The sequence below is a fragment of the Aeromonas sp. s10 genome, from assembly GCF_040907975.1.
GTDB classification, from domain to species: Bacteria; Pseudomonadota; Gammaproteobacteria; order Enterobacterales; family Aeromonadaceae; genus Aeromonas; species Aeromonas caviae.
Window position 1 is genome coordinate 1 of the sequence record NZ_JBFOCV010000013.1, and the last position, 42,063, is coordinate 42,063.

The 42,063-nt window shown below is 60.6% G+C and carries 41 protein-coding genes and 1 tRNA gene; 20 read left to right on the forward strand and 22 right to left on the reverse strand.

The features are described 5' to 3' along the window. The coding region (locus AB5Y59_RS03740) for a hypothetical protein (protein ID WP_368211501.1) at nt 1-230 on the forward strand (230 nt) is incomplete at its 5' end. A gap of 89 nt (nt 231-319) precedes the next feature. After that, nucleotides 320-859 (forward strand): gamma carbonic anhydrase family protein, encoded by a 540-nt coding sequence (locus AB5Y59_RS03745; protein WP_049636982.1) that lies wholly within the window; start codon nt 320-322, stop codon nt 857-859. 79 nt (nt 860-938) lie between these two features. Here the strand turns inward: AB5Y59_RS03745 and polA are convergent, their stop codons facing one another. Continuing rightward, complete coding sequence (gene polA / locus AB5Y59_RS03750) at nt 939-3,692, reverse strand: DNA polymerase I (RefSeq protein ID WP_113978896.1); 2,754 nt, start codon at nt 3,690-3,692, stop codon at nt 939-941. A 400-nt stretch (nt 3,693-4,092) separates the two neighbouring features. Here polA and elbB point away from each other — a divergent pair, with 400 nt between their 5' ends. Next, the gene (gene elbB, locus AB5Y59_RS03755) at nt 4,093-4,743 is read left to right on the forward strand and encodes an isoprenoid biosynthesis glyoxalase ElbB (RefSeq protein ID WP_042878992.1); all 651 of its coding nucleotides are present in this window, start codon (nt 4,093-4,095) and stop codon (nt 4,741-4,743) included. A gap of 72 nt (nt 4,744-4,815) precedes the next feature. Here the strand turns inward: elbB and AB5Y59_RS03760 are convergent, their stop codons facing one another. The 4 genes from AB5Y59_RS03760 to AB5Y59_RS03775 form a co-directional block, all read right to left on the reverse strand. Continuing rightward, nucleotides 4,816-5,025: a cell division protein ZapB gene (locus AB5Y59_RS03760; protein WP_010672454.1), complete on the reverse strand. Its 210-nt coding sequence runs from the start codon at nt 5,023-5,025 to the stop codon at nt 4,816-4,818. A gap of 221 nt (nt 5,026-5,246) precedes the next feature. Further along, nucleotides 5,247-6,527: a hypothetical protein gene (locus tag AB5Y59_RS03765; RefSeq protein ID WP_010672453.1), complete on the reverse strand. Its 1,281-nt coding sequence runs from the start codon at nt 6,525-6,527 to the stop codon at nt 5,247-5,249. Between the two features lie 21 nt (nt 6,528-6,548). Next, on the reverse strand, nt 6,549-7,328 hold the full coding sequence (gene cysE / locus AB5Y59_RS03770) for a serine O-acetyltransferase (protein ID WP_010672452.1): 780 nt from the start codon (nt 7,326-7,328) through the stop codon (nt 6,549-6,551). A gap of 8 nt (nt 7,329-7,336) precedes the next feature. Then, complete coding sequence (locus AB5Y59_RS03775) at nt 7,337-8,248, reverse strand: cation diffusion facilitator family transporter (RefSeq protein WP_010672451.1); 912 nt, start codon at nt 8,246-8,248, stop codon at nt 7,337-7,339. A gap of 87 nt (nt 8,249-8,335) precedes the next feature. Here AB5Y59_RS03775 and AB5Y59_RS03780 point away from each other — a divergent pair, with 87 nt between their 5' ends. From AB5Y59_RS03780 to trmL, 3 genes are all read left to right on the forward strand, one after another. Next, the gene (locus AB5Y59_RS03780; RefSeq protein WP_069651467.1) at nt 8,336-9,028 is read left to right on the forward strand and encodes a response regulator; all 693 of its coding nucleotides are present in this window, start codon (nt 8,336-8,338) and stop codon (nt 9,026-9,028) included. Further along, the gene (locus AB5Y59_RS03785) at nt 9,025-10,380 is read left to right on the forward strand and encodes an ATP-binding protein (RefSeq protein WP_039041147.1); all 1,356 of its coding nucleotides are present in this window, start codon (nt 9,025-9,027) and stop codon (nt 10,378-10,380) included. The genes AB5Y59_RS03780 and AB5Y59_RS03785 overlap by 4 nt, the downstream gene beginning before the upstream one ends. A gap of 70 nt (nt 10,381-10,450) precedes the next feature. Beyond that, the gene (trmL, locus tag AB5Y59_RS03790; protein ID WP_039041146.1) at nt 10,451-10,915 is read left to right on the forward strand and encodes a tRNA (uridine(34)/cytosine(34)/5-carboxymethylaminomethyluridine(34)-2'-O)-methyltransferase TrmL; all 465 of its coding nucleotides are present in this window, start codon (nt 10,451-10,453) and stop codon (nt 10,913-10,915) included. 31 nt (nt 10,916-10,946) lie between these two features. Here the strand turns inward: trmL and AB5Y59_RS03795 are convergent, their stop codons facing one another. The 4 genes from AB5Y59_RS03795 to lexA form a co-directional block, all read right to left on the reverse strand. Continuing rightward, complete coding sequence (locus tag AB5Y59_RS03795) at nt 10,947-12,317, reverse strand: MATE family efflux transporter (RefSeq protein ID WP_368211502.1); 1,371 nt, start codon at nt 12,315-12,317, stop codon at nt 10,947-10,949. 14 nt (nt 12,318-12,331) lie between these two features. After that, nucleotides 12,332-12,958: an SCO family protein gene (locus AB5Y59_RS03800; protein WP_045522510.1), complete on the reverse strand. Its 627-nt coding sequence runs from the start codon at nt 12,956-12,958 to the stop codon at nt 12,332-12,334. Between the two features lie 190 nt (nt 12,959-13,148). Then, nucleotides 13,149-13,358: a hypothetical protein gene (locus tag AB5Y59_RS03805; RefSeq protein WP_080560358.1), complete on the reverse strand. Its 210-nt coding sequence runs from the start codon at nt 13,356-13,358 to the stop codon at nt 13,149-13,151. Between the two features lie 431 nt (nt 13,359-13,789). Beyond that, nucleotides 13,790-14,416, reverse strand: coding sequence for a transcriptional repressor LexA (gene lexA / locus AB5Y59_RS03810; protein WP_010672444.1), 627 nt, complete (start codon nt 14,414-14,416; stop codon nt 13,790-13,792). 204 nt (nt 14,417-14,620) lie between these two features. Between lexA and plsB the strand changes: the two genes are divergently transcribed. After that, a complete protein-coding gene (gene plsB / locus AB5Y59_RS03815; protein ID WP_368211503.1) occupies nt 14,621-17,044 on the forward strand; it encodes a glycerol-3-phosphate 1-O-acyltransferase PlsB in 2,424 nt (807 codons plus the stop codon). 65 nt (nt 17,045-17,109) lie between these two features. Here the strand turns inward: plsB and ubiA are convergent, their stop codons facing one another. Continuing rightward, nucleotides 17,110-17,973 carry a 4-hydroxybenzoate octaprenyltransferase gene (gene ubiA / locus AB5Y59_RS03820; RefSeq protein WP_161653254.1) on the reverse strand — a complete coding sequence of 288 codons (864 nt, stop codon included), beginning with the start codon at nt 17,971-17,973 and terminating at the stop codon, nt 17,110-17,112. Next, the gene (locus tag AB5Y59_RS03825; protein ID WP_053288861.1) at nt 17,970-18,521 is read right to left on the reverse strand and encodes a chorismate lyase; all 552 of its coding nucleotides are present in this window, start codon (nt 18,519-18,521) and stop codon (nt 17,970-17,972) included. The genes ubiA and AB5Y59_RS03825 overlap by 4 nt, the downstream gene beginning before the upstream one ends. A 145-nt stretch (nt 18,522-18,666) precedes the next feature. Here AB5Y59_RS03825 and AB5Y59_RS03830 point away from each other — a divergent pair, with 145 nt between their 5' ends. After that, on the forward strand, nt 18,667-19,098 hold the full coding sequence (locus AB5Y59_RS03830; protein ID WP_010672440.1) for a flagellar basal body-associated FliL family protein: 432 nt from the start codon (nt 18,667-18,669) through the stop codon (nt 19,096-19,098). A 56-nt stretch (nt 19,099-19,154) separates the two neighbouring features. Continuing rightward, nucleotides 19,155-19,325, forward strand: a complete 171-nt coding sequence (locus AB5Y59_RS03835; RefSeq protein ID WP_010672439.1) for a hypothetical protein — start codon at nt 19,155-19,157, stop codon at nt 19,323-19,325. 57 nt (nt 19,326-19,382) lie between these two features. On the opposite strand, the gene AB5Y59_RS03840 is transcribed toward AB5Y59_RS03835, so the two are convergent. From AB5Y59_RS03840 to AB5Y59_RS03850, 3 genes are all read right to left on the reverse strand, one after another. Beyond that, nucleotides 19,383-19,721, reverse strand: coding sequence for a DUF2799 domain-containing protein (locus tag AB5Y59_RS03840; RefSeq protein WP_180344849.1), 339 nt, complete (start codon nt 19,719-19,721; stop codon nt 19,383-19,385). Nucleotides 19,722-19,889: 168 nt separating this feature from the next. Beyond that, complete coding sequence (locus tag AB5Y59_RS03845; RefSeq protein WP_139737560.1) at nt 19,890-20,012, reverse strand: hypothetical protein; 123 nt, start codon at nt 20,010-20,012, stop codon at nt 19,890-19,892. A 265-nt stretch (nt 20,013-20,277) separates the two neighbouring features. Beyond that, nucleotides 20,278-21,300, reverse strand: coding sequence for a LacI family DNA-binding transcriptional regulator (locus tag AB5Y59_RS03850; RefSeq protein ID WP_139737561.1), 1,023 nt, complete (start codon nt 21,298-21,300; stop codon nt 20,278-20,280). Between the two features lie 252 nt (nt 21,301-21,552). On the opposite strand from AB5Y59_RS03850, the gene AB5Y59_RS03855 reads away from it, so the two are divergent. From AB5Y59_RS03855 to AB5Y59_RS03870, 4 genes are all read left to right on the forward strand, one after another. Continuing rightward, nucleotides 21,553-21,996 carry a PTS sugar transporter subunit IIA gene (locus AB5Y59_RS03855; RefSeq protein ID WP_005307534.1) on the forward strand — a complete coding sequence of 148 codons (444 nt, stop codon included), beginning with the start codon at nt 21,553-21,555 and terminating at the stop codon, nt 21,994-21,996. Nucleotides 21,997-22,028: 32 nt separating this feature from the next. Continuing rightward, nucleotides 22,029-22,316, forward strand: a complete 288-nt coding sequence (locus tag AB5Y59_RS03860) for a PTS sugar transporter subunit IIB (protein WP_016349013.1) — start codon at nt 22,029-22,031, stop codon at nt 22,314-22,316. A 60-nt stretch (nt 22,317-22,376) separates the two neighbouring features. Then, the gene (locus AB5Y59_RS03865; protein WP_011704190.1) at nt 22,377-23,633 is read left to right on the forward strand and encodes a PTS ascorbate transporter subunit IIC; all 1,257 of its coding nucleotides are present in this window, start codon (nt 22,377-22,379) and stop codon (nt 23,631-23,633) included. Between the two features lie 215 nt (nt 23,634-23,848). Next, nucleotides 23,849-24,913 carry a glycosyltransferase family 9 protein gene (locus AB5Y59_RS03870; RefSeq protein ID WP_368211505.1) on the forward strand — a complete coding sequence of 355 codons (1,065 nt, stop codon included), beginning with the start codon at nt 23,849-23,851 and terminating at the stop codon, nt 24,911-24,913. Here AB5Y59_RS03870 and AB5Y59_RS03875 read toward each other — a convergent pair. The 5 genes from AB5Y59_RS03875 to rfaD are packed head-to-tail and all read right to left on the reverse strand — an operon-like array spanning nt 24,879 to nt 30,794. Continuing rightward, nucleotides 24,879-25,964 carry a glycosyltransferase family 9 protein gene (locus tag AB5Y59_RS03875; RefSeq protein WP_103261201.1) on the reverse strand — a complete coding sequence of 362 codons (1,086 nt, stop codon included), beginning with the start codon at nt 25,962-25,964 and terminating at the stop codon, nt 24,879-24,881. The genes AB5Y59_RS03870 and AB5Y59_RS03875 overlap by 35 nt on opposite strands. Before the next feature lie 21 nt (nt 25,965-25,985). Further along, on the reverse strand, nt 25,986-26,735 hold the full coding sequence (locus AB5Y59_RS03880) for a glycosyltransferase family 25 protein (protein ID WP_182951417.1): 750 nt from the start codon (nt 26,733-26,735) through the stop codon (nt 25,986-25,988). Then, nucleotides 26,716-28,005 (reverse strand): O-antigen ligase, encoded by a 1,290-nt coding sequence (locus AB5Y59_RS03885; RefSeq protein WP_103260984.1) that lies wholly within the window; start codon nt 28,003-28,005, stop codon nt 26,716-26,718. The genes AB5Y59_RS03880 and AB5Y59_RS03885 overlap by 20 nt, the downstream gene beginning before the upstream one ends. A 19-nt stretch (nt 28,006-28,024) precedes the next feature. After that, nucleotides 28,025-29,785 (reverse strand): polysaccharide deacetylase family protein, encoded by a 1,761-nt coding sequence (locus tag AB5Y59_RS03890; RefSeq protein ID WP_223920210.1) that lies wholly within the window; start codon nt 29,783-29,785, stop codon nt 28,025-28,027. A gap of 49 nt (nt 29,786-29,834) precedes the next feature. Beyond that, nucleotides 29,835-30,794 carry an ADP-glyceromanno-heptose 6-epimerase gene (gene rfaD / locus AB5Y59_RS03895; RefSeq protein WP_039041134.1) on the reverse strand — a complete coding sequence of 320 codons (960 nt, stop codon included), beginning with the start codon at nt 30,792-30,794 and terminating at the stop codon, nt 29,835-29,837. 154 nt (nt 30,795-30,948) lie between these two features. On the opposite strand from rfaD, the gene AB5Y59_RS03900 reads away from it, so the two are divergent. From AB5Y59_RS03900 to AB5Y59_RS03920, 5 genes are all read left to right on the forward strand, one after another. After that, entirely contained in the window at nt 30,949-31,593 is a 645-nt protein-coding gene (locus AB5Y59_RS03900) for a TetR/AcrR family transcriptional regulator (protein WP_010672429.1), read from the forward strand. Between the two features lie 183 nt (nt 31,594-31,776). Then, nucleotides 31,777-32,967 carry a glycine C-acetyltransferase gene (locus tag AB5Y59_RS03905; protein ID WP_049636419.1) on the forward strand — a complete coding sequence of 397 codons (1,191 nt, stop codon included), beginning with the start codon at nt 31,777-31,779 and terminating at the stop codon, nt 32,965-32,967. Between the two features lie 89 nt (nt 32,968-33,056). Further along, entirely contained in the window at nt 33,057-34,082 is a 1,026-nt protein-coding gene (gene tdh, locus AB5Y59_RS03910; protein ID WP_368211504.1) for an L-threonine 3-dehydrogenase, read from the forward strand. Between the two features lie 219 nt (nt 34,083-34,301). Next, a complete protein-coding gene (locus AB5Y59_RS03915) occupies nt 34,302-34,754 on the forward strand; it encodes a cytochrome c5 family protein (protein ID WP_039041132.1) in 453 nt (150 codons plus the stop codon). A gap of 84 nt (nt 34,755-34,838) precedes the next feature. Next, nucleotides 34,839-37,142, forward strand: coding sequence for a bifunctional diguanylate cyclase/phosphodiesterase (locus AB5Y59_RS03920; protein ID WP_049636418.1), 2,304 nt, complete (start codon nt 34,839-34,841; stop codon nt 37,140-37,142). On the opposite strand, the gene rep is transcribed toward AB5Y59_RS03920, so the two are convergent. Then, on the reverse strand, nt 37,129-39,141 hold the full coding sequence (rep, locus tag AB5Y59_RS03925; protein ID WP_010672424.1) for a DNA helicase Rep: 2,013 nt from the start codon (nt 39,139-39,141) through the stop codon (nt 37,129-37,131). The genes AB5Y59_RS03920 and rep overlap by 14 nt on opposite strands. A gap of 152 nt (nt 39,142-39,293) precedes the next feature. Here rep and AB5Y59_RS03930 point away from each other — a divergent pair, with 152 nt between their 5' ends. Beyond that, complete coding sequence (locus tag AB5Y59_RS03930) at nt 39,294-40,514, forward strand: cysteine desulfurase (RefSeq protein WP_139737567.1); 1,221 nt, start codon at nt 39,294-39,296, stop codon at nt 40,512-40,514. A 13-nt stretch (nt 40,515-40,527) separates the two neighbouring features. Continuing rightward, nucleotides 40,528-40,962 (forward strand): SufE family protein, encoded by a 435-nt coding sequence (locus AB5Y59_RS03935; protein WP_180344851.1) that lies wholly within the window; start codon nt 40,528-40,530, stop codon nt 40,960-40,962. Between the two features lie 21 nt (nt 40,963-40,983). On the opposite strand, the gene tcdA is transcribed toward AB5Y59_RS03935, so the two are convergent. After that, nucleotides 40,984-41,820, reverse strand: coding sequence for a tRNA cyclic N6-threonylcarbamoyladenosine(37) synthase TcdA (tcdA, locus tag AB5Y59_RS03940; RefSeq protein WP_128297217.1), 837 nt, complete (start codon nt 41,818-41,820; stop codon nt 40,984-40,986). A 151-nt stretch (nt 41,821-41,971) separates the two neighbouring features. After that, nucleotides 41,972-42,048, reverse strand: a tRNA-Asp gene (locus AB5Y59_RS03945). Nucleotides 42,049-42,063 lie beyond the last annotated feature (15 nt).

Sequence of the window (42,063 nt, forward strand, 5' to 3'; positions counted from 1 at the left end):
ATTGCTTGATTCAAATTGTTAAAGAGCGACGCAGCTTTTGGCTGCTGCGGGAGTGGCATTCTACTCAACCGCCTTCTCGAGTCAAGCCTTATTTTTACAGGCTTTTCGAGGCTATCGACTCAGGCTTTGCGTTGCCGCTTGCCCTGTCGATGGAGGCGCATTATAGGGAGCGAATTCGTTCTGGCAACCCCTCCCATGCAATAAAATTGCAAAAATCGGCACTTTTTTAGTTATTCATATCCAAGCACAGCTTTTATACAAACTTATCCACAGAAACCGGTGTCGTCTTGCTAGAATGGCCGAAAACAAGGAGGCCAAGATGGACTTGCGACTAAGACCTTACAAGGGAAAATGCCCGCAACTGGGCAATCGGGTATATGTGGATCCCTGCGCCACCCTGGTGGGGGATATCCAGCTGGGCGACGATGCGAGCATCTGGCCCATGGTGGCCGCCAGAGGGGACGTCAACCATATCCACATCGGTGCGCGCAGTAACATTCAGGACGGTACAGTGCTGCACCTGACCCGCAAGAGTGCCAGCAACCCTGGCGGCTATCCGCTGCTTATCGGCGAGGATGTCACGGTCGGACACAAGGCGATGCTGCACGGTTGCACCATAGGCGACCGGGTACTGGTCGGCATGGGTGCCATCCTGCTGGATGGGGTGATCGTTGAAGACGATGTGATGATCGGGGCGGGCAGCCTGGTGCCGCCAGGCAAGCGGCTCGAGGCCGGCTTTCTTTATATGGGCAATCCCGTCAAGCAGGCCCGCCCTCTCAAGCCGGCCGAGATCGCCTTCCTGAAGACTTCGGCCGACAACTATGTGCTGCTCAAGGATGAATACCTGCAAGAGGCCTGACCCTGCAGCCACAAACAGGAAGCCCGGCATGATGCCGGGCTTCTCTGCTTATATAGCTAGCCAATCACTGTGGTCAGGATCAGTGGGCCTGATCCCAGTTGACACCAGTGCCCACTTCCACCACCAGCGGCACATCCAGTTCGGCCGCACACGACATCTTCTCCTTGATGAGGGCGATGTACTCTTCCAGCTTCTCTTCGCGGATCTCGAACACCAGTTCATCGTGCACCTGCATCAACATGCGGATCGACTCGTCTTCAATCCCGCGGATCCAGCCATCCACATTGATCATGGCCCGCTTGATGATGTCGGCAGCGGTGCCCTGCATGGGGGCGTTGATGGCGGCCCGTTCGGCAGCCTTGCGCAGGCCCGCGTTGCGAGACTTGATATCCGGCAGATAGAGGCGACGGCCAAACAGGGTTTCGACATAGCCCTGGGCGTCCGCCTGCTGGCGGGTGCGCTCCATGTACTCCAGCACCCCCGGGTAGCGCTCGAAGTAGAGATCCATGTACTTCTGCGCTTCGGCGCGACCGATCCCCAGCTGCTTGGCCAGACCGAAGGCACTCATGCCATAGATGAGACCAAAGTTGATCGCCTTGGCGCTGCGACGCATGTCGCTGGTCACCGCATCGAGCGCGACGCCGAATACCTCGGCGGCGGTCGCCTTGTGGATGTCCTTGCCCTCGGCAAAGGCGGTCAGCAGCCCTTTGTCACCGGAGAGGTGGGCCATGATGCGCAGCTCGATCTGGGAGTAATCCGCCGCCACCAGCTTGTAACCGGCGCACGGAATGAAGGCCTGCCGAATGCGGCGCCCCTGTTCGTTGCGCACCGGAATGTTCTGCAGGTTGGGGTCGGTGGACGACAGTCGACCGGTCGCCGCCACCGCCTGGTGATAGGAGGTGTGCACCCGCCCGGTCTGCGGCTTGATCATCAGCGGCAGCTTGTCGGTGTAGGTGGACTTGAGCTTGGCCAGGCCACGGTGCTCCATCAGCAGACGCGGCAGCTCATAGGTCTCCGCCAGCTCGGCCAGCACCTCTTCCGCAGTGGATGGCGCTCCCTTGGGGGTCTTTTTGATGATCGGCAGCCCCAGCTTGGTGAAGAGGATTTCACCCAGCTGCTTGGGCGAGGAGAGATTGAACTCCTGCCCGGCCAGCTCGTGGGCCTGCTTCTCCAGCTCTGCCAGACGCACTTCGATCTCCTGGCTCTGCTGATGCAGCAGCTTGGGCTCGATGGTGGTACCGAGTCGCTCCATCCGCGCCAGCACCGGCAGCAGCGGCAGTTCGATCTCGCTGAACACCTTGGCAAGGCCCGGCTCGGCAGAGAGCTTGCCCCACAGTGCCTGATGCAGACGCAGGGTGATGTCGGCATCTTCCGCCGCGTAAGGAGCCGCCTGCTCCAGCTCGATCTGATTGAAGGTGAGCTGCTTGACCCCCTTGCCGGCGATCTCTTCGAACGAGATGGTTTCGGCATTCAGATATCTGCGAGCCAGGGAATCCATGTCGTGGCGGCTGGCGGTGGAGTTGAGCACATAGGATTCGAGCATGGTGTCGTAGGCGATGCCCTGCAGCTCGATACCATGATTGAGCAGCACGTTGCGATCGTACTTGAGGTTCTGCCCCACCTTGAGACGGGTCGGATCTTCCAGCAGCGGTTTGAGCTTGCCCAGCACCACGGCCTCGGTCAGCTGTACCGGCGCCCCCAGATAGTCGTGGCCGAAGGGCACGTAGGCCGCCTTGCCCGGCTCGATGGCAAAGGAGACGCCCACGACGCGCGCTTCCATATAGTCGAGACTGGTGGTCTCGGTGTCGAAGGCAAACAGCGGCGCCGCCTGCAACCGTGCCAGCCACTCATCGAATTCGGCCTCATCCAGGATGCAGCGATAGTCGGTTTTGATGGTGACTGCCGGGGCGGCACCTTCATCATCACCCTCAGCGTCACTCTCCTCAGCGCCGCCGGACTCCAACTCTTTGATCAGGTTGCGCAGCTCATACTCGCGATAGACCGCCAGTAGAGCCTCTTTATCGATGGGGCCAAGCTGCAGCTCTTCCAGGCTCTGTTCCAGCACCACGTCGGTCTTGATGGTGGCAAGCACATAGGAAAGGCGCACCTGCTCTTCCTGCTCGCGGAACTTGTCGGCAAACACCTTGGAGCCACGGAAGCCGAGCGCCGCCACCTTGTCGAGGTTGGCGGCGATCTCGTCGATGCTGCCGATCCCCTGCAGCAGGGCCAGTGCGGTCTTCTCGCCGACACCTGTCATGCCGGGAATGTTGTCCACCTTGTCCCCCATCAGCGCCAGGTAATCGATGATGAGCTCGGGCGGTACGCCGAACTTCTCGATCACCCCTTCCCGATCGGTCTTCACATCCTTCATGGTGTCGATCAGGGTGACATGGTCGGAGACCAGCTGCGCCATGTCCTTGTCGCCGGTGCTGATGAGCACAGGCAACTGTTTCTCGGTCGCCTGACGGGCCAGGGTGCCGATCACGTCGTCAGCCTCCACCCCTTCGACCATCAGGAAGGGGAAACCCATTGCCTTGATCATCTGGTGAATAGGGGCGACCTGGCTGCGCAGATCGTCCGGCATGCTGGCGCGTGTTGCCTTGTATTCGGGATAGATGTCGTCACGGAAGGTCTTGCCCTTGGCGTCGAACACCACGGCCACGTGGCAGTCAGGGTACTGCTTGCGAAGGCTGCGCATCATGTTGGCCATGACACGGACGGCGCCGCTAGGCAAGCCGGTCGAGGTGCGCAGATCGGCCTGCTGCGAGGCAAAGAAGGCGCGGTAAAGATATGAAGAGCCGTCGACCAGAATAAGAGGGTTGCTAGAGGCCATGAAAATCGTCCTGCCAAGAATAAACAGCCGCTAGGATGCCACAGGGCCCGCACCACACCAAGGGGACTCCCACCATCACCCCGGCGCACCGGTGGGGCATATTGCTGTGGATAACTCTGTGCTCAAAAATGGCACCATTGCATCACGGCCGTGACAAAGCTGTGGATTAAAACAAAAAATATCTTTTAAAACATTGCGTTGAGATCATGAAAACTCAACATGACACACTCATCATGATCTCGATCAATGTGGAAAAAATTCAAGGGGGGTACTGAGGCAGGATCCAAAACGAAACAATCCTAGCACAGGGAGATGACTTGACCAGCGGAGGTCGAACGATAACCATACAAAAGTACAACAATCTACCCTGGCTCACATTTTCAACAACGAGGAGTCTGTCATGAAAAAAGTGGCCGTGATCTTGAGTGGTTGTGGCGTGTTTGACGGCGCCGAAATCCACGAGGCCGTCATCAGCCTGCTGGCGCTGGCCCGTCAGGGAGCATCCGTTCAATGCTTCGCCCCCAATGTCCCTCAGCTTCATGTCATCAATCACCTGACCGGCGAGGTCAGCGAGGGAGAGAGCCGCAACGTGCTGGTCGAGGCGGCCCGCATCTGCCGCGGCCAGATCAGGGATGTAGCTGAACTGGATGCAGCCGACTTCGACGCCCTACTGGTGCCGGGTGGCTTCGGCGCCGCCAAGAACCTGTGTGACTTCGCCATCAAGGGCGCAGAGTGCCGCATCCAGCCGGATGTGCTGAAGGCCTGCCAGAGCTTTGCCAGAGCCGGCAAACCGGCCGCCTACATCTGCATCGCACCGGCCATGATCCCGCTCATCTATGGAGCAGGCACCCTGGCCACCATTGGCAACGACGAGGGCGCCGCCAACGCCATCGAAGCCATGGGTGGCAGTCATCTCGACTGCCCGGTGAGCGAGTTCGTGGTGGATCAGGAGCGCAAGGTCATCTCCACTCCTGCCTACATGCTGGCCAACAATATTGTGGAGGCGGCGGACGGCATCGAGAAGACCGTCAAACAGCTGCTGGCACTCTGATTGCCCGGCAGACCAAAACAAGCGGGCCGCTCAAGGAGCGGCCCGCTTTCATTCCGGTCAATCTAGACGGGATCAGATGGCATCGCCCATCTGGTCCATCTTGCCCAGCAGGGCACGCAGACGCTCTTGCCAGGCAACGTGCTCGTTGCGCAGTTGGTGGTTTTCGTCTTGCAGCTTGCTGTTCTGCTCTTTCAGCTCGTCCAGCTCCATCTTCAGCAAGGAGATGTTGTCGACGGCGGATTGTACTTTGGATTCGAGTTGCTCAAGGACTTCTAGTGACATATGCATACCTGTATGTTCAATTGCGATGCCCCACAGAGGGCGATTCAAGCGCGTGGAGCCAGCATACCCTGATGCGCTCGGCACAAACAAGCCAGCACGTTGCAAAATGCGCCCTGCGGCCCGGTATTGCTTAAATATGCGTCGGTTTTTCTCGCAGGCAGCAGGAACCTCGATCCCGGGCGTCCGCCGTGGCACAACCCGCCCTCCTGCCGATGCCGCCATCAGCCATGCAAGGCGATGAAGCCCCCCATCATCAGACAGGCCACGGCGTACATCAGCAGGCCGTAGAGCAGGTTCCAGCGCAGCAGCAGCCCGGCGCTCAGGTTGTAGCGGGACGCCAGCGCCAGATTGGAGCCGGAGAGCGGGCTCGTCCCGGTCGCCAGCCCCCACCCCATGAGGAAGCACATGCCAAGCAGGCTGGGATCCGGTGCCAGCGGCCAGAGCAGCGGCGCCACCCCCGAGATGCTGATGAGAGGATGCACGCCCACTATGGCCACCAGGAAGATCAGCAGCAGGGTCAGGCAGGCTTCCAGCCAGCCGAAGTGGTTGAACAGCGGCAGGCCGTGGCCACTGCCAAAGTCCAGTACTGACAGCGCGCTGTTGATGCCAGCCGCCAGCAGGCCGGCCCCCAGAAACAGCACCAGCTGGCCACCGATGGCCGGGAAGCGCTCCACCACCTGGCGTTTGAGAGCAGCCCCTCGCCCCGCTTGCGGCATGAACAGCAAGGCCAGCAAGGGCGCCACCAGGGCGATCACCGCCAGAATGCTGAGTCCGGGCCAGAAACGGTGGATCACCAGCACCAGCAGTGCCAGGGTCACCGGTAGCCCCAGGGTCTGGAGCCGCAGCGGATAACCTTCAAAGGTCTCCACGCCGAGCCGCTCTACCTGCCAGGCTGTCAGCCCCATGGCCAGCAAGGCCGCCAGTATGCCAAAAGGCAGTATGCTGCCCAGTTGCAGACCCGGTGCATAGGTGAGGGCCACCGCCATGGCGACGAAGAAGGGGGACCAAAACGCAGCCGCACAGAAGATCCGGCTCAGCACCATGACCTGACGCCGCTCCAGCGTCCCGTTGCGCTCCAGCCGATCGCCGATGATGAAGAGCACCGAAAGATTGATGACGGCCCCCAGCAGATTGAGGCTGGCCATGGTGCTCCACAGCCCCTTGCGACCGGACCAGGAGGCGGTGCCGGTCAAGAGGCCGGAGGTAGCCAGATTGAGGGTGCTCACTGCGGCAAACATGGTCAGCATGTTGATGTTCGGCAAGAGCCAGTCACCGGGGCTGAGGCTGGCCCCTCGCCACCAGGAAAAGAGCAGCAGCAGGAGCGCCGCGCCGTAGAGGGCCAGCGCCTGGCGCCGTGCGGCCCCCACCAGCCAGGGCCAGGTGAGCAGGGAGGCGGCCCAGGCCGCGATGGCGGCGGGCCAGGGGGAGAAGTCCAGATAAAGGTGCAGCAGGTTGAGCAGCCACATCCCCAGGATCAGAAAGCCTGACCAGCGCTTGACCATACAACGGCCTCGGTCAGGGGATCAGAGGCACTGATCCATGTCCAGGGAAGGTTTGTCGCACTCGGGGCGGCCCACAATCCTGGCAGGCACGCCAGCGACCGTGGTGTGAGGCGGCACCGGGTTGATCACCACGCTGCCGGCACCGATCTTGGCGCCGACGCCCACCTCGATGTTGCCGAGCACCTTGGCCCCCGCCCCTATCATCACCCCTTCCCGGATTTTGGGGTGACGATCACCACTCTCCTTGCCGGTCCCCCCCAGAGTCACACTCTGCAGGATGGAGACGTCGTTCTCGATGACGGCGGTTTCCCCGACCACGATACCGGTGGCATGGTCAAACATGATGCCCTTGCCGATGCGGGCGGCCGGGTGTACATCCACGCCGAACACCACGGAGATCTGGTTTTGCAGATAGAGCGCCAGGGCACGGCGTCCCTGACGCCACAGCCAGTTGGCCACCCTATACCCCTGAAGAGCATGGAATCCCTTGAGGTAGAGCAGCGGGGTGGAGAAGAGGTCGACCGCCGGGTCGCGATCCTGCACCGCGCAGATGTCGGCGGCCACTGCGGCCAGCAGCTCGGGTTCGCTGCGCAGGGCCAGCTCGATCACTTCCCGCAAGGCGATGGCAGGCATGGTGGTGCTGTCGAGCTTGTTGGCGAGCTGGAAGCTCAGCGCCGAGCGCAAATCCCGGTGATTGAGAATGGTGGAATGAAAGAAGCTGGCCAGCATGGGCTCCTGGGCCGCCATGCTCTGCGCTTCCTGCTGAATTTTTTGCCAGGTTCTGGCAACCAGATCATCCATGTTGCAGCCTACTGTTGTTCAGGGTGAGTGCTTTGTCGTTCTTTTGTCAGCACCGAGATGGGGTCCATGTGAATGATCACATCCATCCGCTCGAAGGCCTGGCGGACGGCCAGTTCAGCCTCGTCGGCTATCTGATGGGCCCTGACCAGAGGCAGTTGATCATCGAGTTCCAGATGCAACTGCACGAAACGGGTCGGCCCGGATTGGCGGGTACGCAGGTCATGTACGCCATGCACCCCCTCTACGGCGCAGCAGAGGGCCATTATTCTCGCTTGTTCCTCCTCTGGCAACTGACGATCGAGCAGGGCCTGCACCGATTCGTAGCCGATATGGACAGCCCCCCACACCAGGAACAGACCGATCAGAATGGCAAACAGGCCATCGGCCCAGTACCACCCCTGCCCCGCCAGCACCAGTGCCACCAGCACGCCGCCATTGAGCAGCAGGTCGGAACGGTAGTGCAGCATGTCGGCCTTGATGGCCACACTGTTGGTCTTGCGGATGACAAAGCTCTGGAAGCTCACCAGCAACAGGGTCAGCACGATGGAGCCGACACTGACCCAGATCCCCGCCTCCAGGCGCACCACGGGCACCTGATTCAGCATCGACGAGATGCCGTGCATCACCAGCAGCAGGGCGGATCCCGAGATGAAGGCCGACTGCACCAGACCCGCCAGGGACTCCGCCTTGCCGTGGCCGAAGCGGTGCTCTTCGTCGGCAGGGGCCAGCGCATAACGGATGGCCAGCAGATTGATGAGAGAGGCGCTGATGTCCATGAAGGAATCGGTCAGGGATGCCAGCAGGCTGGATGAATCCGTCATCAGCCAGGCGATCAGTTTGCCCAGGATGAGCAGGGTGGCGGTGGTCACAGCGGCCATGCTGGCCAGGGTGACCCAGCGGGAATAGTGTTGGTGGCTCAAAACCGGCTTTCCTCCGACGCGTAAAAACTTATTATACCCTGACCCGGACGTCAGTTTGGCGTGCAAAATCAACAGAGTGACTCCCAGATGAACAAAATACTCCTGGTCGACGACGATCTCGAACTGACCCAGCTGCTCACCGAAATCCTGACCCTGGAGGGGTTTGAGGTCACCGTCGCCGAGGATGGGGAAGAGGGATTGCAGCGACTGGCAGAACAGGCATTCGACCTGGTGCTGCTGGACGTCATGATGCCCAGACTCAACGGTTTCGCGATGCTGACCCGGCTGCGCAAGACCCACGACACCCCGGTGTTGATGCTGACCGCCCGTGGCGACAGCCAGGATCGGGTCAACGGGCTGGAGGCCGGTGCCGACGACTATCTCGCCAAGCCGTTCGACGACAGGGAGCTGCTGGCCCGGGTGCGCGCCATCCTGCGTCGAACCCAGAGCCAGGCTCCCCAGCGCGGAGCCCCGGACGAGCTGAGATTCATGGATCTGGTGCTGCAGCCCGGCCTGCAACAGGCTCGCTGCGACGATCAGTTGCTGGAGCTCACCGCCACCGAGTTCGGCCTGCTGGAGTGCCTGCTGCGCAATCCGGGCCAGATCGTCAGCAAAGGCCTGCTCTCCGAGCAGGTGCTGGGCAAGAAGCTCGAACCCTTCGATCGGGCCATCGACATGCACCTGAGCAACCTGCGCAAGAAGCTGCCGGAGCGGGCTGACGGCCAGCCCCGCTTCAAGACGGTGCGGGGACGAGGCTACCTGTGGCTGGAGCAGGCATGAAATCGGCCCGCACCTTCAACGGCCTTTCCACCCAGATCTTCCTCTGGTTCTGGTTCATCCTGCTACTGGTCGTGGCCGCGGTGGTGATCCTCCCCACCCTGGACCCCCGCAACATCATCCCGCTGCCGGCCCACGAGATCACCCGTCTCAACAACAACCTGGCGGCGCTGCAACGGGGCGCGGATCCCGAGCAGGATTTCGATCTGGCCAAGGCCATCGATGCCGCGGGCCTCTTGCCGGTGGACAACATCTATCTACGCGATGCCAAGGGGCAGATGCAGTCCAGCACCCGGCTGAGCAAGTTCGTGATCCGTTTCATGCTCGACTCGGACAACCCGGCCAAGCCCATGCTGGGCAGCGAACACCAGCGCGCCATCGCCGGCCCCTTCCAGATGGTCCATCACGGCCAGACCTATCACGTCTATTTCGGTCTGAACGTCGAAAACTCCTACCTGTTCCTCTTCATCCAGATCCTGGATCACCCCATCCAGATCCTGGGCATCGCCATGCTGGTCAGCACCCCGCTCTGTCTGTTGCTCGCCTGGCGCCTGACCCGCCCCATACTGCAGTTGCAGCAGTCGGTCTCCCAACTCGCCCAGGGCAACCTGGAAATACAGATCCCCAACCTGGGGCGGCGCGACGAGATAGGCCAGCTGGCCGAACATGTCAGTCGCATGGTCGATACCCTCAAGGACATGATCCAGAAGCAGAAGCAGCTGCTCTCCGACATCTCCCACGAGCTGCGCAGCCCCCTGACCCGCATCCAGCTCGCACAGGCGCTGATCCGCCGCAAGCAGGGGGACAGCGCCGAGCTGGCGCGCATCGAAGGGGAGATAGCACGGCTCGACAAGCTGATAGGGGATCTGCTGGATCTGTCGCGGGTGCAGCAACATGTGGAGGCGCCGGTGACGCTGCCCCTGGCGGAGCTGCTGGAGCCCATCCTGGACGATGCCATGTTCGAGGCAAACCAGAACGGCAAACAGCTCAGGCTCCCTTCCCTGCCCGCCGAATCCCTCACCATGTGGCCGGAGCTGCTGGCGCGCGCCCTGGAAAATCCCCTGCGCAACGCCCTCAAGTATGCCCGCGAGTTCATCAAGGTGGACTGGTACCGGGAGGGACGGGAATGGGTGATGACCATACGGGATGACGGCCCGGGCGTGCCGGTGGAGCAGCAGCCCCGGTTGTTCCTGCCCTTCTTTCGGGTGGACGATGCCCGCAACGCCAAGACCGGGGGCACGGGTCTCGGCCTTGCCATCGCCGCCGAGGCGATCCAGCGTCATGGGGGGACCATCCGGGCCAGCAGCAATCAGCCGACCGGACTGGTCATCACCATCCGTCTGCCCATGCCCTGACCTCCCCCTTTTCATCGGCACGGGTGCTGGGTATGCTGGCGCCCGTTTCGCACCAGCCCAGGATCCTTCCATGCTCGATATCGTGCTCTACCAACCGGAAATCCCCCCCAACACCGGCAACATCATTCGCCTCTGCGCCAATACCGGCTACCGGTTGCACCTGATAGAGCCCCTGGGGTTCGAGTGGGATGACAAGCGGGTCAAGCGGGCCGGGCTCGACTATCACGAGTTTGCCGACGTCAAGCGCTGGCCTGACTATGAGGCGTTTCTGGCGGCCGTCGCCCCCCAACGGGTCTTTGCCTGCACCACCAAGGGACGCACCGCCCACTCGGCGGCCCGGTTTGCCCCCGGTGACGCCCTGCTGTTCGGGCCCGAGAGCCGAGGCCTGCCCATGGAGATCATCGAGAGCCTGCCATTCGAGCAGCGGCTGCGCATACCCATGCTGCCCCAGAGCCGCAGCATGAATCTGGCCAACGCCGTCGCGGTGTTCGTCTACGAGAGCTGGCGGCAGTTCGACTATTCAGGCTCGCTCTGACCGCTGACGATATTGGCAAGGCGGCCAGGATTCAGACTGACTGCGCCGTCCCCTGCCCCGCCAGCAGCCGTCCATCACGCTCCAGTCGCCAGCAGAGCCAACCCAGCGTCAGGCCACGACCTGCCATCAGGGCACTCATGGCGGCCCACAGGGCCGCCACACCCCATCCCTGGCAGAGCCACCAGATGGGAAAGAAGCCGGCAAACACCGCCACCAGCATGCTGTTGCGCATCTCCCGGGCCCGGGTGGCGCCGATAAAGACCCCGTCCAGCAGGAAGCACCAGACCGCCAGCAGCGGCATGGCCACCAGCCAGGGGAGCTGACGTTGCGCCTCGGCGATCACCGCCGGTATGTCGGTAATGTGGCGGATGAGCCAGTGTCCCCCCAGGGCAAACGAGAGGGTGAATGCCAGGGCGATCAGCAGCGCCCAGCCCAGATTGAGGACGATGGCCTCCCGCAGCAGCGGCCGATCACGCCGCCCGATGGCACGCCCTACCATGGCTTCCACCGCATAGGCAAATCCATCCAGCCCGTAGGAAATCAGCATCAGGAAATTGAGCAGCACCGCATTGGCGGCCACCGCCACATCCCCCAGCCTGGCCCCCTGCAGAGTCATGAACACGAAGCAGAGTTGCAGGCAGAGGGAGCGGATGAAAATATCCCGGTTCAGGGCGAGCAGCCGCAGCAGGGCCGGCCACTGGCGCCAGCGCTGCCAGGCGTTGTGCCACACCCCGGGATCAAGTCGGCGCAGATGCCGGCTCACCAGCCAGAACCCCACCCCGAGCGTGCTGTAATCCGCCAGCAGGGAAGCTGCGGCCACCCCTTTCACCTGCCAGCCCAATCCCAGCACGAACCAGGCATCCAGCACCATGTTGACGAGATTGCCCAGGATCAGCAGCAGCATGGGACTGCGTGCATCCTGCATGCCCAGCAACCACCCCATGATGACCAGATTGCACAAGGCCACCGGGGCGCTCCAGACCCGCACCGACACATATTGACCGGCATAGGTCTGTACCTCGGAAGAGCCGCCGCCGAGGGCGATGATGGCAGGCAGGAACGGCAACAACAGGAGCAACAGCACCATGCCCAGTCCGATCGCCAAGCCCAGGGCCCGCGCCAGGGTGTCGAGCTGCCCTTCGGCATGGGCTGCACCCTGAGCCTGGGCAGTCAGCCCTGTGGTGGACATGCGCAGGAAGCCAAGCAGCCAGAACAGCAGATTGATGAAGGTCGCACCGACCGACACGCCCCCCAGAAACCAGGCCTGGCCAAGATGACCGATCACCCAGGTGTCCACCAACCCCAGCAAGGGCGTGGTGACGTTGGAGAACACCATGGGCAGGGCCAGGGCGAAGACGGCTCTGTGGCGGCGAGGATCCTTCAGCCAGGCGGGAATCAGCATGGTGCGCGCCGGGATCACTCGCCAGCCAGCCGCACGATGCGCGCGAAGTCGGCCACCATGGCCTGCATGTCCACGTGGGGCACCTCACCCGGTGCCACTTTGGGTCGGAAGGTGGCCACCAGCTTCCCCTCGGGGTTGATCAGCACGATGGAGGCGGAGTGGTCGATCAGGTAGTCCTTGCGATCCCCTTCCACGATGGAATAGACCAGCCCCAAATTGCGGACCAGAGGAAAGAGGGCACTGTGAGGTGCGGTCGCCGCCTTGAACTCGGGCTCGAAGAAGGCGGTATAGCTCTTCAGGCGGGCGCTGTCATCCCGCTGGGGATCCGCCGAGATGAATACCACCTGGCTAGTGGGGGCTATCTTCTTCAACGCCGGATAGACGCTGCGCAGATCCGCCAGCGTGGTCGGACAGACATCCGGGCAGTAGGTGTAGCCGATGAACAGAAAGCTCCAGTGTCCCGTCAGGTTGGCAGGGGTAAAGGGCTGTGCATCCGCATCCGTGAGGGTAAACGGGTTGATGTCTCGCCCCGCCGGGTAGTAATCGGCCTGTTCCGGCACCGCGGGCTGACTCCAGTAATAAGCCGCCGCAATGGCGCCGATGAACAGCAACAGCAGCAGGTAAAAGCGTGGTTTAACCATATAAAACAAAGCCTTGCTTATGTTAGAAGCCCTATGGGCAAAACCGGTAGGGGTCATTGTAACCCGCCCGCCCCCGCCGCTGGCTAGTCTTGCATCCCGGCGGGAAAGCGTCTGTGCCATGGATCAGCCGCATCGGCGCCAAAACAAGAGCCCCGCTCTGGCGGGGTTCTTGTCTGTACAGGAAGAGGGATCAGGGCCGCAGCCTGTGCTGCGGCTGGGCGCGTCTCAGGGGGACGCGCAGCGGGATGACGGGGGCAGTCCAGGGCTCATCCGGCAATCCGATGTCGTGATGACGGCGAAACAGACGAACCAGGCGGACAATCTTGTCTTTGGGGCACCCAAGCCAGATGGTCCAACCATCTCCCTTGTGATAGACCCAGAGCGCATAGAACCATGTCATCCGACTGCCCTTGATGAATCGGGTGATGGAAGATGCGGGCGCTGCGGCCGGCACCGGATCCCACGGCGAGCTTGAAGCCATACCTGTCCTCCTTGCTCAACAGGTCACGCTGACGGGTCTCTTTGTCCCCAACGACGAACCAACCACGGCAGCGTACTGACTGTACGAGTCCCCAGTCTGAGGCGACTCTCCCTTCTGCGCACCGACCCGGTGATCATGCATCCCTGCCATGGCGTACTGCCCGGTGCGACTCCCCCTTCCCTGATCACCGACCATGACAGGGGCCTTATCAAAGGATATATCCGAAATGCATGTCGTGCGGCGAGACTGTGCGCACAGGAAGGAGAAGCGAAAAGGTGGGGAGGGAGATGCCATCGGCAGATGAAAATGAAGAGGCCTCCCGCAGGAGGCCTCTTCATCGCATCGGATGTTTACATCCAGTCGGCGTTGCGGATCACGCCGACCGCCAGGCCCTCTATGGTAAGGTGCTGACTGGCGAGATCCACCTCGATGGGGGAGAGCTCTTCGTTTTCCGGCAACAGCCACACCTGGCTGCCCTTGCGCTGGAAGCGCTTGACGGTGACATCCTCGTCGAGCCGTGCTACCACGACCTGGCCGTTGCGTACCTCCTGGGTCTTGTGTACCGCCAGCAGGTCCCCGTCCATGATGCCGATGTTCTTCATGCTCATGCCCTGCACCCGCAGCAGGAAGTCTGCCCGCGGGTGGAACAGGGCGGGATCCACCTGGTAGTGGCTCTCGATGTGTTCCTGGGCCAGGATGGGTTCCCCGGCCGCCACCTTGCCAATCAGTGGCAGGCCGTTTTCTTCAGGCTGCACGTCCTCTTCTTCGAGCAGCAGACGAATGCCGCGGGACGTACCCGGCATGATCTCGATGACCCCTTTTTTGGCCAGGGCCTTCAGATGTTCTTCGGCCGCGTTGGCCGACTTGAAGCCAAGCTTCTGGGCAATCTCGGCGCGAGTCGGCGGCATGCCGGTCTCGTTCATGTTCGCCTTGATGAGCTCGAGTACTTCAGCCTGGCGAGGGGTAAGGGGTTTCATAGCATGGGCACCTGTCTTTTTATACAGCACACTGGCAGTATATACAGTGCTGGGGCCAAGGCAAGGCGCAACTGGCATTTGTCGCGACCCGACGCACATTTGCCCCTCCCCCCGCTCTGAAGTACCGACTCATCGTACCTCTCGGCGACAAGCAGTCGGTGATTTGCTATGCTCACGCCGCATTTTTTTGGAGAGCAGACGCACATGTCCCTTGGACAGAAGATATCCAGAGCCATCCTGCAATGGCCGGTCAGCGGCTTGGTCAATCACAAGAGCCTACCGGAAAACCCCATCACCGAGCTCAAGCTGGATCCGGCCAGACCCATCGTCTATGCCCTGAAGACCAGCTCGATCACCGACCTGATGACCCTGCAACAGTGCTGCGAGGATCTCGGCCTGCCCGGCCCCTTCACGCCGCTGGAGCTGAACGGTCAACTGCTGCCACGCTACGTCTGTCTGGATCGTCCGCCTCCCCTGTTCGGCACGCGCAACAAGCCGCTCCCCTTCCTGCAGGAGTTCCACCAGCTGCTGGACCTGCACAAGCAGGATCCGGCGCTGGACATCCAGGTAGTACCCGTCACCCTGTTCTGGGGCCGCGCCCCGGGCCGGGAAGGCGAGGAGGCCTCCGGCTGGAACATCATCAGCAGCCTGGCGCCAAACCGCCTGAAGAAGGCGCTGATCGTGATCCTGAAAGGGCGCGAGAACCTGGTGCGCTTCTCCCCGCCCCTCTCCCTGCGCTACATGGCGGACAAGCACGGCACCGACGAGGCCATCGCCCACAAGCTGGCGCGGGTGGCCCGCACCCACTTCAGCCGCCAACAGCTGGCCGCCACCGGACCCAAGTTGCCGAACCGCAACCTGCTGTTCAAGCAACTGCTGGATTCGAGCGTGATCCAGCATGCCATCGAGGAGGAGGCCAGACGGGAAGGGATCAGCCTGGAGAAGGCGCAAAAGCGTGCCCACGGCTACATGGACGAGATCGCCTCCAATTTCTCCTATCGGTTGATCCGCCTCGGGGAGAGTTTCCTCGGCTGGCTGTGGAACAAGCTCTATCGCGGCCTCTCGGTCAACGGAGCAGAGCAGGTGCGCCAGCTCGCCCAGGAAGGGCACGAGATCGTCTACGTCCCCTGCCATCGCAGCCACATGGATTACCTGCTGCTCTCCTACGTCATCTACCACCAGGGCATGGTGCCGCCCCACATCGCGGCGGGCATCAACCTCAACTTCTGGCCGGCGGGCCCCATCTTCCGCCACGGCGGCGCCTTCTTCATCCGCCGCACCTTCAAGGGCAATCCGCTCTACAGCACGGTATTCCGGGAGTACCTCAACCTGCTGTTTGCCAAGGGCTACTCGGTGGAGTTCTTCACCGAGGGCGGGCGTTCGCGTACCGGTCGCCTGCTGCCCCCCAAGACCGGCATGCTGGCCATGACCCTGCAGGCCATGATGCGCGGGCTGGACAGGCCGGTCACCCTAGTCCCCGTCTACCTCGGCTACGAGCACGTGATGGAGGTGAATACCTACCACAACGAACTCAAGGGGAGCCGCAAGGAGAAGGAGAGCTTCCTGCAGGTGCTCGGCATCCTGCGCAAGCTGCGCAACTATGGCCGTGGCTTCGTCAATTTCGGCGAACCGCTGACCCTCAACAGCTACCTCGGCGAACATGTACCCACCTGGAAGGAGAGCATCGGCCGGGAGGAGCGCCCCGAGTGGATGGCCTCCACCGTCAATCAGCTGGCCGAGCTGCTGATGACCCGCATCAACGATGCCGCCGCCGTCAACGGCTTGACCCTGAGTGCCCTGGCCCTGCTGGCCGCCGAGCGCCACGCCCTGACCCGGGACGAACTCCAGGCCCAGCTCAACACCTATCTGGACCTGCTCAAGCAGGTGCCCTACAGCCCGCACAGCACCATGCCGGACGAGGACGCCAGGACCCTGCTGGAGCAGGCGATGGAGCTCAACAAGTTCGAGGTGAGCGAGGACAAGCTGGGCCAGATCATCAGCCTGGACCGCTATCAGGCGATCCTGCTCACCTACTACCGCAACAACATACTGCACCTGTTCGCCATGCCCTCCCTGGTGGCGGCCCTGATCGAGCGGTGCGAGGGGATCTCCCGCAGCGAGATCGTCGCCCGCTGTGTCGACATCTACCCCCTGCTCAAGACCGAACTCTTCCTGCGCTATGAAGAGGACGAGCTGCCTGAACTGATCGATGCCCTGCTGGCCGAGCTGTTACGCCAGCAACTGGTCGAGGCACGCGACGGCGGCTACTGGGTCAACCCCGGCAACCAGATGCGCCTGCTGCTCTTGGCCGAAAGCATCCAGGAGACGCTGCAACGCTACGCCATCGTGCTGACCCGCATGCTGGCCCAGCCCCACATCGAGGCGGAGCAGCTGGAAGCGGACGGTCTGATGATGGCGGAACGCCTCGGCACCCTGCACGGCATCAACGCCCCCGAGTTCTTCGACCAGAAGCTGTTCAGCACCCTGATCCACACCCTGCGCAGCGAAGGCTATCTGGATCCGGGCTGCAAACCGGATCTCGGCCGCTTCCAGGCATTGGCCGACAACATAGTGCCGCTGCTCAGCAACAAGATCCGCCGCACCATCCAGGCGGGCAACCGGCTCTGAGGCGTCGACACCCAACAAAAAGGCCGCATCATGCGGCCTTTTTTTCATCAAGGAAGGGGGGCGGGTTAGAGGTAGTGAACCATCACCCCGAGCAGCACCAGCGCCCCCACGTAGTTGTTGTTGAGGAAGGCCTGGAAGCAGGCTTCCCGCTGCCGCTCCCGGATCAGTCGCTGCTGGTAGACGAACAGCGCCGCCGCCCCCAGCAGTCCCCAGTAATAACCTGACCCCAACCCCATCAGCTGCCCGACCCCCAGCAGGATCAGCAGGGTCGCCAGTTGCAGCGCGCCGATGATCCGCTTGTCGTGACGGCCGAACAGGATGGCGCTCGATTTCAGGCCGAGCTTGAGGTCGTCATCCCTGTCCACCATGGCGTACTCGGTGTCATAGGCGATGGTCCACAGCAGGTTGGCAAGAAACAACAGCCAGGCTTCCGGCGGCAGGGCATTGGCCTGAGCCGCGTAGGCCATGGGAATGGACCAGGAGAAGGCCATGCCGAGCACCAGTTGAGGGATGGGGATGAAGCGCTTCATGAAGGGGTAGCAGACTGCCAGCAGCAGGCCGGCAAAGGACAGGCTGATGGTGAGCGGGTTCAACGTCAGCACCAGGGCGAACGAGAGAAGCGCCAGCACGGCGAACAGCACCAGCACTTCCCGCTCGGCGACCCGCCCCATGGGCAGCGGTCGCCCGGCGGTGCGTTTGACATGACCGTCGAAGTTGCGATCCGCATAGTCATTGATGACACAGCCGGCGGAGCGCATCAGGAAGACGCCCACCACGAACACGGTCAGGATCCAGGGGTCAGGCAGGCCACCAGCCGCCAGACAGAGCGCCCACAGGGTCGGCCACAGCAGCAGCAGGGTACCGATGGGCTTGTCGATGCGGGCCAACTGCACGTAGGCCAGTCCCCGCTCCTTGGTTAACAGCTTCACTCCAGCTCCTTATCCGATGGCAACGAATGAGATGATAGCGAGGGCAGGAAAAGTTCATGGACCAGCAGTGGCCATTGCCCCAGAAACAGGCGGGAACGACGCCCCCAGACGGTGGCGGCCGGACACCAGGGATTGCTCGCTATCTCGAAACAGGCCAGTTGCAGGTGATCCCGCCGCGCCGGAGCCTCACCGAAAATGCGCTCTCCCAGCGGCTGCTCTCCCAGATCCTGCAAACCGCCCCCCTGCAAGGCCGCTTCGGCAAACAGGGTCCAACCCAGGATGGCAGGCCCGCCATCACCGTGCAGGATCACCTCACGGCACATGCCCGCTGGGGCCGACACCGCCACCAGCGCCTGCTCGTCCACCGTCAGCGACACGGCGCGATTGCCGAGCAGTTGCACCGAGAGGTGATGATTGTAACGACGCAGGCGCCGGGTCATGGAATCGGCCTCCAGCAACCAGGGACGCAGCGCCTCGGGCGGTTCGCACTCTGCAGGCGCCCGCCATGGGACGAGCTGGACGAGGGGAACAGTCAACTCGGACTTCACAGCTTCACCATCCGGAGATTTCCGTTGTCAGGTTAAAAACCGGTTTATTATCCGTAAATCAATGGCGAATTGTAAGAACATCCGTGCTTGACGGCCCCGATGGCAGCATCAAAAATGGGGCATCCGTCGCTGCCGAGCCATCCAGATGAAGATCTTCAGAATTCTGCTGCTGTCCCTGGGGTGTACCCTCTTGAATACACAGGCCTTCGCCAATGAGGAAGAGGCCACCGATCCCGCCTCCTCCGCCGTCCAGCCGGGATTCGCCTATCACGCTCTGGATCCGGACATCATCACCAACTACCTTGGCGACGGCAAAACCCTCGGCTATGTACGGGTGACGGTAGAGCTGATGGCCACGGACGCTGCCGACCTCAAGTTGCTGGAGCAGCACGACCCCCTGATCCGCGACGCCATCATCCGGCTGATTGGCAGCAAGACGGGCGCACAGATCAAGTCCCTGGTGAACCGGGAAGAGCTGCGCAAGGAGTGTGAGGCCAAGGTCAATGAGCTGCTGGTCAAGGAGACAGGCAAGAAGGCGGTCCGCGAGCTCATCTTCACCAAATACCTGTACCAGTAACCACACCGGGAGGGGTCCTGCCCCTCTCACCCGTTGCATTCACTGTCGAGGACGTCATGGGTCACAAGACGCTGTGTGAGTGGCGCCGTCACGAGATCCCCGCCGATCTCAAGACGCTGCGCAAGATTGTGCGCAAACCCAAATTCGTGTGTGGCAAGTGTGCCCGCAGCGCCAATGACAAGGATTACCTGTGCCAGCCGCTGCGGCTGAAGCATAAAGAAGGGTAGGTCCCTCTTCTCACGAAGAGGTTCACGCAATATTTCAGAAGATAGAGGAAGGCTGATTTATTGATCAGTCCAGCCATGGCGACCCTGTTCAAACAGGCGACGGGCCTGCACGTCGTTGGGACAGACGCCGCGATACTCCTCTCCCGACCGTCCTGCCAGATAGAGATGCTCGGGTCGGCAATACCAGGCCAGCCCCTTCTGGCGACCCAGCTCCCAAAGGGCAACGTCCACTTTTTTCCCGCACTGGGTCTGGTGAAATGCCACCCGATCGCCAGCAAAACCGAGCTTGCCGTCCGCCTCTCCCACGTCGCTCCACACCTTCTCGCAAGGGTCGTCGGAGTTGGAAACACAGCCCCCGAGCAGGGCGGCACAAAACATGATGACGAGTGAGCGCATATTCATCCTTGGCGTCGTTGGAATCGTTGTTGAGCCGCTGCCTGCCTCGTACAGCGTCATTTGAGCAGTTCATTCTAACCAGCCCGCCCCGTTCTCACCAAGGGCTGCCCCCCTCGCCACACAAAAAATCGGGCGGGCACCAGGCCCGCCCTCAGGCGTTACAGGGAGTCACTGATCGTCGAGAGGGTTATAGTCCTGCCAGCTCTCGTCATCCAGCTCCTCCAGCTCGTCTTCCCAAGATTCCGGCTCCCAGTCATCATCGAGATCGAAATCAGGCGTCTGCGTACCCATGCTCATTCTCCTTGGATAGTGCACCGGCCTACAAAGTCTATCCAGAATAATGGGGCTCGCCAGTGGTTCCGCTCAGAGCTTAACCAGGGTGCAGCCAGCCACCTGGAGTCATGGCTCCGGTGGCATCCACGCTCTGATCCAACCCGGTGACAGACCGGGCGAACACGTCGGCTGGCAGTTCCCGCGCAGGGCGACGGTGCACCGACCTGGTCTTCGGTCACAACGCCTTGAACATGCTTGCCTCGCCCTGTCGTGGCATCGCTCGTCAGGTGCTCTGGCGCTTTTGCAATTGAAAATCCAGGGCGAGGCTCATGCCGGCCACCTCCTCGCCCGCCAGTTGGCGCAGGATCAGCTCCGCCGCCTCCCTGCCCATCTGGTGATAGGGGATCCTGACCGAAGTCAGCGCAGGATGACAGGCGCGTGCCACATCCAGATCGTCGAAACCGGCGATGGCGAGCTTGCCCGGCACGCTCAGATGGCGGCGCTGGCATTCGAACAGCACCCCGGCCGCCAGCTCGTCGTTGACGCAGATCAGCGCATCCAGTTCGGGCCAGCGCAGCAGAAACTCCCCCAGCATGGCCGCCCCCGTGCTAAAACTCGGCAGCTCAGAGGTATTGATGATGGCGTCCGGGGAGAGGTAGTTGTCCAGCAGCGCCTTCTGCCAGCCCTGCATGCGCTGCTGCAGCATCCACTGCTCCTGGCGGGCACAGAGAAAGCCGATGTTGCGATGACCGCGCTCGATGAGGTGGCGGGTCAGCTGATAACCGGCATCGAAGTTGGAGACCCCGACGTTCATGTCGATGGGATGGCGCGCCATGGCCCCCACCTCCACCACCGGCAAGCGAGCCGTCTGCAGGCGCTGCCGGATGACCTCCCCGGGATCCCCCCCAAACAACACCACGGCGGCCGGATTGTGCTGCAGGAAATTGCTGAGCAGGCTGGCCTCCTGCTGCTTCAGGTGCTGGGCATCCCCCAGCATGATCTGATAGCCCTCGGCGAGCAGGGTCTGCTGCAGCCCGGCAATCATGTCACCGCAGGCGCGCTCCGCCAGGCTGGGGACGATGACTACTATGGTCTGGGAAGTGGCGGACGCCAGCGCCCCCGCCGCCCGATTGGGGATATAGCCGAGTTCATCCACCGCCGCCTCGATGCGCTCTCGCATCTTGTCTGACACCAGCTCGGGGGTGCGCAGGGCGCGCGACACCGTCATGGCTCCCACGCCAGCCAACTGGGCCACGTCGTTGAGGGTCACCCGACCCGTGCTGCGGCGTTTTTTCGCTTCTGACATCCTTTCCCTTCCTCGGCATACGGGCATTCACTTTAAGGCAAAAGCGGGGCACTGACTATTTGCTCAAACCGGATTTTACCTTCTTTGAGGCCGATAAGGGGCAGGATGAATCCCTTTTGTGAGAGAAATGATAGCGCTATCACAGATCAATGTTAGCGCTATCTGGTAGCGCTAACTTTCGGGATCAAGCTCACAGTTATCAAGAGGCAAGATCGCTAGATTGGCGCCATCCTATCCAGCCCGGACACTGCCATGCTGACCCAATTGCTGACCGAGGAGGTCATTTCCATCGAAGCGGGCGCCCGCGACTGGCGCCACGCCATCGAGCTGGCCACCGCCCCCCTGCTTGCCAACGGCACCATAGAGCCCTCCTATGTGGCGGCGCTCTATCGCTCCCACGAGGAGCTCGGCCCCTACTACGTGCTGGGCCCGGGCCTGGCCATGCCCCACGCCCGCCCGGAAGACGGCGTCAACCGGTTGGGACTGGCGCTGACCGTACTGAAAGAGGGGGTCAACTTCGGCTCCGAGGGCAACGACCCGGTGCGGCTGCTGGTCACCCTGGCCGCCAGCGACAGCAACTCCCACGTGGAGACCATCGCCCAGCTGGCCGAGCTGTTCATGAATGAAGAAGACGTGGCGGCCATCATGGCGGCCACCAGCAAAGACGACATCTTGCGCATCCTGGCGCGTTATTGAGTGGCGCCCTGCGCCCGACAGAGGAAGAGAGCATGAAAATTCTGGTTGTATGCGGACACGGCCTGGGCACCAGCCTGATGATGGAGATGAGCATCAAGAGCATTCTCAAGGAGCTGGCCGTGACGGCCGAGGTGGATCACCGGGATCTCGCCTCCGCCGGCAGCGAGAGCGCCGAGATCTTTGTCGCCACCCGCGACATCGCCGAACAGCTGGTCAGCATGGGCGTCGACGGCCGGCTGGTATCGCTGGACAACATGGTCGACAAGGCCGCCATGAAAGAAAAACTCGCCATCGCCCTGCGCGAGCTGGGCGCACTCTAACCCCTTTGCGACTGTCTGGGCGGCTGGTGAGCCGCCGCTTCCATCTGCTTGGAGCTGACCATGGAATTTTTCAATTTTCTGATGTTTGACGTGCTGTCGGAGCCGGCCGTGCTGGTCGGCCTCATCGCCCTCATCGGCCTGATCGCCCAGAAGAAACCGGTGACCGAGTGCATCAAGGGCACGGTCAAGACCATCATGGGCTTCGTCATCCTGGGGGCCGGCGCCACCCTGGTGGTGAACTCGCTGGGCGACTTCGCCACCATCTTCCAGCACGCCTTCGGCATCAAGGGGGTCGTCCCCAACAACGAGGCGATCGTCTCCATCGCCCAGCAGTCGTTCGGCAAGGAGATGGCGATGATCATGTTCTTCGCCATGCTGGTGAACATCCTGATCGCCCGGCTCACCCCGTGGAAATTCATCTTCCTGACCGGTCACCACACCCTGTTCATGTCGATGATGGTGGCAGCCATCCTCTCCGCCGGCGGCATGAGCGGCATCCCGCTCATCGCGGTGGGCAGCCTGGTGGTCGGCGTGACCATGGTGCTGTTCCCGGCCCTTGCCCACCCCTACATGAAGCAGATCACCGGCTCGGACGATGTGGCACTCGGCCACTTCTCCACCTGCTCCTACGTGCTGGCCGGCTGGATCGGCGCCAAGTTCGGCAACAAGGCCCACAGCAGCGAAGAGGTGCAGGTGCCCAAAAGCCTGCTGTTCCTGCGCGATACCCCGGTGGCCATCTCCTTCACCATGGGCATCATCTTCCTCATCACCTCCGCCTTCGCCGGGCCCGAGTTCGTCGCCAGCGTCGCCAAGGGCAAGCACTGGTTCATGTTCTCCCTGATGCAGTCCATCACCTTCGCCGCCGGGGTCTACGTGATCCTGCAGGGGGTGCGGATGGTCATCGCCGAAATCGTGCCGGCTTTCAAGGGGATCTCCGACAAGCTGGTGCCCAACGCCAAGCCGGCGCTGGACTGCCCCATCGTCTTCCCCTACGCCCCCAATGCGGTGCTGATCGGCTTCCTGTCGAGCTTCGCCGCCGGTCTGGTGGGCATGGTGCTGCTCTACCTGCTGGGGCTCACCGTCATCATTCCAGGCGTCGTGCCGCACTTCTTCGTCGGTGCGGCGGCCGGGGTGTTCGGCAATGCCACCGGCGGTCGTCGCGGCGCTCTACTCGGTGCCTTCGCCAACGGCCTGCTGATCACCTTCCTGCCGGTGTTCCTGCTGCCGGTGCTGGGGGATCTCGGCTTTGCCAACACCACCTTCAGCGATGCCGACTTCGGCGTGGTGGGGATCCTGCTCGGCCTCATCGTACGCTGATCACTCTTGCCCATCGGGGGCATGGCCGACGGTGCCATGCCCCTGCTCATCTTCCCGCACTGCCAGCCGGGCCCCACCAGCCCGAACAACGTCGAAAATATGTGCAAACACAGTGCGTTGGATCGGATTTTCACCCCATAGCGGCAGCATCTGACAGGGGAGTACGATATGCTGATGCGCTGATGTTCAACCCGACCTCGCTCGAGGCCCTTTCCATGAAATACCTGGTAGTACAAACCAAACAGATAGGAGATGTGCTGATCTCCACCGCACTGTGCAACAACCTCAAGCAGCACGACCCTGCCGGGGAAGTTCACTATCTGGTCATGGATTACTGCGCGGGCATGGCAGAGGGAAACCCCAACATCGATCGGTTGATCGTCATCGAGAAGGCGCGCCGCAACGAGTGGCGCTACATGAAGGATTTGCTGCTGGGCATTCGCCGCGAGCGCTACGATGTGGTGATCAACAGCCAGGGCCAGATGATAGGCCTGCTCACCTGCCTCTTCTCCGGCGCCCGCCTGCGGATCGGCTTCGACTCTTTCCCATGGCGCCTGGGCCACAACCGCATCGTGCGCTTTCGCCATGACACCGAGCATCAGGGCAACAGCACCCTGGTGGACGACCGATTTTCACTGCTCAAGCCCCTCGGCCTCGCCAGGGAGGATCGCAACTACTATCTCTGGCTCAGCGACGCGGAGAGACAACGGGGGCGCGAGACCCTGCTGGCCGCTGGCGTCGACCCGACCCGGCCACTCATCGCCATGGGAGTGAACTCCCTCGGTCACTACAAGCGCTGGCCCATCGACTGCTTCGCCAAAGTCGCCCAGTGGCTCATCGAGGAGCACAATGCCCAGATCCTGGTCTATTGCGGACCGGGGGAAGAGGAGTACAACCGGGGGCTGAAGCCGCTGCTGCCAGAAGCGCTGCAGGCCAGCGTGTTTGACCATGTTCAGACCCGCTCGGTACGGGAGCTGGTGGGGCTCTTCGCCCATTGCCAGCTTTTCGTCGGCAATGACACCGGACCGCGCCATATGGCGCAGGCCATCGATCTGCCGCTGCTGACCATAGTGGCGCCTGGTGGCGACAAGATCATCGCCAACCCGGTGAACCACCCCCGCTATCAAGCCATCGATATCTTCGATGCCAAGGGAGAGGATTTCCAGCTGCCAACCCAGGAGAAGGACTTCTTCGATGAGGCCCTGTTCCGCGCAATTACGCCGGAGCTGGTGAAGACTCGTCTACTCACCCTGCCCGGATGGCAGACACCCACCCCCTGAACGCTTCTGCGAACTCATCGAGATCGAGAGAATTGATCTCCTGCTGCAGCACGTTTTTGGAAAAAATCACGACCGCATCAGCCTGGTTTGGATGCCATTCGGTGAAATTTTCACTACCACCACCAATATCGGGGTTATAAAGCCCCAAGACTGGCAATTGAAGCCCCGTCGCTATGTGGATGGTGGCTGTGTCCACCGAAACCAGCCCTTGGCAATGACGCATCTGAGTAAACAGGCCTCCCAGAGAAGGGACCTCTGGCGAGATCAGGATTCGCTCAGGTGCCGACACGCGGGCTTTCAGAGCTGAGACCTCCTGCTCCATTCCAGCAGGAAAGAGCAGACACAAGTGATGGGGGCAAGCCGCCAACATGCTCTCCAGCATGGGGACTATCTGCTCAGGCTGCAATCGACGCGAGCGCCCGCTACCATAAGGATTGAAAGCGATAACCCTCTGATTCACTGGCCACCACTCTGCAAGCTTTGTCTCCCATGCTGTGTCCATTGGCACTATATAGCGGGTATCGGGATTGGTAATGCCCATCCTGGATAACAGAAGAGAAAACTTGTCGGCGAAGTGCAAGCCTGCTGAAGCCTTCCCTAGTTTGATATCAACGCAAGCCAGACTATCGTCCATTCCCACAATATGAGAGGCATCGACTCGGGTCAGGAAGTAGATGTCCTTCATCTTGAGCTGCTTACCGAGATGAACCAGATAACCCACAGTTCCCAAGCGATGGGCCAGCCGTTTCAATTCACCATAACTGGGGCGCTTGGGCACCTCTATGACCTTGTCAGCCTTGAAGTGTTCGCGAAAGAGTGGCGCGACGTCAGGAGTGGTCACAATCCAGACTTCACGTTCCGGTTGAGCACATCGAATCTCTCTGGGAACCCAAGAGGAGATAATACTATCGCCCAATTTGGCATCCCAGCGGATTATCACTACAGGTCCGTTATCAGGTTTAGAGTTTATGTTGATGCGGTCAAATAGTTTGATGCCTAGGTATCGACGAATGCGATCTCTTGCATGTTGTAAAAAGCCTAATATCTGCATGAGCAACCCATTTCCATAAATCTACATTTTGTTTTTTATTTTTATATAAAAGACATAGTTATATATGTCATTAAAAAATCGCTCCTTGGCCCTGTAATACTCTTTTCGAATTCGACCGATTATATTTCTTGAGGCTGGCTTCACTCTAGCCCCGATATCTGAGTCCTCTCCGCTTTGCCATGCCAATGGTGGCTCGACACCATAATTATTGACCTTGTGTAAATACTCTTTATCCATGAAGTCATCGACCGGCCAAAACCATGTTTCCGATGCGGATAAAAATTTTGAGGCGGCAACTGGAGAGATAATATAAGCATGAGCACAACTGGGGCCCGTCATATATTTCACAACTGAATGACTCTCATCTATCTTTAACATATCTATCCACGGACCGATCCCCGGCAAAGAGCTACAAGTCCCACGCCCTAACCGAATATACTCAAACTCTCTGGATAGACCCTTCAGTTCACTCAAGACAGATTTAATATCAGCAGAGAACTCAATATCGTCCTCCATAATGAGCAACGGTTCCCCCAAACGTAAGCACTCATTCCAAAGTGATCTATGGCTTGAAAAACACCCCTGCTCTCCCTTTGTCAGTTCATGTCCTTTTTCCCACATTCGTTGAGCATTATCATACTCTTTTATCTCCGTTGTGAGTCCGTTCACAGCATCGAAAAATGTAAAGTCCAGTCCAAACGAAGATAGTTCACGAGATATTTTTTCTCGTCGGACAATCGATGTCGCCAAACTAATGACGCGAATCTTCATTTTGACTCCCAAAGACGATGGATGCTGTCATAACCAACGACGCGACAAAGAAACTGATACCGGAATTGTGGCCAAAGAACGCCTGACTGAGGCAATAGTCAATAGATGAGAACGTGGTAACAATAAGCAAGGTGGCCCCACAATGCACATCGATATTATGAGGCTGGCGCAATTTCCTCCTCACTATAAGCACAGGAGCAATCAACATGAACAACAAGGAACCCAGCCCCAAAATGCCACGTTTAGCCATTTCATCGAGAAATTGATTATGGGCATGAGAATTGAAGTTGAAAATAAACTGAGTTATCTTCCCCTGTTCCAATTGTGCCTTCTGTGATTCTCTTATCCCATGGTTACCCCAGCCAAACAGTGGCTTCTCTGTGAAACTTTGCCAAGCACTTTTCCATAGCTGCAGCCTGATACCGAGAGAAGTGTTGAGATTTGTCTTGTCCATATACTGGCTGATATCGCGCTGCGCCAGCTCAATTCTTTTTTCCACGCCACTCTCTGGCTGAACAACGAAGAAAACACCACAAAGAAGAACACTTATCACCATAATCAGGGTTCCCTTACGATAAAGGCACTCCTTAAACAACATTGCGATAGTGATCAAGATGACGGGGAGCATCACCCAGCCACCACGGGAACCCGAGAGAAAGCTGGCGCCCATGCCGGCACAGGTTCCCACCAGCATGAAAAGTGCGAAAGCCAGCTTCCCCTTCTTCTGCGCCCACAACAAACCACAGAGGCAAAACAATCCCAGTGACATGGCAATATTGCCGCTCTGAATTGGCATCACATCGCCAAATGCTCGCTCATAAGCCAAAAAGAACTTGTCATGGATAGCGATGGCAAACGCAAGAATGGCACCAATACCGCAACCCGACAGCAATATATTGAGGCGTACCGGCATGCAGGCCACTAAAGGCAATATGGCAGCCGCCATCAGCGCCTTGCTTGCCCTATCAATCTCACTGAACTTACCTCCATCCAGCCACACAGAAAGAGACATAACCAGAAAATAGAGCAACAAACCGAGTCCAATTAGCTTGAGTTCCCGAGGCATTGCCCAGGACTCACGCCTCTTCGTACACATAAAGTAAAGGCTGGCTAACAATAATACGGCGGGCCCATAAGAGTACCCACTTGAAACAGACAACGACAATGCCCCAAACAAGAAGGCTGACAGTTGCACCACCCAAGGCAAGACTTGGTCACAAGACAACTTAAACAAACCCTGGCGGGCCGACGAATCTGTACTTGAGGACATGCTCTTCTCTGTAACGGTCTTATTTTCTGAAGACATAGTTGCCACGGATCTTGCGCCACAGACCGAACATGTCGGTGCGGGGGAAGATGGCGATCCGGCGGATCTGGAACGGATCCCGGTGCATGGCTCTGGGGCCGCTGTTGGTGGCCACAGCATAGCGATAACCGGCGGCAACGGCCTGGGCTTTTGCACTGTCGTTCAGATCCCCGTAAGGATAGGCAAACGAGATCAGGGGATGGCCGAGCAACTGCTCCAGCCAGGCCTTGTTGGCCTGGATCTGGTGGGCCTGCTCCTCTGGGGGGAGCGTACTCAGGCGGGGGTGAGTCAGGGTATGGCCCCCGATCTCCACATGACCGGAGGCCACCAGCGCCTTGATCTCCTCCGGGGTCATCAGGGTCACCGGGGTATCGGGGTGGGTCGGGTGCTCCACATCCCAGCGATTGTGATCCTCACCGGTCACCACATAGACCACCGCCTTGTAGCCATACTTTTCCAGCAGCGGCAGCATGCGGGTGAGGTTGTCCCGATAGCCGTCGTCCACGGTGATCATCAGGTACTTCTTGCCGTATTGCAGCCGGTGGATGAACCCGTTCTCCGCCAGGTCGGCAAATGTCAGCGTCTCGTAGCCCAGCCACTTCATCAGCTTGAGGTGCTTCTCGAACATGGCGACCGGGAGCCAGGTGCCATGCACCCCCTTTTCGCTCTCGTGCTCGATGAAGCGGTGATACATGATGACCGGCATCTCCCGGCGCAGGGTCTCGACCACGGCATCCTGATAGACGGATTCCAGCCCGGTCACGACGCCTTGCAAATCATACTCTTGCAGGATCCGTTGGCGCACTGGGTCTGGCACCACCTTGGAGGCCAGCGCCGAAGGGATCTGCGCCTTCAGACCGGCAAAATCGATGGCCAGATCCCTGGGGCCGATGTCGCCGAAGTTGCTGGCGAGCGCCTCGTCCAGATTCTGCTCCGTCACCAGACCGATGGCCCTGGCTTCGCCGATGGCAAACGCCGGACGACCGCACAGCAGCGCCTCCATCGCCACCCGACCGGCACCGATCACCAGATCGCAGCCCGCCATCAGGGCGGGCACATCGTCCACATAACCGACGAAGTCGACCTTGTCCTGAAAACGGGCAAAACGCGCCGGCACCTGGGTACCGCTGACGACGCGCACCCGGCAGGCTTCCAGATCCAGTACCTCGTCCAGCAACCGGTAGCAGAGCTCCCCCTTGGGACCGCTCAGCCGACCAATGATGGCGATCACCGGTTTGTCGTTGTCCGGTATCGGCACGGGCTGGAACTTGTCGGTCTCGATGCCGTTGCGCAGCACCTGCACCATGGCCGGGTCCACCCCCAGGTTGTCGATGATCTGGCTGGCGATATCCTCGCACACCGCCACCGCCCGATAGCCCAGCGCATGGAATGCCTTGCGGGAGGCGTGTACCGGCTGGCGCCCGTGCACCGTGGTGATCATGGGGGTGCCGGTCAGCTTGCAGGCGACGTAGCTGCTCCAGCCCGAGGCGCGCGAATGGGCGTGTACAAGCTGGATCCTGTGCTTGCGGATCAGATAGATGAGATAGAAGACGTGCCAGAAGCGGCGCAGGATGCTGCGCTTGTTGAAGCGCAACCGAAAGACCGGCCCCAGAGTCGGTTTGGTCAGGGTGTCAGAGACGTAGAAAACCTGGTGGCCACGGCGGGTCAGCTCGTTGCCGACCGTGGTGGCATAGACCTCCGCGCCCGTCACTTCGAGCTGGGAGAGAGCCATCAATATGTTCATGCAAGCGCATCCGATCGACGGGTGGCCAGAGCCACCCGTCAGAGGGGGATCAAGCCCGGTTCAACCAGGCCATGTAATCGGCCACGCCTTCGGCCACAGTCTTGAACTCGCCGTCATAGCCGACGCCGCGCAACTTGGTGAGATCCGCCTGGGTGAAGCTCTGGTAGCGACCCTTGAGGTGATCCGGGAAGGGAATGTATTCGATGGCGCCTTTCTGGTGATGCCTGATCACGGCTTCCGCCACGTTCTGGAACGGCTCAGCCCGGCCGGTACCGCAGTTGAAGATGCCGGAGTGCTGCGGATTCTGCCAGAACCAGAGGTTCACCTTGCAGACGTCGTCCACGTAGATGAAGTCGCGCATCTGGCCGCCATCCGGGAAGCCGTCACAGCCCTCGAACAGCTTGGGATTGTCACCCTGCTTCACCTGGGTATTGAGGTGGAAGGCCACGGACGCCATGGAGCCCTTGTGCTGCTCGCGGGGACCATAGACGTTGAAGTACTTGAGACCCACCACCTGGGAGTTGATCTCCGGCATCCAGCGACGCACGTACTGATCGAACAACTGCTTGGAGTAGCCGTAGACGTTGAGGGGCTGCTCGAACCTGGGATCTTCGATGAAGTTGTCGTTGCGCCCGCCATAGGTCGCGGCGGAAGAGGCGTAGATGAAGGGGATTTCCCGTTCGATGCAGTAGTGGAACAGATCCTTGGAGTACTCGTAGTTGACCTCCATGATGAACTTGCCGTTCCACTCGGTGGTCGCGGAGCAGGCGCCTTCGTGGAAGATCACCTCGATGCCGTCATCCCACTCCTCGAATTCGTCACCGGAGACGATCCGCGCCTGGAACTCGTCCTTGTCCATGTAGTCGGCGATGGTGAGGTCGACCAGGTTGACGAACTTGGTGCCGTCGGTCAGGTCATCGATGACCACGATATCGGTCCGTCCTTGAGCGTTCAGCTGCTTGACCAGATTGCTGCCGATAAAGCCAGCACCGCCAGTTACTACGATCATGGAGTTTGCCTCGCGTACGTTGTGGCCCCGTGTGACTGCCTGTTAAAGCTGTGTATAGTGGGCCAATTTGAAATTGCCGAAAAGTTTATCACGGGCCGCAAGGGGATTCGACCTCGATGACTTTTCCCCTTCGGGCCCGGCAGAGGGACCAGCGATGAAGACCAGAGACAGGATCATCCACAGCGCCACCGAGCTGTTCAACGATCAGGGCGAGCGCAACATTACCACCAACCACATTGCCGCACACCTTGGCATCAGCCCGGGCAACCTTTACTACCACTTCAGAAACAAAGAAGACATCATCCACTCCATCTTCGATCAGTACGCCCGCCACCTGAGCGACAGCTTCACTCCGATCCGCAGCAGCGAGATCCGGCTGGAGGATCTGATGGGCTACCTGGATGCCATCTTCTATTTGATGTGGCAGTTCCGCTTCTTCTACGCGAATCTGCCGGACATCCTGAGTCGCGACGAGTTGCTGCAGCAGAAATACCTCAAGGCACAGGAGCAGCTCCGTGCCACCGTGGAGACGCTGCTCAGAAGCCTGCGCGAAGGCGGCATCATCGCCGTCAGCGATGAAGACCTGCCGGATCTCGGCCAGACCATCAAGATGGTCGTCACCTGCTGGATCCCGTTCCAGATCGCCCAGGCCCCGGCCACCCGCATCACCAAACCCCTGCTCTACCAGGGGGTCTTGCGGGTGCTGTTTTTGCTGCGACCCTACGTGCAGCCACAGGTGGCCCCCCAGATACATCAACTGGAGCAACATTATCACCAACTGGCCCAACCAGCCGGGTGAGATCTGTTTCACAATTGTTGATTATCAGCATAAAAATTTGAATTTATACGCAGGGATTACAGTAAAATGTTGCCCATTCTAGGGTCTGTCGGCGTTTCGTCGCGACCGTGACGACGCCGAACCGTGCGGGTTGCACGGCCCGGGATCCTGATAACACAGTCGATACAGCAATGAGGACCGAGGATGTCTAACGGATTCTATCGTCACCTGACCGAACAGCTCGAACAGGTCAAGGCGGAAGGGCTATACAAGCAGGAGCGCATCATCACCTCGGCCCAGCAGGCCCAGATTGCGGTGGGCGGCGAGCAGGTACTGAACTTCTGTGCCAACAACTACCTGGGGCTGGCCAACCACCCCGACCTGATTGCCGCCGCCCATCAGGGGCTCGAGAGCCACGGCTTCGGCATGGCCTCCGTGCGCTTCATCTGCGGTACCCAGGACCAGCACAAGGCGCTAGAGCAGAAGCTGTCCGCCTTCCTCGGCACCGAAGACAGCATCCTCTACTCCTCCTGCTTCGACGCCAACGGCGGTCTGTTCGAGACCCTTTTCGGTGCCGAAGACGCCATCATCTCCGACGCCCTCAACCATGCCTCCATCATCGATGGGGTGCGGTTGTGCAAGGCCAGGCGCTATCGCTACGCCAACAACGACATGGCCGAACTGGAAGCCCAGCTCAAGCAGGCCGATGCCGACGGCGCCCGCTTCAAGCTGATCGCCACCGACGGCGTCTTCTCCATGGATGGCGTCATCGCCGACCTCAAATCCATCTGCGATCTGGCCGACAAGTACGATGCGCTGGTGATGGTGGATGACTCCCACGCCGTCGGCTTCATCGGTGAGAACGGCCGCGGCACCCACGAATACTGCGAGGTGATGGAACGGGTCGACATCATCACCGGTACCCTGGGCAAGGCGCTGGGTGGCGCGTCCGGTGGCTACACCTCCGGCAAGAAAGAGGTGATCGACTGGTTGCGTCAGCGCTCCCGTCCCTACCTCTTCTCCAACTCCCTGGCACCCTCCATCGTCTCGGCCACCATCAAGGTGATCGACATGCTGGCCGAGGGTCACGACCTGCGTGCCCGCCTCAAGGAGAACAGTGCCTACTTCCGCGAGCGCATGAGCGCCGCCGGCTTTACCCTGGCCGGTGCCGATCACGCCATCATTCCGGTCATGCTGGGGGATGCCAAACTGGCCGCCGAGATGGCGAGCCGCATGCTGGACGCCGGTATCTACGTGGTGGGCTTCTCCTTCCCCGTGGTACCCAAGGGTCAGGCGCGCATCCGGACCCAGATGTCCGCCGCCCATACCCGGGAGCAACTGGACAAGGCGATCGATGCCTTCATTCGCATCGGTCGCGAGCTCGGTGTGATTTGATCACATGGCTGGCTGATTAAAACGGGGGCCAAGGTTGGGCCCCATTTTATTACCCTCTGTACCCGGCATGGCGCCGTGAGGAATCTGTCATGAAAGCACTCTCCAAACTCAAATCCGAAGTCGGCATCTGGATGACCGATGTCCCGGCTCCCGAGCTCGGCCACAACGATCTGCTCATCAAGATCCGCAAGACCGCCATCTGCGGCACCGACATGCACATCTACAACTGGGACGAGTGGGCCCAGAAGACCATTCCCGTCCCCATGGTGGTGGGGCACGAGTATGTGGGAGAGGTGGTCGCCGTCGGCCAGGAAGTGCGCGGCTTCGCCATCGGCGATCGCGTCTCCGGCGAAGGCCACATCACCTGCGGCCACTGCCGCAACTGCCGTGCCGGTCGCACCCACCTGTGCCGCAACACCATTGGTGTGGGTGTGAACCGCCCGGGTTCCTTCGCCGAATACCTGGTGATCCCGGCCTTCAACGCCTTCAAGCTGCCGGACAACATCCCCGATGAGCTGGCCGCCATCTTCGATCCGTTCGGCAACGCCGTGCACACCGCCCTCTCCTTCGATCTGGTGGGTGAAGACGTGCTCATCACCGGCGCAGGCCCCATCGGCATCATGGCCGCTGCCGTCTGCCGTCACGTTGGCGCCCGTCACGTGGTGATCACCGACGTCAACGAATACCGGCTGGAACTGGCCCGCAAGATGGGCGCCACCCGTGCCGTCAACGTAGCCAAGGAGAAGCTCTCCGATGTCATGGAAGATCTCGGCATGACCGAAGGGTTCGATGTGGGGCTGGAGATGTCCGGGGTGCCCAACGCCTTCCAGGACATGATCGACAAGATGAACCACGGCGGCAAAATCGCCATGCTCGGCATTCCTCCCTCCACCATGGCCATCGACTGGGGCAAGGTGATCTTCAAGGGACTCTTCATCAAGGGGATCTACGGCCGCGAAATGTTCGAAACCTGGTACAAGATGGCAAGCCTCATCCAGTCTGGCCTGGATCTCAGCCCCATCATCACCCACCATTTCCATATCGATGACTTCCAGCAGGGCTTCGAAGCCATGGGCTCGGGCAAGTCCGGCAAGGTGATCCTGAACTGGGATTGACGACGCGCGAGGGGCGTCTGGGCAATCAGCGCGCCCTCTTTTGTTCAGCCTCACGAAACCCGGCGCATGCCGGGTTTTTTTATGTGGGATCACCCCTTCCCGCTCTACCACTTTGTTTGCAGATTGCTTAACACTTCACACACAAGCGTTTAAATGGCTGTAACTATTCGGTTATAATCCCGTCGTTTTCTGGGGATAATAAGAGCCTGCTGGGAGTACATGAGCGTGTTGAAAAAACTGAGCTATTTGCTGGCTGCCGGGATGGCGGCCGCCACTCTGTCCGGCGCCGTCCTTGCCGCCGATGACATGTCGACAGAGGCCATCGCCGAGCGTATTGCCCCGGTTGGCCAGGTTTATACCGCCAAGGATCTGGAAGGCATTGCGACCGCCGCGGCCGCGCCTGCGGCAGCCTCCTCCGGCCCACGTGACGGAGAGACCGTGTTCAAGGGTGCCTGCTTCGCCTGCCACGATACCGGTGCCGCCGGCGCCCCCAAGCGAGGTGACAAGGCCGCCTGGGAGCCACGCATCGCCCAGGGATTCGACACCTTGCGCAAACACGCCATCGAAGGCTTCACCGGCAAGGCTGGCATGATGCCACCGCGGGGGACCTGCGCCACCTGCAGTGACGAAGAGATCGAGAACGCCATTCACTACATGATCGACAAGCTCTAAGTAATTGAAAGGGCTCCTCTTGCAGCCCTTTCAATCCCATCACTTCCGACTACGCTTGAAGGTAAGTTTTTTCGGGAGTGTTGCATGTCAGTTCAGCCCACCACACCGCCAGACTCGCACTCCTTGCTGGCGGTCGTCTCCTCCATCATGGATTTCCCCGCCCCCGGCATTGCCTCCCCCGAGGATTACGCCCGACTGGTCGGCCTGCTGGACACACTCTGCCCTCTGCAACATTTCGCCATGCTGGGGCTGGCCGACGGGGGGCTGAACTGGCGCTACACCTATCAGCTTCCCGACGTGTTCAAACAACAATTGGGACGGGAAGAACCTCGCCTCACCGAACAGCTCACCCGGCTCGATGAAGGTCAGGGCTGGTGCGTGCAGCCTGTGGAGCATATCGACGTGCAGTGGTTGTTGGCACGCAGCACCCCGGAGCAGGCACCCACCCTGAGGCTGCTGCTGGAGTGCCTGGCCAAACGCCTGCACGAAACCCAGACCGGTACCCAGCTGGCGGGGCAGGCCTCCCCTCTCATGCAGCGGGATCCCCAGTGGCAGGAGAAAATCGAGAAGATCGGCCGAGTGATGCGCCTGGCTCACAACCTGCCTCAGCATGCCCTGTTTGCCCAGTTGGAAGCTGTGTTGCGCCAGATGCTCTCGGTCAGCGACATGTTGCTGATCCGGCTGGAAAACCAGCGACTGGAGCGACTCTATCCACCACACCTGACATACGACGATGACATCATTCGGGCCATGTGCCACAGCACCAACAGCGTAGAGCGCCATGAAGAGGGGCTTTACTGGTACAGCCTGCCCCTGCGCCAGCAGCAGCAATACTTTGCCCACCTCATCCTCAACATGACCCGGCCTCTGGAAACCGATGACAGGCTGTTCCTCGATTTCCTGCGCCATCAGCTGACCCTGTTGCTGGAGCTCAAAAGGGTGCGACAGCAACTCGATGAGCTCAACTCGGAGGAGTCCATCAACCAGCGACTCCAACAGCTGCGCCAAACCAACTTGAGGTTGCAGAAACGGCTCAAGCATCATCAGGAGCTGGAGCGGCGGCTCCAGTTCAATGCCTTGCACGACCCGCTGACCCAGTTGCCAAACCGGGCGCTGCTGATGAATCACCTGCATCATGCCATGACCCGCTACCGCCGTTACCAGACAGCCGGCTTCACCCTGATCTTCGTCGATGTGGATCACTTCAAGCAGGTCAATGACGCCCTGGGCCACAGTGCTGGCGATCAGTTGCTGCAGGAGCTGGGCAGCAGGCTGCAAGGCTGCATCCGGCAAAATGACATGGTGGCGAGGCTCGGAGGGGACGAATTCGTCATCTATCTGGACAACAGCCAGCGGGAAGAGGACATCAGCCCCGTGCTCAATCGCCTGATTGGCCGTATCGGCCATCCGTTCCGGCTCCAGGGCAACGAACTGACCATCACCGTCAGTCTGGGGGTCGCCAGTGTGACGGAGCAAACGGCCGATGTCAGTGAACTGCTGCACCAGGCAGACCTCGCCATGTACCAGGCCAAGCGCAACGGCCGCAGCCGCATCGTCATGTATTCGGAGGCCTGTACCGAACAGGCGGGGTCACCGGAAGAGCGGCTCTTCAGAGCCTTGCGGGAAGGGCGGATTGTGCCCTACTTCCAGCCGGTGATCAGGCTGTGTGACAGCCGCCTGGTCGGACTGGAGGTGATGGCGCGCTGGATAACGGAGGAAGGGGAGCTCAAGGATGCATTCGACTTCATTCCTCTGGCGGAACAGTGCGGCCTCATTCAGGATCTGGACCGCCAGATCCTCAAGCGCACCTGCCAGCAACTGAAGCTTTGGCAACCCGCCTCCGGGGTCGGTCGTTTCAGGATAGCCATCAACCTCTCCGGCAAGCACCTGGCCAGCCACGAGCAGATCATGCAACTGCTCACCATCATGGAGGAGGAGGGTGTCATCCCCGCATGTTTCATCTTTGAGTTCAACGAACGCGAGCTCTCCCGGCAGAGTGCCGACTCCCTCACTGCCTTGCATGAACTGAGGGCGAAAGGGATCCAGGTCAGCCTGGATGACTTCGGCACCGGCTTCTCTTCCCTCAACGCCCTGTTTCACTTCCCGGTGGATTACATCAAGGTGGACGACAGCTTCACCCATCGCATGTTGAACTCCCCCAAGGATCTGGCGCTTATCCGTGCCATGCGGGACATCTGCCAGGACCTCGACTTCACCCTGGTGGTCGAGGGGATCGAAAATCAGCAGCAGTTGCAAAAGCTCATCGAGCTTGGCTGCGCCCTCGGGCAAGGGCGCCATATCTCGCCCCCGCTGCCGGGAGCCGATATTCCCCCTCTGCTGGGTCAGGCTTCTCGAGAGACCAAGCCTTCCGACCTCAATCCTTCTTGAACAGGGCCCGCAGGTTGGCGACACCAACCTGCCCCTTCTGCTGGCGCTCCTCGGCCGTCACCTTCTTCTGGTTTTCCCACTCCAGGTCATCCTGGGGCAGCTCCAGCAGGAAGCGGCTCGGCTCCGGCCGCACCGACTCGCCAAACTGGCGGCGCTCCTTGCAGAGAGTAAAGGTCAGCTCGGTCTGGGCCCGGGTGATCCCCACGTAGGCGAGGCGCCGCTCCTCCTCCACGTTGTCCTCGTCGATGCTGGTCTGGTGCGGCAGCAGCCCCTCCTCCATACCCACCATGTAGACATAGGGAAACTCCAGTCCCTTGGAGGCGTGCAATGTCATCAGCTGCACCTGATCCGCCTCATCCTCCCCTTCGTTGCGCTCCATCATGTCCCGCAGGGTGAGCCGGGTAACCACCTGAGCCAGCGTCATCGACTCCTCCAGCTCATCCCCTTCCAGCATCTCGCTGATCCAGCGATAAAGGGTGGAGACGTTTTGCATCCGCATCTCCGCCGCCTTCGGACTGGGGGAGGTCTCATAGAGCCACTCCTCGTAATGGATCTCCTTGATCATGTCCCGTACCGCCTCCACCGGATTGCCGCGCAGCGCCTGATCGCCAAGCCTCACCAGCCAGTTGGTGAAGGCCTGCAGGGCGGATAGACCGCGTCCGGAGAGGTGTTGCTCCAGCCCCAGCTCGAAACTGGCGGCAAACAGGCTCTTGCCACGCTGGTTGGCGTACTGGCCCAGTTTTTCGAGGGTAGTGGGGCCTATCTCGCGGCGCGGCAGGTTGACCACCCGCAGGAAGGCGGTGTCCTCGTCCGGGTTCACCAGCAGCTTGAGGTAGGCCATGATGTCCTTGATCTCGGTGCGGGAGAAAAATGAGGTACCGCCCGAGATACGGTAGGGAATGCGGTTGGTCATCAGCGCCTTCTCGAAGATGCGCGACTGATGGTTGCCCCGATAGAGGATCGCGTAATCCTTGAACCGGGTGCGGTTCATGAACTTGTGGCCCATCAGCTCGGCGGCGATACGCTCCGCCTCGTGCTCCTCGTTCTTGGCAAACAGCACCTTGAGCTTCACCCCCTCGTCCAGCTCGGAGAAGAGCGCCTTGTCGTAGACGTGGGGGTTGTTGGCGATCAGGATGTTGGCGCACTTGAGGATGCGCCGCTTGGAGCGGTAGTTTTGCTCCAGCTTGATGAGCCGCAGATTGGGGAAATCTTCGTTCAGCAGCACCAGGTTCTGCGGCTTGGCCCCACGCCAGGAGTAGATGGACTGGTCGTCATCCCCCACCACGGTAAAACGGGCCCGCTCGCCGACGATCTGCTTCACCAGCTCGTACTGACTGGTGTTGGTGTCCTGGTATTCGTCGACCAGCAGATAGCGGATCTTGTTCTGCCAGCGCTCGCGCACCTCCTGGTTGCTCTTGAGCAGCAGGGTCGGCATCACGATGAGGTCGTCAAAATCCAGCGCGTTGTAGGCCACCATCTGGCGGTGGTAGCGCTCGTAGAGCTGGGCCATCAGCACCTCTTCCGGCCCGTGGGCGATGCGCATGGCGCGAGCCGGCAGGATGAGATCGTTCTTCCAGTTGGAGATCTGGCTGATGAGGGCCGAGAGCTTGTCCTTGTCGTTGTCGAGCTCTGCCTCGGTCAGCTCCTTGAGCAGCGCCAGCTGATCGGTGTCATCAAACAGGGAGAAGTTGGCCTTGAGGTTCAGGCTCTTGTGCTCGCGGCGGATGATCTCGAGCCCCAGGGTATGGAAAGTGGAGACCATCAGCCCCCGCGCCTCCTTGCGACCCAGGGTCTGGCCGACCCGCTCCTTCATCTCCCGCGCCGCCTTGTTGGTAAAGGTGACCGCCGCTATGTTGCGTGCGTTGTAGCCGCACTGCTGTACCAGATAGGCAATCTTGTTGGTGATGACGCGGGTCTTGCCCGATCCGGCACCCGCCAGCACCAGGCAAGGGCCGGAGACATACTTGACCGCTTCGTTCTGATTGGGGTTGAGCTTCATGGGCCGGATCTCTTGGCTTATGATGAGGGGCGGCATTGTAGCAGAGATCCCGCAGGCAGCCGAAACCGGGCACGGGATCCCGCCACTTCATCTTGTGTTTACCCGCCATTTTCCGGATCATGACCGACTTTTCCAGACGAGATGAGGGGAGCATGAATCAGCAACAGCACGACCGGCTGCGCGGCCAGTTTCCAGCCTTGGCGCAGGAGGTGAACGGCCACCCTCTGGTCTATCTGGACAACGCCGCCACCACCCAGAAACCGCAAGCCGTGCTGGATGCGATCAATCACTACTATCGGACCGACAATGCCAACGTGCACCGCGCCGCCCATGCCCTGAGCGGCCGGGCCACACGCGCCTTCGAAGATGCCCGCGAGACGGTTGCCCGCTTTATCAATGCCCCTCGCAGCCACGAAGTGATATGGACCCGTGGCACCACGGAGGCGATCAATCTGGTGGCCCAGAGCTGGGGGATGAGCGAGCTGAGGGCGGGGGATGAAATCGTGCTCAGCACCCTGGAGCATCACGCCAATATCGTCCCCTGGCAGCTGGTCGCCCAGCGTACCGGTGCCGTCATCCGGGTCATCCCCCTCGATGAGCGGGGCGATCTCGACATCGCTGCCTATCTGGCCCTGCTGGGACCACGTACCCGACTGGTGAGCGTGGCTCACGTCTCCAATGCCCTGGGCACCGTCAATCCAGTCAAAGAGATGGTGGCAGCGGCCAAGGCGGTCGGGGCCCTGAGCCTCATCGACGGCGCCCAGGCGGTGGCCCATCTCGTGGTGGATGTGCAGGCTATCGGCTGCGACTTCTACGCCTTCTCCGGCCACAAGCTCTATGGCCCGACCGGGATCGGCGTGCTGTGGGGCCGCACTGAGCTATTGGAGCGGATGCCCCCCTGGCAGGCCGGCGGCGAGATGATAGACAGGGTCAGCTTCAGCGGCACCACCTTCAACACCCTGCCCTTCAAATTCGAGGCAGGCACCCCCCATATTGCCGGCGCCATCGGCCTGGCCGCAGCCATCGGCTTTGTGATGGAGCAGGACAAGGATTCATTGGCCAGCCATGAAGCGGCGCTGACCGACTATCTGGTTGCCGGACTGCAACAGGTGCCAGGGCTGCGTCTGGTCGGCGACCCCGGTCAGCGCGCCGGCGCCATCTCCTTCCTGCTGGAGGATATCCACCCACAGGACGCCGCCACCCTGCTCGACATGCAGGGCATAGCCCTGCGGGTCGGCCATCACTGCGCCATGCCGCTGATGGAATCGCTCGGTATCGGCGGCACGATGCGTGCCTCCCTGGCCTGCTACAACAATCGGGACGATGTCGACGCCCTGCTGGCCGCCCTGCACAAACTCCGTGACTTCTTCTAAGGCAGACAATCCAATGAACAGCCTCGCAACCTACACCCGGATAGGCGTTGAGCCCGACGCAAATAGCATCCGTCAGCAGTTTGCGGCAGCAAACGGCTGGGAGAACCAGTACCGACTCATCATCCAGCTCAGCAAACTGCTGCCTGCACTGCCCGGCGAATGGCAGCAGGAGGCATTTCGCCTCAAGGGGTGTGAGAGCCAGGCTTGGTTGAAAGGAGAGAAAGGTGAGGATGGCAACTGGCACTTTGCTTGCGATTCCGATGCCCGCATCGTGCGCGGTCTGATTGTCATCGTACTGGCGGCGCTCAACCACCAATCTGCAGCGACGATCCACTCCTTCGACATGGAGGACTATTTCACCGAACTGGGGCTGGAGAAACACTTGAGCCCGTCGCGGGGCAACGGGCTCAGAGCTATCGTGTTGGCAATCCGGGGGCTGGCCGTCTAATCCGCCTTGTCCAGTGGTCGATCAGGCTTCGCCAATCGACCCTGCGCCTTCATTTCCGGCCTCTTTCTCGGCGCGGGCTCCCCGCTCGGCAATCTTCTTCAATACCCGAGACGCAGCAACCAAGCCAAAGGTCGCCGTCACCGGCGTCACGGCACCGAAGCCGGAGGCGCAATCCATCTTCATATTGCCGTCGCTGGCCGCCTTGGCCTGGCAGGTGCCGCCATTGCCATCCGGATAACTCAGCTGCTCGGTTGAGAAGACACACTCCACCCCGAATTTGCGCGCCGGATTCTTGCTGAAGTTGTGCTGTCGGCGCAGGTCGGAGCGCACCTTGGCGGCCAGCGGATCCTGAATGGTCTTGGCCAGATCGGCCACGGTGATCTGGGTGGGGTCCATCTGCCCACCGGCGCCGCCCGCCACAATCACCGGGATCTTGTTGCGCTTGCAGAAGGCAATCAGCGCCACCTTGGCCTTGACCGAGTCGATGGCATCCACCACATAGTCAAACTCCCGCTTGATATGCTCGCCCAGGTTGTCGGCGGTAACGAAGTCATCCACCTCGATCACCTCGCAATCCGGGTTGATGGCTCGAATGCGCTCGGCCATCACCTCCGTCTTGAGGCGACCGACCGTGCCCTGCATGGCGTGGATCTGGCGATTGGTGTTGGTGATGCAGATGTCATCCATGTCGATCAGAGTGATCTGGTTGATACCGGCCCGAGCCAGCGCCTCGGCCGCCCAGGAGCCGACGCCACCAATCCCTACCACACAGACTTTCGCCTGGCTGAAGGAACGCAGCGCACTCTGACCATAAAGACGGGCTATGCCCCCGAATCGCTGTAGATACTCTGCTTTCATACCACCACCTTGCTTGAGGGCGGCCATTATAGCGGCAACCTCTCTCAGGGGCGATGATCGGATGATGGTGGTGTTGATGTGAGTGAGAGAAAAGGAGTGCGGTATCGAAAACGAAAAAAAGCCCAGTCTTTCGACTGGGCTTCTTAAGTAGTGGCGGAGCGGACGGGACTCGAACCCGCGACCCCCGGCGTGACAGGCCGGTATTCTAACCGACTGAACTACCGCTCCGCATTCGGTTAGCTT

Bases quoted from the DNA above. Each gene is read 5' to 3' on its own strand.
- AB5Y59_RS03745 (WP_049636982.1), top strand. From the start codon at position 320: ATGGACTTGCGACTAAGACCTTACAAGGGAAAATGCCCGCAACTGGGC.
- polA (WP_113978896.1), bottom strand. From the start codon at position 3,692: ATGGCCTCTAGCAACCCTCTTATTCTGGTCGACGGCTCTTCATATCTT.
- elbB (WP_042878992.1), top strand. From the start codon at position 4,093: ATGAAAAAAGTGGCCGTGATCTTGAGTGGTTGTGGCGTGTTTGACGGC.
- AB5Y59_RS03760 (WP_010672454.1), bottom strand. From the start codon at position 5,025: ATGTCACTAGAAGTCCTTGAGCAACTCGAATCCAAAGTACAATCCGCC.
- AB5Y59_RS03765 (WP_010672453.1), bottom strand. From the start codon at position 6,527: ATGGTCAAGCGCTGGTCAGGCTTTCTGATCCTGGGGATGTGGCTGCTC.
- cysE (WP_010672452.1), bottom strand. From the start codon at position 7,328: ATGGATGATCTGGTTGCCAGAACCTGGCAAAAAATTCAGCAGGAAGCG.
- AB5Y59_RS03780 (WP_069651467.1), top strand. From the start codon at position 8,336: ATGAACAAAATACTCCTGGTCGACGACGATCTCGAACTGACCCAGCTG.
- AB5Y59_RS03785 (WP_039041147.1), top strand. From the start codon at position 9,025: ATGAAATCGGCCCGCACCTTCAACGGCCTTTCCACCCAGATCTTCCTC.
- trmL (WP_039041146.1), top strand. From the start codon at position 10,451: ATGCTCGATATCGTGCTCTACCAACCGGAAATCCCCCCCAACACCGGC.
- AB5Y59_RS03795 (WP_368211502.1), bottom strand. From the start codon at position 12,317: ATGCTGATTCCCGCCTGGCTGAAGGATCCTCGCCGCCACAGAGCCGTC.
- AB5Y59_RS03800 (WP_045522510.1), bottom strand. From the start codon at position 12,958: ATGGTTAAACCACGCTTTTACCTGCTGCTGTTGCTGTTCATCGGCGCC.
- AB5Y59_RS03805 (WP_080560358.1), bottom strand. From the start codon at position 13,358: ATGACATGGTTCTATGCGCTCTGGGTCTATCACAAGGGAGATGGTTGG.
- lexA (WP_010672444.1), bottom strand. From the start codon at position 14,416: ATGAAACCCCTTACCCCTCGCCAGGCTGAAGTACTCGAGCTCATCAAG.
- plsB (WP_368211503.1), top strand. From the start codon at position 14,621: ATGTCCCTTGGACAGAAGATATCCAGAGCCATCCTGCAATGGCCGGTC.
- AB5Y59_RS03830 (WP_010672440.1), top strand. From the start codon at position 18,667: ATGAAGATCTTCAGAATTCTGCTGCTGTCCCTGGGGTGTACCCTCTTG.
- AB5Y59_RS03835 (WP_010672439.1), top strand. From the start codon at position 19,155: ATGGGTCACAAGACGCTGTGTGAGTGGCGCCGTCACGAGATCCCCGCC.
- AB5Y59_RS03840 (WP_180344849.1), bottom strand. From the start codon at position 19,721: ATGCGCTCACTCGTCATCATGTTTTGTGCCGCCCTGCTCGGGGGCTGT.
- AB5Y59_RS03845 (WP_139737560.1), bottom strand. From the start codon at position 20,012: ATGGGTACGCAGACGCCTGATTTCGATCTCGATGATGACTGGGAGCCG.
- AB5Y59_RS03850 (WP_139737561.1), bottom strand. From the start codon at position 21,300: ATGTCAGAAGCGAAAAAACGCCGCAGCACGGGTCGGGTGACCCTCAAC.
- AB5Y59_RS03855 (WP_005307534.1), top strand. From the start codon at position 21,553: ATGCTGACCCAATTGCTGACCGAGGAGGTCATTTCCATCGAAGCGGGC.
- AB5Y59_RS03860 (WP_016349013.1), top strand. From the start codon at position 22,029: ATGAAAATTCTGGTTGTATGCGGACACGGCCTGGGCACCAGCCTGATG.
- AB5Y59_RS03865 (WP_011704190.1), top strand. From the start codon at position 22,377: ATGGAATTTTTCAATTTTCTGATGTTTGACGTGCTGTCGGAGCCGGCC.
- AB5Y59_RS03870 (WP_368211505.1), top strand. From the start codon at position 23,849: ATGAAATACCTGGTAGTACAAACCAAACAGATAGGAGATGTGCTGATC.
- AB5Y59_RS03875 (WP_103261201.1), bottom strand. From the start codon at position 25,964: ATGCAGATATTAGGCTTTTTACAACATGCAAGAGATCGCATTCGTCGA.
- AB5Y59_RS03880 (WP_182951417.1), bottom strand. From the start codon at position 26,735: ATGAAGATTCGCGTCATTAGTTTGGCGACATCGATTGTCCGACGAGAA.
- AB5Y59_RS03885 (WP_103260984.1), bottom strand. From the start codon at position 28,005: ATGTCCTCAAGTACAGATTCGTCGGCCCGCCAGGGTTTGTTTAAGTTG.
- AB5Y59_RS03890 (WP_223920210.1), bottom strand. From the start codon at position 29,785: ATGAACATATTGATGGCTCTCTCCCAGCTCGAAGTGACGGGCGCGGAG.
- rfaD (WP_039041134.1), bottom strand. From the start codon at position 30,794: ATGATCGTAGTAACTGGCGGTGCTGGCTTTATCGGCAGCAATCTGGTC.
- AB5Y59_RS03900 (WP_010672429.1), top strand. From the start codon at position 30,949: ATGAAGACCAGAGACAGGATCATCCACAGCGCCACCGAGCTGTTCAAC.
- AB5Y59_RS03905 (WP_049636419.1), top strand. From the start codon at position 31,777: ATGTCTAACGGATTCTATCGTCACCTGACCGAACAGCTCGAACAGGTC.
- tdh (WP_368211504.1), top strand. From the start codon at position 33,057: ATGAAAGCACTCTCCAAACTCAAATCCGAAGTCGGCATCTGGATGACC.
- AB5Y59_RS03915 (WP_039041132.1), top strand. From the start codon at position 34,302: ATGAGCGTGTTGAAAAAACTGAGCTATTTGCTGGCTGCCGGGATGGCG.
- AB5Y59_RS03920 (WP_049636418.1), top strand. From the start codon at position 34,839: ATGTCAGTTCAGCCCACCACACCGCCAGACTCGCACTCCTTGCTGGCG.
- rep (WP_010672424.1), bottom strand. From the start codon at position 39,141: ATGAAGCTCAACCCCAATCAGAACGAAGCGGTCAAGTATGTCTCCGGC.
- AB5Y59_RS03930 (WP_139737567.1), top strand. From the start codon at position 39,294: ATGAATCAGCAACAGCACGACCGGCTGCGCGGCCAGTTTCCAGCCTTG.
- AB5Y59_RS03935 (WP_180344851.1), top strand. From the start codon at position 40,528: ATGAACAGCCTCGCAACCTACACCCGGATAGGCGTTGAGCCCGACGCA.
- tcdA (WP_128297217.1), bottom strand. From the start codon at position 41,820: ATGAAAGCAGAGTATCTACAGCGATTCGGGGGCATAGCCCGTCTTTAT.